Origin of the sequence: Aliamphritea spongicola, assembly GCF_017051665.1 — a bacterium.
GTDB classification, from domain to species: Bacteria; Pseudomonadota; Gammaproteobacteria; order Pseudomonadales; family Balneatricaceae; genus Amphritea; species Amphritea spongicola.
This window is the reverse complement of record NZ_JAFIDL010000003.1, coordinates 173,014-230,134: the sequence shown is the minus strand read 5'-3', so window position 1 is coordinate 230,134 and position 57,121 is coordinate 173,014. Positions and strand designations below refer to the sequence as shown.

General features: G+C 50.3%; 59 protein-coding genes, 2 tRNA genes and 1 other RNA gene (2 of these 62 running past the window's edge). 21 read left to right on the top strand and 41 right to left on the bottom strand.

Translation table 11 applies throughout. The features are described from left to right. The 3 genes from JYB63_RS11045 to JYB63_RS11035 all read right to left on the bottom strand — a co-directional run. Positions 1–1,397, bottom strand: the 5' portion of a protein-coding gene (locus tag JYB63_RS11045; RefSeq protein ID WP_205657920.1) for a DUF8689 domain-containing protein. 25 nt of this gene lie to the left of the window's left edge; the window shows 1,397 of its 1,422 coding nt (coding positions 1–1,397); it begins with the start codon at positions 1,395–1,397; its stop codon lies off the left edge, out of view. Beyond that, a complete protein-coding gene (locus tag JYB63_RS11040) occupies positions 1,394–1,975 on the bottom strand; it encodes an A24 family peptidase (protein WP_205657919.1) in 582 nt (193 codons plus the stop codon). Before JYB63_RS11040 ends, JYB63_RS11045 begins: the two co-directional genes overlap by 4 nt. 73 nt (positions 1,976–2,048) lie before the next feature. Then, the gene (locus tag JYB63_RS11035) at positions 2,049–2,258 is read right to left on the bottom strand and encodes a Flp family type IVb pilin (protein WP_243431936.1); all 210 of its coding nucleotides are present in this window, start codon (positions 2,256–2,258) and stop codon (positions 2,049–2,051) included. A gap of 345 nt (positions 2,259–2,603) precedes the next feature. Between JYB63_RS11035 and JYB63_RS11030 the strand changes: the two genes are divergently transcribed. Next, positions 2,604–3,434 carry a helix-turn-helix transcriptional regulator gene (locus JYB63_RS11030; protein WP_205657918.1) on the top strand — a complete coding sequence of 277 codons (831 nt, stop codon included), beginning with the start codon at positions 2,604–2,606 and terminating at the stop codon, positions 3,432–3,434. 121 nt (positions 3,435–3,555) lie between these two features. Here JYB63_RS11030 and JYB63_RS11025 read toward each other — a convergent pair whose 3' ends face one another. The 6 genes from JYB63_RS11025 to gstA all read right to left on the bottom strand — a co-directional run bounded on the left by JYB63_RS11025 (position 3,556) and on the right by gstA (position 6,626). Beyond that, positions 3,556–4,002: a MarR family winged helix-turn-helix transcriptional regulator gene (locus tag JYB63_RS11025; RefSeq protein WP_205657917.1), complete on the bottom strand. Its 447-nt coding sequence runs from the start codon at positions 4,000–4,002 to the stop codon at positions 3,556–3,558. Positions 4,003–4,100: 98 nt separating this feature from the next. After that, entirely contained in the window at positions 4,101–4,697 is a 597-nt protein-coding gene (locus tag JYB63_RS11020; protein ID WP_205657916.1) for a YceI family protein, read from the bottom strand. Between the two features lie 79 nt (positions 4,698–4,776). Then, positions 4,777–5,202, bottom strand: a complete 426-nt coding sequence (locus tag JYB63_RS11015) for an organic hydroperoxide resistance protein (RefSeq protein ID WP_205657915.1) — start codon at positions 5,200–5,202, stop codon at positions 4,777–4,779. A 159-nt stretch (positions 5,203–5,361) separates the two neighbouring features. Then, complete coding sequence (locus JYB63_RS11010; protein ID WP_205657914.1) at positions 5,362–5,610, bottom strand: tautomerase family protein; 249 nt, start codon at positions 5,608–5,610, stop codon at positions 5,362–5,364. 15 nt (positions 5,611–5,625) lie between these two features. Further along, complete coding sequence (locus JYB63_RS11005; RefSeq protein WP_205657913.1) at positions 5,626–6,018, bottom strand: nuclear transport factor 2 family protein; 393 nt, start codon at positions 6,016–6,018, stop codon at positions 5,626–5,628. Next, positions 6,018–6,626, bottom strand: a complete 609-nt coding sequence (gene gstA / locus JYB63_RS11000) for a glutathione transferase GstA (protein WP_205657912.1) — start codon at positions 6,624–6,626, stop codon at positions 6,018–6,020. The genes JYB63_RS11005 and gstA overlap by 1 nt, the downstream gene beginning before the upstream one ends. 116 nt (positions 6,627–6,742) lie before the next feature. Between gstA and JYB63_RS10995 the strand changes: the two genes are divergently transcribed. Then, complete coding sequence (locus JYB63_RS10995) at positions 6,743–7,630, top strand: LysR substrate-binding domain-containing protein (RefSeq protein ID WP_205657911.1); 888 nt, start codon at positions 6,743–6,745, stop codon at positions 7,628–7,630. A gap of 743 nt (positions 7,631–8,373) precedes the next feature. On the opposite strand, the gene JYB63_RS10990 is transcribed toward JYB63_RS10995, so the two are convergent. Continuing rightward, positions 8,374–8,450: transfer RNA gene (locus JYB63_RS10990), tRNA-Met, on the bottom strand. Between the two features lie 227 nt (positions 8,451–8,677). On the opposite strand from JYB63_RS10990, the gene JYB63_RS10985 reads away from it, so the two are divergent. After that, the gene (locus tag JYB63_RS10985) at positions 8,678–9,295 is read left to right on the top strand and encodes a DsbA family protein (protein ID WP_205657910.1); all 618 of its coding nucleotides are present in this window, start codon (positions 8,678–8,680) and stop codon (positions 9,293–9,295) included. Between the two features lie 61 nt (positions 9,296–9,356). Here JYB63_RS10985 and JYB63_RS23515 read toward each other — a convergent pair whose 3' ends face one another. Next, a complete protein-coding gene (locus tag JYB63_RS23515) occupies positions 9,357–9,791 on the bottom strand; it encodes a cold-shock protein (protein ID WP_205657909.1) in 435 nt (144 codons plus the stop codon). Between the two features lie 224 nt (positions 9,792–10,015). Between JYB63_RS23515 and JYB63_RS10975 the strand changes: the two genes are divergently transcribed. Continuing rightward, positions 10,016–10,225 (top strand): SlyX family protein, encoded by a 210-nt coding sequence (locus JYB63_RS10975; protein WP_205657908.1) that lies wholly within the window; start codon positions 10,016–10,018, stop codon positions 10,223–10,225. Positions 10,226–10,244: 19 nt separating this feature from the next. Here JYB63_RS10975 and JYB63_RS10970 read toward each other — a convergent pair whose 3' ends face one another. The 5 genes from JYB63_RS10970 to mpl form a co-directional block, all read right to left on the bottom strand. Then, positions 10,245–11,066 (bottom strand): class I SAM-dependent methyltransferase, encoded by an 822-nt coding sequence (locus JYB63_RS10970; RefSeq protein ID WP_243431935.1) that lies wholly within the window; start codon positions 11,064–11,066, stop codon positions 10,245–10,247. Continuing rightward, positions 11,053–11,859 carry an undecaprenyl-diphosphate phosphatase gene (locus JYB63_RS10965; protein ID WP_205657907.1) on the bottom strand — a complete coding sequence of 269 codons (807 nt, stop codon included), beginning with the start codon at positions 11,857–11,859 and terminating at the stop codon, positions 11,053–11,055. Before JYB63_RS10965 ends, JYB63_RS10970 begins: the two co-directional genes overlap by 14 nt. A gap of 25 nt (positions 11,860–11,884) precedes the next feature. Continuing rightward, positions 11,885–12,589: a tRNA (adenosine(37)-N6)-threonylcarbamoyltransferase complex dimerization subunit type 1 TsaB gene (gene tsaB / locus JYB63_RS10960; RefSeq protein ID WP_205657906.1), complete on the bottom strand. Its 705-nt coding sequence runs from the start codon at positions 12,587–12,589 to the stop codon at positions 11,885–11,887. A 103-nt stretch (positions 12,590–12,692) separates the two neighbouring features. Further along, positions 12,693–13,304 (bottom strand): flavin prenyltransferase UbiX, encoded by a 612-nt coding sequence (locus tag JYB63_RS10955; protein WP_205657905.1) that lies wholly within the window; start codon positions 13,302–13,304, stop codon positions 12,693–12,695. 44 nt (positions 13,305–13,348) lie between these two features. Continuing rightward, complete coding sequence (mpl, locus tag JYB63_RS10950) at positions 13,349–14,737, bottom strand: UDP-N-acetylmuramate:L-alanyl-gamma-D-glutamyl-meso-diaminopimelate ligase (RefSeq protein ID WP_205657904.1); 1,389 nt, start codon at positions 14,735–14,737, stop codon at positions 13,349–13,351. Between the two features lie 423 nt (positions 14,738–15,160). Between mpl and JYB63_RS10945 the strand changes: the two genes are divergently transcribed. Beyond that, the gene (locus JYB63_RS10945; RefSeq protein WP_205657903.1) at positions 15,161–16,132 is read left to right on the top strand and encodes a class 1 fructose-bisphosphatase; all 972 of its coding nucleotides are present in this window, start codon (positions 15,161–15,163) and stop codon (positions 16,130–16,132) included. A 174-nt stretch (positions 16,133–16,306) separates the two neighbouring features. After that, a complete protein-coding gene (ppa, locus tag JYB63_RS10940; RefSeq protein WP_205657902.1) occupies positions 16,307–16,840 on the top strand; it encodes an inorganic diphosphatase in 534 nt (177 codons plus the stop codon). Between the two features lie 88 nt (positions 16,841–16,928). On the opposite strand, the gene JYB63_RS10935 is transcribed toward ppa, so the two are convergent. From JYB63_RS10935 to JYB63_RS10915, 5 genes are all read right to left on the bottom strand, one after another. Further along, positions 16,929–17,096, bottom strand: coding sequence for a hypothetical protein (locus tag JYB63_RS10935; RefSeq protein ID WP_205657901.1), 168 nt, complete (start codon positions 17,094–17,096; stop codon positions 16,929–16,931). Positions 17,097–17,167: 71 nt separating this feature from the next. Continuing rightward, a complete protein-coding gene (locus JYB63_RS10930) occupies positions 17,168–18,406 on the bottom strand; it encodes a porin (protein ID WP_205657900.1) in 1,239 nt (412 codons plus the stop codon). A 323-nt stretch (positions 18,407–18,729) separates the two neighbouring features. Then, positions 18,730–20,046 carry an aspartate aminotransferase family protein gene (locus JYB63_RS10925; protein ID WP_205657899.1) on the bottom strand — a complete coding sequence of 439 codons (1,317 nt, stop codon included), beginning with the start codon at positions 20,044–20,046 and terminating at the stop codon, positions 18,730–18,732. A 50-nt stretch (positions 20,047–20,096) separates the two neighbouring features. After that, positions 20,097–20,756: a GntR family transcriptional regulator gene (locus JYB63_RS10920; protein WP_205657898.1), complete on the bottom strand. Its 660-nt coding sequence runs from the start codon at positions 20,754–20,756 to the stop codon at positions 20,097–20,099. A 275-nt stretch (positions 20,757–21,031) separates the two neighbouring features. Then, a complete protein-coding gene (locus JYB63_RS10915; protein WP_205657897.1) occupies positions 21,032–21,388 on the bottom strand; it encodes a helix-turn-helix domain-containing protein in 357 nt (118 codons plus the stop codon). A 96-nt stretch (positions 21,389–21,484) separates the two neighbouring features. Here JYB63_RS10915 and JYB63_RS10910 point away from each other — a divergent pair, with 96 nt between their 5' ends. Continuing rightward, entirely contained in the window at positions 21,485–21,655 is a 171-nt protein-coding gene (locus JYB63_RS10910) for a hypothetical protein (protein WP_205657896.1), read from the top strand. A 43-nt stretch (positions 21,656–21,698) separates the two neighbouring features. Beyond that, positions 21,699–22,202 (top strand): hypothetical protein, encoded by a 504-nt coding sequence (locus tag JYB63_RS10905; protein ID WP_205657895.1) that lies wholly within the window; start codon positions 21,699–21,701, stop codon positions 22,200–22,202. A gap of 66 nt (positions 22,203–22,268) precedes the next feature. Here the strand turns inward: JYB63_RS10905 and JYB63_RS10900 are convergent, their stop codons facing one another. Further along, complete coding sequence (locus JYB63_RS10900; RefSeq protein WP_205657894.1) at positions 22,269–24,062, bottom strand: TolC family outer membrane protein; 1,794 nt, start codon at positions 24,060–24,062, stop codon at positions 22,269–22,271. Positions 24,063–24,523: 461 nt separating this feature from the next. Between JYB63_RS10900 and JYB63_RS10895 the strand changes: the two genes are divergently transcribed. Further along, entirely contained in the window at positions 24,524–25,180 is a 657-nt protein-coding gene (locus JYB63_RS10895) for a transglutaminase-like cysteine peptidase (protein WP_205657893.1), read from the top strand. Positions 25,181–25,334: 154 nt separating this feature from the next. On the opposite strand, the gene JYB63_RS10890 is transcribed toward JYB63_RS10895, so the two are convergent. The 13 genes from JYB63_RS10890 to JYB63_RS10830 form a co-directional block, all read right to left on the bottom strand. Further along, entirely contained in the window at positions 25,335–25,667 is a 333-nt protein-coding gene (locus tag JYB63_RS10890) for a hypothetical protein (RefSeq protein ID WP_205657892.1), read from the bottom strand. Between the two features lie 17 nt (positions 25,668–25,684). After that, positions 25,685–30,217, bottom strand: coding sequence for a retention module-containing protein (locus JYB63_RS10885; protein WP_205657891.1), 4,533 nt, complete (start codon positions 30,215–30,217; stop codon positions 25,685–25,687). Between the two features lie 117 nt (positions 30,218–30,334). After that, positions 30,335–30,955 carry a response regulator transcription factor gene (locus tag JYB63_RS10880; RefSeq protein WP_205657890.1) on the bottom strand — a complete coding sequence of 207 codons (621 nt, stop codon included), beginning with the start codon at positions 30,953–30,955 and terminating at the stop codon, positions 30,335–30,337. A 3-nt stretch (positions 30,956–30,958) separates the two neighbouring features. After that, positions 30,959–32,362 carry an HlyD family type I secretion periplasmic adaptor subunit gene (locus tag JYB63_RS10875; RefSeq protein WP_205657889.1) on the bottom strand — a complete coding sequence of 468 codons (1,404 nt, stop codon included), beginning with the start codon at positions 32,360–32,362 and terminating at the stop codon, positions 30,959–30,961. Then, a complete protein-coding gene (locus JYB63_RS10870; RefSeq protein ID WP_205657888.1) occupies positions 32,359–34,488 on the bottom strand; it encodes a type I secretion system permease/ATPase in 2,130 nt (709 codons plus the stop codon). Before JYB63_RS10870 ends, JYB63_RS10875 begins: the two co-directional genes overlap by 4 nt. Positions 34,489–34,874: 386 nt before the next feature. Next, positions 34,875–35,684, bottom strand: a complete 810-nt coding sequence (locus tag JYB63_RS10865; protein ID WP_205657887.1) for a hypothetical protein — start codon at positions 35,682–35,684, stop codon at positions 34,875–34,877. Positions 35,685–36,262: 578 nt separating this feature from the next. Further along, positions 36,263–36,391, bottom strand: a non-coding RNA gene (locus JYB63_RS10860) — RtT sRNA. Between the two features lie 47 nt (positions 36,392–36,438). After that, a tRNA-Ser gene (locus JYB63_RS10855) sits at positions 36,439–36,526 on the bottom strand. Positions 36,527–36,804: 278 nt separating this feature from the next. After that, positions 36,805–38,001 carry a cell division protein FtsZ gene (ftsZ, locus tag JYB63_RS10850; protein ID WP_205657886.1) on the bottom strand — a complete coding sequence of 399 codons (1,197 nt, stop codon included), beginning with the start codon at positions 37,999–38,001 and terminating at the stop codon, positions 36,805–36,807. 155 nt (positions 38,002–38,156) lie between these two features. Then, positions 38,157–39,395 carry a cell division protein FtsA gene (ftsA, locus tag JYB63_RS10845; protein WP_205657885.1) on the bottom strand — a complete coding sequence of 413 codons (1,239 nt, stop codon included), beginning with the start codon at positions 39,393–39,395 and terminating at the stop codon, positions 38,157–38,159. A gap of 996 nt (positions 39,396–40,391) precedes the next feature. Then, complete coding sequence (locus JYB63_RS10840; protein WP_205658362.1) at positions 40,392–41,048, bottom strand: gamma-glutamylcyclotransferase; 657 nt, start codon at positions 41,046–41,048, stop codon at positions 40,392–40,394. Further along, positions 41,048–42,760, bottom strand: a complete 1,713-nt coding sequence (locus JYB63_RS10835; protein ID WP_243431934.1) for a DNA recombination protein RmuC — start codon at positions 42,758–42,760, stop codon at positions 41,048–41,050. Before JYB63_RS10835 ends, JYB63_RS10840 begins: the two co-directional genes overlap by 1 nt. A 36-nt stretch (positions 42,761–42,796) precedes the next feature. Continuing rightward, positions 42,797–43,153, bottom strand: coding sequence for a CNNM metal transporter family protein (locus JYB63_RS10830; RefSeq protein ID WP_205657884.1), 357 nt, complete (start codon positions 43,151–43,153; stop codon positions 42,797–42,799). A gap of 190 nt (positions 43,154–43,343) precedes the next feature. On the opposite strand from JYB63_RS10830, the gene JYB63_RS10825 reads away from it, so the two are divergent. The 11 genes from JYB63_RS10825 (at position 43,344) to JYB63_RS10775 (ending at position 51,782) form a co-directional block, all read left to right on the top strand. Beyond that, on the top strand, positions 43,344–43,985 hold the full coding sequence (locus JYB63_RS10825) for an O-methyltransferase (RefSeq protein WP_205657883.1): 642 nt from the start codon (positions 43,344–43,346) through the stop codon (positions 43,983–43,985). 14 nt (positions 43,986–43,999) lie between these two features. Next, entirely contained in the window at positions 44,000–44,401 is a 402-nt protein-coding gene (locus tag JYB63_RS10820) for a hypothetical protein (protein WP_205657882.1), read from the top strand. A gap of 36 nt (positions 44,402–44,437) precedes the next feature. After that, positions 44,438–46,906, top strand: coding sequence for an intermembrane phospholipid transport protein YdbH family protein (locus tag JYB63_RS10815; protein ID WP_205657881.1), 2,469 nt, complete (start codon positions 44,438–44,440; stop codon positions 46,904–46,906). 84 nt (positions 46,907–46,990) lie between these two features. After that, positions 46,991–47,185: a YnbE family lipoprotein gene (locus JYB63_RS10810; RefSeq protein ID WP_205658360.1), complete on the top strand. Its 195-nt coding sequence runs from the start codon at positions 46,991–46,993 to the stop codon at positions 47,183–47,185. A gap of 10 nt (positions 47,186–47,195) precedes the next feature. Beyond that, positions 47,196–47,543, top strand: coding sequence for a YdbL family probable chaperone protein (locus JYB63_RS10805; protein WP_243431933.1), 348 nt, complete (start codon positions 47,196–47,198; stop codon positions 47,541–47,543). Between the two features lie 96 nt (positions 47,544–47,639). Beyond that, a complete protein-coding gene (locus JYB63_RS10800; protein ID WP_205657880.1) occupies positions 47,640–48,164 on the top strand; it encodes a disulfide bond formation protein B in 525 nt (174 codons plus the stop codon). Between the two features lie 35 nt (positions 48,165–48,199). Beyond that, the gene (locus JYB63_RS10795) at positions 48,200–49,237 is read left to right on the top strand and encodes a lipid A deacylase LpxR family protein (protein ID WP_205657879.1); all 1,038 of its coding nucleotides are present in this window, start codon (positions 48,200–48,202) and stop codon (positions 49,235–49,237) included. Positions 49,238–49,319: 82 nt separating this feature from the next. Continuing rightward, a complete protein-coding gene (gene hisA / locus JYB63_RS10790) occupies positions 49,320–50,078 on the top strand; it encodes a phosphoribosylformimino-5-aminoimidazole carboxamide ribotide isomerase (RefSeq protein ID WP_205657878.1) in 759 nt (252 codons plus the stop codon). Positions 50,079–50,162: 84 nt separating this feature from the next. Continuing rightward, the gene (locus tag JYB63_RS10785) at positions 50,163–50,426 is read left to right on the top strand and encodes a hypothetical protein (protein WP_205657877.1); all 264 of its coding nucleotides are present in this window, start codon (positions 50,163–50,165) and stop codon (positions 50,424–50,426) included. A gap of 12 nt (positions 50,427–50,438) precedes the next feature. Beyond that, a complete protein-coding gene (locus JYB63_RS10780) occupies positions 50,439–51,206 on the top strand; it encodes a DUF4197 domain-containing protein (protein ID WP_205657876.1) in 768 nt (255 codons plus the stop codon). A 9-nt stretch (positions 51,207–51,215) separates the two neighbouring features. Further along, positions 51,216–51,782 (top strand): peptidylprolyl isomerase, encoded by a 567-nt coding sequence (locus tag JYB63_RS10775; RefSeq protein ID WP_205657875.1) that lies wholly within the window; start codon positions 51,216–51,218, stop codon positions 51,780–51,782. 86 nt (positions 51,783–51,868) lie between these two features. On the opposite strand, the gene JYB63_RS10770 is transcribed toward JYB63_RS10775, so the two are convergent. Genes JYB63_RS10770 through JYB63_RS10750 form a run of 5 tightly spaced genes read right to left on the bottom strand, consistent with a single transcriptional unit; the run spans position 51,869 to position 55,559 of the window. Further along, positions 51,869–52,345 carry a YiiD C-terminal domain-containing protein gene (locus JYB63_RS10770; protein ID WP_205657874.1) on the bottom strand — a complete coding sequence of 159 codons (477 nt, stop codon included), beginning with the start codon at positions 52,343–52,345 and terminating at the stop codon, positions 51,869–51,871. A gap of 10 nt (positions 52,346–52,355) precedes the next feature. After that, positions 52,356–52,913 carry a nitroreductase family protein gene (locus JYB63_RS10765; protein WP_205657873.1) on the bottom strand — a complete coding sequence of 186 codons (558 nt, stop codon included), beginning with the start codon at positions 52,911–52,913 and terminating at the stop codon, positions 52,356–52,358. Between the two features lie 54 nt (positions 52,914–52,967). Then, complete coding sequence (queF, locus tag JYB63_RS10760) at positions 52,968–53,804, bottom strand: NADPH-dependent 7-cyano-7-deazaguanine reductase QueF (protein ID WP_205657872.1); 837 nt, start codon at positions 53,802–53,804, stop codon at positions 52,968–52,970. Between the two features lie 19 nt (positions 53,805–53,823). Then, positions 53,824–54,597, bottom strand: a complete 774-nt coding sequence (locus JYB63_RS10755; RefSeq protein WP_205657871.1) for an ABC transporter permease — start codon at positions 54,595–54,597, stop codon at positions 53,824–53,826. Positions 54,598–54,638: 41 nt separating this feature from the next. Beyond that, a complete protein-coding gene (locus tag JYB63_RS10750; protein WP_205657870.1) occupies positions 54,639–55,559 on the bottom strand; it encodes an ABC transporter ATP-binding protein in 921 nt (306 codons plus the stop codon). A 199-nt stretch (positions 55,560–55,758) separates the two neighbouring features. Here JYB63_RS10750 and JYB63_RS10745 point away from each other — a divergent pair, with 199 nt between their 5' ends. Next, positions 55,759–56,076, top strand: a complete 318-nt coding sequence (locus JYB63_RS10745; RefSeq protein ID WP_205657869.1) for a PA2817 family protein — start codon at positions 55,759–55,761, stop codon at positions 56,074–56,076. 17 nt (positions 56,077–56,093) lie between these two features. On the opposite strand, the gene JYB63_RS10740 is transcribed toward JYB63_RS10745, so the two are convergent. Then, positions 56,094–57,121: the 3' portion of a bifunctional diguanylate cyclase/phosphodiesterase gene (locus JYB63_RS10740; RefSeq protein ID WP_205657868.1), read on the bottom strand. 1,831 nt of this gene lie beyond the right edge of the window; the window shows 1,028 of its 2,859 coding nt (coding positions 1,832–2,859); its start codon lies off the right edge, out of view; the stop codon is at positions 56,094–56,096.

The window sequence follows — 57,121 nt, the reverse complement described above, 5'->3', positions numbered from 1 at the left end:
TTACCCTGGCCGGCAAACTGGTCTTCTTCCTGATCAAGTTTTACGAAGTAACTTTTCCAGGCCCAGTCGATCAATTCTTCTGACAGTTTTTCAGGGGCAGCGAGATACAGCGCCTTATCCTGCGCAATACCAAGTATGTCTCGGGGGTGACATGGTAATAAAGGTCGCTGCTCTCGCTGATAATGCTCCTTAAAAATGTATGTCAGTAATGACTGATCAAACTCGATCTGCTTTTCGATACAGACGTTTTTCCAGATTTCAGTAAATGCATGCTGATCCAGAGTATCGAAATGAATCTTATGGCCGATTCGGCGCAGAAAAGCCGCATCACCTAATTCAAGCGGGTTGATATTGGTGGAGAAAATAAGAATCTCATCAAACGGCACTTCAAAACTGTTACCGTTAGCCAGACTCAGTAAATCCTTGCGTTCTTCCATGGGGTAGATCCAGCGATTGAATAAGGCCACCGGACTCACTCTCTGCCGGCCCATATCATCGATGATGTACATACCGTTATTGGCTTTCAGCTGTAGTGGCGCCCGGTAAATCTTGGTACTGGGTTCATATGTCACTTCCAGCATATCCAGTGTCAGCTCACCGCCACTGATCACCACCGGACGCTTACACAGCTTGTAGCGCGGATCATGACCTTCATTGAACAGCAGGTTAGGTTTGCCATCATGATCTTCCACCTGATCAGCCGTTTTATGCACCAGAGGGTCGTACAGCTGGATAATGCTTTCATTAACGCTGATCGCATACGGAATCAGACAGACATCGGTCAGCAACCGGGTAAGTCGCTGGGAAATATAGGTTTTACCTGTGCCCGGCGGTCCGTAAATAACAATAGAGCGGCCTGAATTCATCGCCGGCCCTAGCTGATCCAGCAAAGAGTCCTTAATAACGATATCTTCAAAAGCCAGTTGCGTTTCTTTCTGATTAATAACCACCCGGTGAACCGACTGAGCCTGAACCACTTTTTCGTATTCAGAAACAGGCACCGGGGCCGGCCCTATATAACCGTTCTTATCCATCGCTTCCTGGCCGGCAATTCGCCCAAGATCCGTCAGGCTGTAATACAGCTCTTTGCTTTGCCCTAAACGGGGCAACACTTCGAGACGGCTTTCCTGGCGCAAATAATTAAGAAGCTCTTCAATAATTGATCCGCACAGACATACACGGTGAACCAACTGTGAAATTGTCAGACCGCCGGCGTCGTACAGATGCTTACTGATTAGCTCAACCAGAAACTGTTTGTTAAGGAAGGTTTCTTCAACGCTGGTTGGCCGTGGCGCCAGCATTCTGAAAGGTAAAATGACATTTCCGGTACCGTTACCGCTCAGTCCCGCTGCGGAACTGCCATTTTCTACTGATGAATCCTGTTGGTGCTTGCTCATAGGGCACCGCCTGTGAGTAAACCACGTAAGTGATAAAACCCAAGTTGAGACTGATACGCCAGCGCCAGAACCGTGCCGGTTGTGATCGCCAGTGCATAAGGAAAACGTAACGCTGCTGCTTCACCGTCCTGTGGTTTGATATAAATAAACTGGCGGGTAAAACACAGCGTTTTAAAAATTAAGAAATAACGTTGTAGCAGTGTTAGCAGGCTGCCTTTAAAGGCAACCACTAACAGTGCCAGGAACAGACCGGCAACGAGGCTCAGCCCCGCTGCAAGGAGTGCAGACAGCGGGCCAAAAACCGTTGCAACTGCGGCCATCATTTTCACATCCCCGGCCGCCATTCCACCGGCTATATAGAAAGGAAGGAAAAACAACAACCCAACCAGAAAACCGCCCAGCGCTGTCAGTAAACCCGTCAGCCCAATCAGTTCCAGCTGGAAAACTACACCACATATCAGGATCATCAAATTCAGTGCATTCGGTATGATATGTCGCATGATATCGCTCACGGTCACCGCTACAAGCAGGAGCAGCAATACCAGCATGGTCAACTCGCTGAATAGCGTAATTTGCATAATATTGCCCTCCCGGCTTTCTGTTGAATCAGTACTTCTCTTCAATTCGATAACTGAATAAAACCCAGACCTTTTATGGTGAAGGCGTTGAAGAACTCGGCGTACCGCCAATGTTTGTGGTTAATCCGTCTATAACTGTTCTCACCTGCGAACCAAGATCTGTAAATGCCGTCACTACCGCCGCACCAACTAAACTGCCGGCAATAGCGTACTCAACGGTTGTCAGGCCTTCTTCGTCTTTAAGGAATGCTTTCACCTGAGTTGTCATTATTTGCATGTTCATAGGAAGTTTCCCCGTGTTCGTTATGGCATGCAGTGCACACCTTAAATTCATCTCACTTTTCTTTTCCCGGCTCCGTTGCAAGTGCAAGAAGTCGCTGTACTTCAAACTTAGGAAGCCACCGGAAATAGGGTTAGGACTATTTTTTAAAACACTAGGACTATCTTTGCAGTCAGGTTTTATTTCCGTTGTAAGTCTGTTGATATTGCTGAAAGTTATGTTTGGCAGGTGTTTGTTTTTTGATCTAAGGTTAAGAAACCCGTTTGAGAAACGAAGCGTAGGGAGACGCACTCAATAACGCTAATAACAACCATGGAAGCGGTAAAACAAAGGCGAAGCGAGGCCTTTATGCACATAGCCACCATGCTCTGGGTAGACCTGAGAAATCAGTCAAACCAGTCATGTTTATCAAGCAGCTTTGAAGATATTTGTCAGACTCTGACAATTAAACAATCTTCAACCGGTCCGCGTTTTCTGAATACCACTGAAGCCGACCTGATCTGCTTTGAATATGACTACCCGGATATACAGAGCCTGCATCTGCTACAGCAGACCCGGCAATCTGACCCGGATATTCCCATTCTGATGTTTACCGAGCAGCATTCTGAGGCTTTGGCAGTATGGGCCTTTCGTACCGGCGTATGGGACTACCATGTAAAACCCCTCTCTGAAGTGGACATGGCACACATTACAGAATCATTAAAAACCGCAAGTGAGTTCAGGGACGCGATAAAACTGCGTCATGTCAGTTGTGAAAGTGAGCCTCTGCCTGAGGAAGTACGTTTCCGCGCGCCAACCTCAGGTGAAACCATTCTTCAGGGGGCGATTAACTACGTTCAGAACCATTATCCTGAAAAAATACTGGAAACAGATATGGCTGAAATGTGTGGCCTGACTGTGAATAAGTTCAGCCGCTTATTCAAACAAACTTACAATCTTACTTTTCAGGAATATCTGATTGGTTACCGGCTAAACGAATCCACCCGTTTGCTGCTCAATCCGGTCGCGTCCATCTCTGATGTAGCCTTCACCGTCGGCTTTAACGACCCTTCCTACTATGCTCGCGTGTTCAAAAAATATATGGGCCTGAGCCCATCAGAATGCCGCCAGATACTGAAAGAAAAACGCGGGGTTGAGAACATAGATACCCGGATAATGGAAATGAAAATCCCGGTATAAACGCCTGCTTAAAAACAAAAAAAATACCCGGTTATACCGGGTATTTTTTTATTGAAATCGCCTCAATAAAACTGAATTTTAACGGCTTTGCTGCCTGCCAATACACAGCGTTTTTCAACCGTCAGTCATTTCCCAGGCGCAAATGCCGGTTAAGTTGCTGGAGCTGCCCTAACAGTTGCTCAAATTCTGGCTTTTTCAGGCCGGTTGAGCAGGCAACCTCTTGCTGAATAGCCGCTATTTCAGCGGTTAATTCACGGGCCTGATCAGTCAGGCTTACCATGACCTTACGCTCATCCTCCGCATCGCGGTAACGGTGAATCAGCCCCGCCTGCTGCATGCGCTTCAGTAAAGGTGAAAGTGTCCCTGAATCGAGAAACAGACGTTCCCCCAGCGCTTTAACCGTCACTTCATCTTCCGGTGTTAATGCCAGAAAGACCAGGTACTGAGGGTAGGTCATATTCAGGCGACCCAGTAAGCTTTTATACTCTCTGGTTATCGCCTGAGCGGTCGAATACAGCGCAAAACACAGGCGCTCATCGAGTAAAGAAAGGTCATCATTTGCAGTCATCTGCGGATCTATTCCAACGCTGAGGGCGGCACAAAAAGCAGGAGCAATGCCCTGCTACTTTGTTCAGGAATATACCACGAAGCAAGTGCTGCCGGTATTTATTGCTCAAGCATCAGGCTAAAACTCACCGGCACCGTATAACCGATATAATCCAGTCCCGCCAAAGATTTCAGCTTATCAATACCGGCTGTCAAACCATAGGTTTCGGCGCTCAGCACCACAGGCTGGCTGCTGCTGGCCAGTACCTGTTTACCGTCAGACAACAGGCTGACTTTTACTTTCAGTGGTTTTTCCAGACCATGGAAATTCAGTGAAGCATCTACTTCGGCATTGACAAAACCGCCATTTTTTACCGTCTGCATAACATCAGCAGGCAGCTGGCTTTGCAAGGTAGCGGTTTTAAATTTGGAGGTTTCAAATAAATGTTCCCGCATGCGTTCATTACGAATACCGATATTCGTCTCGATACTGTCCAGATCCAGCTGTACCGACAGTGCACCACTGTCGCTGAGCTGACCGGCTAAACGGGTAATATGAAAGGTTTCAGCAACATGGACTTTCTTTACCGATAAAAAATTCAGGCTGGACTGCTGATTATTCAGTTGCCAGTCTGCCTGAACCCCCATGCTGACAGCCAGTACACCGGCAGCCAGTACAGGGACAGATATCCGCCGGGTTAAGGTTTTCAGATTCATTTTTTTCTCCTTAGGTTCAAATTTCGTATCCGTGTTTAAATGCCGGCAGTGCGTGATCACGCACTGCCAGCCATTCAGATCAGACGATTTTCAGCACGACATCAACGTTATTACGGGTGGCATTGGAATACGGACAAACCTCATGGGCAGCGCTGACCAGGTTTTCCAGCTCATCCCGCGGCATCTCAGGGACGTCTATATTCAGCACCACACTGATATTGAATCCTTTACCCACAGGACCGATACCGACCTCGCCGTTAACTTTAGCTGCGGAATTGAGGATTTTCCCGTTACGCTGTGCCACGACCTTCATGGCACCAATGAAGCAAGCGGCATAACCCGCAGCGAAAAGCTGCTCCGGATTCACACCAAACTTACCTTCACCGCCCAGTGCTTTAGGGGTCGTCAGAGGCATATCAAGCGCACCGTCATCTGAACGAATGTACCCTTCACGCCCGCCGGTAGCTTCAGCTTTGGCCACATATAAAGTTTTGTCTAATTGCATGTTTTATCTCCGGGTAAGAGTGATCAACTGCAAACAAAATATTACACAATTAAATTGTGCGCAATTAATATTTTTATTTTTGCTCTGAAAACATATTTCTTGCCAACAAAAAAAGGCCGGTCAGAAGACCAGCCTTTTGTCAGCCTGATTAAGCTACATTCACTGTTTTACTGCCTCATCAGCCTGTTCTGTCAGCATTTTCCGGTAATCCATTACCGGCATACCACCGATACCCCAGTCATCCAGTGAGACTTCATCTACAACCACAAAAGTTGTGGACGGATTCTTATTCAGCACCTGAGACAACAATTCTGTCACACCTGCAATCAGTTCCGCTTTCTGTGCAGAAGTAGGACCGCTGTTATCCGGGCCACCTTCTTTTGTCACTTTAATATTTACGTAAGGCATCAATCTTTACTCCGCTCAAACTGTATCTGTCTGAGATACATAGGAAAAAACTTTACTCATAATCTGCCAGCCATGCTGGTCACGGGTGATCGTGAGAAAATCCAGATACTCCCGTCCCATCATGGTCATGGATGCTTTAACAAAGGCCATCCGCTCACCGCCAAACTCGACAGACATAATCCGTTCACAGCGGCTATCGCCCCGGCTGGCCGGTGGAATCCGCTTCTCCACCGCTGAGAAATATTCAGCCAGTGACTTATTCATATAGTCACCCTCTGTCATATTCACGTAACGGGCATCCGGATGAAACACGCCGGCCAGCACAGCGGTATCCGCCTGATAGAGCCCTTCAAAATAACGGGCCAGCAGATCACTGATATCAGCCAGGGCAACGTCTTTCGCACCCATCAGCTCAGCCCCTCAGCCTGCAGTGCAGCCTGAACAGCCGGTCGCTTTGCAATCCGTGCGGTAAACTCTGCCACCCGGGGCCAGTTCTGCAGATCAATCCCCACAAAATTCGCCCAGTTACTCACTACAAACAGATAGGCATCAGCCACGGAAAAACTCCCGCCCTGCAGATACTCCCTGCCGTCAGATAACACCTCATTCAGATAGCTGAATTTCACATCCAGGCTTTTACGGGCATTGTCCTTATCTGCCTCCGTTGCTCCCCCTGAGAAGAACGGACCAAAGGCTTTATGCAGTTCAGAACCGATATAGTTAAGAAACTCCTGCACCCTTACCCGTTCGAAGGTTCCGGGGGCGGGGATCAGTTGCCCGGGCGCAAACCGGTCAGCGATAAACTGCAACACAACAGCCCCTTCTGTCAGCACATCCCCTGAAGCAAGCTGCAATGCCGGCACATAGCCCTTGGGGTTCACCTCCCGGTAATCATGATCAGACGCGGTGCGGCCACGATCGGTATCGACCGCCTCAAGTTCAAAATCAGCACCGGCCTCACGCAAAATAATATGTGACGCCAGTGAACAGGCGCCGGGTTTATAAAACAGTTTCATGGCTTGTCCTCTTTCATTGCTTAATCAACGGAAACAAGCGTACAGCGACAGACAAACTATAAATAATATTGTTTTTTCAATATCATGATTCAAAAAACAGATCAGGCTTTATCGGTGTGACCTACGAACAACTATTGGTTTTGCATGCAATTGTCAGTGAAGGCACTTTCAGAGGCGCAGCCGAACGGCTGCATAAATCCCAGTCAGCAGTGAGCCATATGCTGAAAAAGCTGGAAGACGATATAGGCTTTCTGCTGTTATCCCGGGAGGCTTACCGCCCAAAACTGACGGCTAAAGGCGAAGTGTTTTACCGCCAGGCAACCCGGGCACTGGAACAAATGCAGCAACTGCGAACCACGGCCCGGAATCTTAACGCCAAACATGAAGCCTCGGTCTCACTGGCCGTCACTGCTACCTATCCGCTGACGCCGGTGCTGAATGTCATCAGCCAGGTTAAAAAACAATATCCGACAACAGACATCAATCTTTCCCGGGAAACCATGGCCGGCCCACTGGAGCGGTTACTGGAACAACAGGCGGATATCATCATCGCGACGATGGACGGGGTGCCGGCAGATCAGGTCGAAGCCATTCCGTTTGCCAGCATCACCATTACGCCGGTCGCGCATCCTGACCATGAAGCAGCGCAACACCCCCGGCTGAAAACCATTCAGGAAATGCAAAGTCATACCCAGATCATCGTGGCAGACAGCAGCTCCGGCAATACCAGACAAAGCAGAGACCTGCTCCCCGGCGGGCTGCGCTGGACGGTATCAGACTTCGCCGCGAAAAAAGAAATTCTGCTCGCCAATCAGGGCTGGGGCGGCATCCCTACTCATATGATTGAAGAAGAATTATCCAGCGGAAAACTTGTCCCCCTCAATGTTGAAGGCTACCCTCCTCGCCATTCGCAGCTTTTCCAGATCCGCCGGCGTGATGCAGATACAGGTATCGTCGCTCAGGCCATCTGGCAACAACTTGCAGAACTGCAAACGGAGCACTGAAAGCACCGGTATGCCAGCTTCCTAACAGATTCATAACACGATTCTTGAATACACTAACGACCTTCGCCCGGGGTTATAAAGAGCGAGCCCGACGAGCTACCAAATACGCCCCCTAAATTTTGGGCAAAAAAAAGCCAACCTTTCGGTTAGCCTTCTCTTTCGTTGAGTGGTAGCGGGGGCCAGAGTTGTACTGACGACCTTCGCCCGGGGTTATAAAGAGCGAGCCCGACGAGCTACCAACCTAGTTTGAAAATAAATCTCAAATTTCAGACATAAAAAAAGCCTATCTATAAAGATAAGCCTCTCTTTACGTTGGTAGCGGGGGCCAGAGTTGAACTGACGACCTTCGCCCGGGGTTATAAAGAGCTGAGCCCGACGAGCTACCAGCCTAGTTTGAAAATAAATCTCAAATTTCAGGCATAAAAAAAGCTTATCTTTACAGATAAGCCTCTCTTTACGTTGGTAGCGGGGCCAGAGTTGAACTGACGACCTTCGTCCGGGGTTATAAAGAGCGAGCCCGACGAGCTAGCAGGCTGCTATAACAATCACCTACCCCGAAAACGAAAAAAGCCAACCTTTCGGTTAGCCTATTCTGTTTTTTACGTTGGTAGCAGGGGCCAGAGTTGCACTGACGACCTTCGCCCGGGGTTATAAAGAGCGAGCCCGACGAGCTGTTCTTAAAAATACAGACCCCAGAAACGAAAAAAGCCAACCTTTCGGTTAGCCTATTCAATATTTTACGTTGGTAGCGGGGGCCAGATTTGAACTGACGACCTTCGGGTTATGAGCCCGACGAGCTACCAGGCTGCTCCACCCCGCATCAACGTGGGACGCATAGTAAGGAGTCGGTGGTGTAAATGCAAGAAAAACTTAATAAATTTAAAGTTACCTGATCATTTCAGCTTTTACCTCTCTGGCACACAAAAGCCCTCTTTTTTTGTACAGTGTCAGGAACAATGGCCGATACGCTATGCTGAGATTAGAAAAACTGATCAGTGCGAACCCCGGTTCGCCTTAAAAACCGTTTAAGGTTTCAGGACTTACTTTATGGCTCTTATTTACGTCATGGATCCAATGTGCAGCTGGTGCTGGGCATTTCAGCATCCTTTGCAACAACTGACCGAACGCCTCAACCCGGATATTCAGGTACTGTGTTACATGGGCGGCCTGGCCCCTGATAACGATCAACCAATGGATCCGGAACTGCGACAGGCTATTCAGTATACCTGGCAACAAATCGAAGCCCGCACGGGCACACAGTTCAATCATGATTTCTGGACACAGTGCCAGCCAAGAAGGTCAACCTACCCTGCCTGCCGGGCGGTTATCAGTGCTGAAAGTATGCAGTCGGGAGCCGGAATGAAAATGATCCGGGCGATTCAGGAAGCCTACTACCTGCAGGCAAGAAATCCCTCAGATATTGATACCCTGACTGAGCTTGCCGCTGAAACCGGTTTAGATAAGGAAACATTTGCAGCAACCCTGCAAAGCACTGAAACAGAACAGACATTACAGTCTGATCTGCGCTTCAGCCATTCCATCGGAGTGCAGGGTTTTCCTTTTCTGGCTTACCAGACTGAAGCCGGTATAGAGCCGCTGGCAGTAGGTTACTGTTCAGAAGAGCAACTGCTGACCCGGGCAGAAAAGCTGGGCATTATCAGCTAAATGCCAAATGGCAGACACAAAAAAGGGAGTGACCGGCACTCCCTTTTTTTTGGCTTAAAACTTAGCTGCGGACAATTGAAACATCCTCTGCCTGCAGTCCCTTATCACTCTCGCGCACATTAAAGCGCACATTCTGTCCCTCAGACAAAGAACGGTGGCCACGACCACGAATATTACGAAAATGTACAAACACATCATCGCCATTTTCACGGGTGATAAAACCGAAGCCTTTAGATACGTTAAACCACTTAACTGTACCCAGTTCACGATCATCATCTTCAGATGCGTAATCGTCATCAGCCATATCCGTCTGGCCAGAAGCAGGTTTGCTGAACGCACCCGCGGCAACACAACTCACTACTACAATACCGAAAATTAACACCATATCCATTACTGGCAACTCGCCTTCGCCGGATAATCCGCCTATCACAGCCAGGATTCCCACTGTTGCAAGTGCACTGACAACAACACTAACTATCAGTTGATTAACACTCATTCTGGATCTCTTATCATTATTAAAAGTTAAATTTATAAAATCTGCAGATGTAGAACTTGTAACTCTGCACAATTTATATACCTATTTTGATAAAACTATTCAACACCTTAGGTATACTTAAGCCGTAATTACTGACATCTGAGCAGGTTTGCACTCTTTTACCTGCCTGATTATGATGTCGCCGCAATTCTCTTCAGCTAACACCTATCACGGAAATATTCCTAATGTCAGAAACAGACCGCATAGCCGACCTTGAAGCCCGCCTGGCATTTCAGGAAGATGCTCTGGATAAAATGAGCGATGTTATCGCTAAACAGTCACAGGAAATCGACCGTATGAATGTACTGCTGAAACACATTCATTCACAGGTCAAACTGATTGGTCAGGACGCCATCAGCGCCCCTGATGCAGATGTACCGCCACCGCATTATTAATGCCGTGGCATAAGCAGTATCAGCCCAGTTTCTTTAACGCGTAAACGTCATACCGGCTGGACTTACCCAGCAACTGGAAACTCGGCGTAATACCTTCGAGACTGGGCCCGGAAATTTCCGGTGCCTTACGGGAACGCTTCACCACCACCCGGTACTCCGCGCAGTCCAGCGCAGCCCGCAGTAATGCCTCTGCATCCGGGTCTTCGCCTACCACATCCCGGAAAACAGCCATTTCTTTCTTAACCTGTGCGGTCTTGTCCGTATGGGGAAACATGGGATCCACATAGACAACATCCGGCCGCTGAGTATCCGCTACACGGGCCAGCCATTCGATGCTGTCGGCATGTTCCAGACGCATACGCTCAGCGATGTCTGCCGTTTCAGAATCTTCCTGTGCTATCTTCAGGCCGCTTTCCAGCAGGCAGTGAATCACTGGCGAGCGTTCCACCATCTCTACTTCACACCCTAAAGTGGCCAACACAAAACTGTCACGGCCCAGCCCTGCGGTTACGTCCGCCACCGACGGCCGGATACTGCCCTTAATGCCAACGGCCTTGGCAATCATCTGGCCTTTACCACCACCAAATTTCCGTCGGTGAGCAACGGCACCGGTGACAAAATCCGCCATCACAGGACCCGGAGCTTTTTTGCCGGTAACCTGCAGATGCACGCCTTTCGGCCCGCACAGTATCAACTGCGGATATTCACAAAACTTAAGGTTGTATTTTTTCAGGCAAGGCAGGCCCAGACGCTCAGCCAATGCTTCTGCATCCGGCTGCCAGTAAGGATCTGTTGCCGCAACCGCCAACTCCAGTTCAGCTAATCCGTCAGGCCGTAGCAAAATACACCGCCAGCAGGGTTACACCCAGCAACATCCGGTAAATAACAAACGGCCCCATACCGATCCGGTCGAGCCACTTCAGGAACAGGTGGATACAGGACAGCGCACTGATCGCCGCCAGTACAGTGCCGGCTAAAATCATTTCCCACTGATCTGCAGTCCCCGTTTCCATCAGATCCATGCCTTTAAAAACACCGGCCCCTAAGATCACCGGAATGGACAGCAGAAATGAAAAACGGGCCGCGGACTGCCGGTCGAATCCCAGCATCAGCCCGGTGGTCATGGTAATACCGGAACGGGAGGTGCCCGGAATCAGTGCCACCGCCTGAGAAAAACCGATATACAGCGCATCTTTCAGGGAAATCTCCGTCAGTTGGCGTTGCTCGGTACGGTTACGGTCCGCCCACCAGAGCAACCCGCCAAAAATCAGAGTAGTGCCGGCAATCACCAGAATGCTGCGGCCATAGGTATCCACCAGACTGCTCAGCATCAGCCCGGCAAAGACCGCAGGCAGGGTGGCCAGAATCACCAGCCAGGCCAGTTTGCCGTCAGCCCCGGCACTCTTTCCGGTGCAGGTCACCAGCCAGGCTTTGAGCATGCTCCAGATGTCTTTACGGAAGTAGAACATTACCGCCGCCAGGGAACCGATATGAACCCCTACATCAAACGCCAGCCCCTGATCTTCCCAGTTGAGTAACTGCGAAGGCAAAATAAGGTGTGCTGAGCTGGAAACCGGCAGGAATTCTGTAAGTCCCTGAATCAATGCCAGCGAAATAATTTGTAACCAATCCATGAATGTTCCTGAGTATCAGTGAGCGTTACTGCTCTGACTTTTTCTTCTGCTGATCAATCTTTTTCCAGGTGACTTCATCACGCAGATACACCGGATGTGCTTCCTCAGGGGCGATCCCCTTCCCTGCAGTAAAGTCAGCAGCAGCCAACTGAACCATGCAACCGGCCGTCGGATAAATATCCTGCAACGGGTTGTTAATTGCCTGCTGTACGTCTGCCTGCATATCCGCCAGATAACTCCAGCCCTTACCGGCGGCACACCAGTCACCACTGCCCGGCAGTGTCAGCGCCTGCGGTGGGCAGACCATTTCGTCACCCAGCCCGACCAGCACATCATTTTCCAGCTGATAGGCACGCCAGTAAATTTCGTTCATCCGTGCGTCCAGCGCCGCAATCACCTGGCTGACGCCCTGAGTCTGAGTGGTTTTAAGTGCAATTGCCGCCAGTGTGGAGACCGGCAACACCGGCAGTTCAGCCGCAAACGCCAGCCCCTGTGCTGCACCGGTGGCAATACGGATACCGGCAAATGATCCCGGCCCCCGGCCAAATGCGATTGCATCCAGCTGTGCGACACTGATACCGGCTTCTGTCAGAATCTCTTCCACCATTGGCAATAACTGTTTGGTATGTTGCCGGGGAATGATACGGAAATCTTCCAGCAACTCACCGTTATAACTCAGCGCAACCGAACAGGCGTCTGTGGAAGTATCCAGGGCTAAAATGTTGGCCATTTCTCGATCCAAAGGTGGGAAAACAAAGGCCGCTATTCTACTGTCGGGCGGAACAAAATGCACCCGGCACAGCAAGAATAACAGTCATGGAAAGCATGCTTGCTTATTCACCCCAGCGGGGCAGAAGATCCTGTTCAATGTGCAGCTGATTAAGAATCCGGGCGACCACAAAATCCACCATGTCTTCCACAGTCTGAGGCTTGTTATAAAACCCAGGGCTGGCCGGAATTACCACACAACCCATGCGGGTCAGTTTGAGCATATGCTCAAGATGAATTTCAGAATACGGCGCTTCACGGGGCACTAAGATCAGTTGTCGACGCTCTTTCAGCGCCACATCCGCTGCCCGTTCAATCAGGTTATTACTGGCGCCAGTGGCAATGGCGGATAAAGCACCGGTGCTGCAGGGGCAGACCACCATTTTTGCTGGCGCGCCGGAACCGGATGCAACTGAGGCCATCCACTGCTGCTTACCGAATACCTGTATCTGACCGACTTTTGCGTTAAAACGCTGCTGCAGATACTCCGCCTGTGCCTGAGTACCGCCTGGTAACTGTTCATCGGTTTCTGTGGCAATCACGACCTGAGCAGCCTGGGAAATCATCACCATCACCTGACAGTTCGCCTGGACCAGACACTCAAGCAGGCGCAAACCGTACTGCGCACCGGAGGCGCCGGTAATTGCCAGTGTTATAGCTTCACGATAAGCCGACATGATTCTTCCTGCTCTTCATATTAAAATCATAACCCCGGAACAACTCAGCCAGCCTGTTCCTCAAGCGTTTCCACCAGCCGGGTGTGAATGCCACCAAAGCCGCCATTACTCATAATTACAATATGGCTGCCGGGTTCTGCATTTACCAGCTGCTCGATGATGCTGTCAGTCGTGCCGGCCAGATGCGCGGTTACCGGGCTGGCCTCCACAACATCCTGCAGTGACCAGTCCAGCCCTTCCGGCTGATACCAGAATACTTCATCCGCAAGCCTGGCAGACTCTGCCAGTTTAGCTCTGTGGCTGCCTAAACGCATGGTATTTGAACGTGGCTCAATCACTGCGATTACTTTTTCATCACCGACCTGAGCCCGGATGCCCTGCAGAGTGGTTTCGATGGCCGTCGGATGGTGAGCAAAGTCGTCGTACACCCGTACACCGTTGATATCAGCCAGTAATTCCATTCGGCGTTTTACACCGGAAAAAGCACACAGTGCCTCGATACCATGCCCGGTCTGTACGCCTACGTGCCGAGCAGCTACCAGTGCCATCAAACCGTTATTCACACTGTGCTTTCCGGTCATATTCCAGCGTACGGTGCCCTGCAGCTCGCCGTTATACAGTACTTCAAAAGCTGAACCGTCCGCTTCCAGCAAGCGTGCCTGCCAGTGTTCGCCATCCTGGGTAAAGCTCACATCACTGTCGGTCACTGCAGTCTGAACCTGCTGTGTCCAGCATCCCTGTTCAATAACTTCCGCCAGGGCTGGCTGATCCGCCGGCATAATCACCTGGCCGTTTTCCGGGACTATCCTGACCACATGGTGGAATTGCCGCTGGATCGCTGCAAGATCAGGGAAAATATCCGCGTGATCAAATTCCAGGTTATTCAGCACCAGCGTCCGCGGGCGGTAATGGACAAACTTGGAGCGTTTATCAAAAAACGCCGTGTCATATTCATCGGCTTCAATGACAAAAAACGGGCTGCCGCCCAGCCGGGCCGAACAGGCAAAGTTTTGCGGAATACCACCGATCAGGAAGCCCGGCTGCATATCTGCATATTCCAGTAACCAGGCCAGCATGGTCGCTGTGGTTGTTTTGCCATGGGTGCCGGCCACCGCCAGTACCCATTTATCCTGTAATACATGTTCACATAACCATTGCGGACCGGAGGTATAGCGCATGCCTTTATTCAGCATGGCTTCCACACAGGGATTCCCACGGGTCATGGCATTGCCGACAATGATGATATCCGGCTGCGGTTCGAGCTGCGCAGGATCATAACCTTCTATCAGTTCAATCCCCTGCTCTTCCAGCTGGGTACTCATCGGCGGATAGACATTGGCATCTGAGCCAGTCACCCGGTACCCCAATTCTTTTGCCAGTACAGCCAGGCTTCCCATGAAGGTTCCGCAGATACCTAAAATATGAACGTGCACAGGGCTTTGCTCCTTGATTTGTGAACACAGTAGCGGTGACAACAACGAAAACCTGCCATTATCGACCGTCACTTCAGTAAAAACTGGCCCATCATACCAGCACAGAGAGGGAGTTTTTCAGATAATTTTATGCGGCTTATTCGTGCGGATTGATGGCCGGTATAAAGCAAACTGGAAAGATTCCCAGCCAGGTGAGGAAATTCAACATATAATTTAGCTTATTTACGTCGAATTCTGTGTAATTCCACCCGGATTAGCGTAGAATTCGCACAATTTTTTTAAACCCGAGAACGTTGCGGGACGTCATGGGGCACGGCTGAGGGACTGCCAGGTTTTAAACCGGTTAATGACCTTACCGCCTGACGCGGCTATTACACATTGTTCTCAACTCATACCAATCCAAACCCGAAGGTTTAAGCACCCATGCTACTGCTTAGTCAGTTTCTGAAACACCAAAACACACCCGATGATCTGGTTGAACTTACCGACACCCTGATGGTTGCCTGTAAGGAAATCGCAATTCAGCTGCGCGAAGGCGCACTGGCGGGTATTCTGGGTACCTCTGAAGAAGTTAACGTTCAGGGCGAAACCCAGAAAAAACTCGATATCATCTCTAACGATATCCTCAAAGCAGTGCTGCTGGATAACCCTCTGGTAGCGGGTGTTGCTTCTGAAGAAGAAGAAGAGCCGGTTGCCGGTAACCCGAACGGTAAATACCTGGTCACGTTTGATCCGCTGGATGGTTCATCCAACATTGATATCAACGTTTCCGTGGGCACTATTTTCTCCATTCTGGAATGCCCTGAAGGTATGAGTGGCGGTGATGAAGCAGCGTTTCTGCAGGCAGGCCGCAAGCAGGTTGCTTCCGGTTATGTACTGTATGGCACCTGCGCAGTACTGACCCTGACAACCGGTAACGGTGTGAACATGTTCACCCTGAGCCACACCGGTGACTTTATCCTGACCCGTGAAAACGTCCAGATTCCGGAACAGACTCAGGAATTCGCCATCAACATGTCTAACCAGCGTTTCTGGGAACCGGCTATGCAGAACTATGTTTCTGATCTGCTGCTGGGTGAAGAAGGCCCGCTGGGCAAGCGTTACAACATGCGCTGGGTTGCTTCCATGGTTGCTGAAGTTCACCGGGTACTGACCCGTGGCGGTATCTTTATGTACCCGTGGGACAAACGTGCACCGGAAAAACCGGGCAAACTGCGCCTGATGTATGAAGGCAACCCGATGAGCTGGCTGATCGAACAGGCCGGCGGTCGCAGCACAACCTGTTACAAAGATATCCTTGATGTTGAGCCGGATAAGATCCACCAGCGTGTTGCTGTGGCGCTTGGCTCCAAACAGGAAGTCACTACTATGATGGCTTACCACGGCGAAAAATAATCGCTGCTGCCCAGGCTGTTGTCTGAAACCAAGCATTTCAGCCAGCAGCCGACATTAAGTCGAATATAACTCCGAAACCGGATATGTGTATAATCCGGGCCAGACGATTTAACCCGAACACCCTGCCAGATATTTAAGCCGGCAGTGTTTTCTAAATATTAAGGAAGGCTAACAATGAGCTTTGAAAAAGTCCCTGCTGGTAACGACCTGCCAAATGACATCAACGTAATCATCGAAATTCCGGCTGAAAGCTCACCGGTTAAATACGAAATCGACAAAGATTCTGATGCGATTTTCGTTGACCGTTTCATGGCTGCTCCTATGTTCTACCCGGCTAACTACGGCTACATCAACAACACCCTGGCTGACGACGGCGATGCGCTGGACGTACTGGTTGTTACGCCGTATCCGGTAGTACCGGGTTCTGTTATCCGCTGCCGCCCTGTTGGCGTACTGAACATGACTGACGAAGCTGGCGAAGATGCTAAGCTGGTTGCAGTACCGCACGACAAGCTGAGCAAGGCTTACAAAGATGTTCAGGACATCGAAGACCTGCCACAGCTGCAACGTGACCGTATCAAGCACTTCTTCGAGAACTACAAAGGTCTGGAAGAAGGTAAGTGGGTTAAAGTTGAAGGCTGGGACAACGCTGATGCAGCGAAAGCCGCTATCATCGAAGCTCAGAAAGCTTACGAAGCAAGCAAGTAAGCATTCAGACCTACCTGTAAAAACACCCGCTTATGCGGGTGTTTTTGTATCTGCCAGTTTTACCTGCCGGCATTTCCTGCCTGCTCACTCAGGGTTCTTCTTTTTCTGCTTTACCACTGCGTAGCTCCCCGGCTTCACCGGTGAACAGCCCCGGCCCAGCCGGCGACTCGGTATTGGCATGATAGGTAAAAGGTTTCGCTGAACAGGCACTCAGCATCACGCTCAGCCCCACAATGACCATTAACCTTAACCACATAGTTTCTTCTCCGGTATACAAAGCCCGGCTGCTTAGCAGCCACAGCCAGGCTTTTGGTGCTTCGCTACAGGTTAGAACTTAACCCGGGCGCCCAGGATAATGGCATCGATATCATCGACATTGCCTGCGGCACGGTCTAACTGATAATTGCGGTATCCCAGATAGCCTTCGGTGGACCACTTATCAAAGTTCTGCACCAGCTGCAGACCATAGTTTTCACCTTCATCGCCCTGGGCAGCAAGGTCATCATTCTGACTGTAATCCACCGATACTGCGGTCATACCGTGGGAAAACAGTTGCATCTGATAACCCACTTTACCGTAGTAAAAGGCAGGCTTATCACCGCTCTTAACATCCCGTTCACCGGCTGCCAGTGTGAAGTTCAGGCCGTTATCCAGCAGCAATGACACTGAGCCGTTCACCTGACTGTCCACCGTGGTGGAATCCGGTTCAGAATAGGCAACAGCGGCCGCCAGTTTGGCCCCCTCCAGTTCGCCGGCATAGCGGACCGCGGTATCCCAGGTTTCGCCATCAATCACACTGGCGGAAACCGTAAAGTTACCGAATGTCGGCGTATCGTAACGGATCCGGTCTCCGCGGCCCTGACCATCAAAGTTGGAAAACACATTGCCCACCTCGGTGCTGCTCAGGGTACCGTCACTGTTCCGGAACAGGATCGCACCGGCAATGTCAGCGGTGCTGGAATATCCCACCAGATCCGTGCCGGAAAGGTCTACTTCAGAAGTACCGTCAGAGGCACTGGAACCCTGCCCCAGCCACAACTTACCGTAACGTTTGCTGTCAAAATACACTTCAAGCCGGCGCTGGTTAATGCCGTTACCGTTACTGATATCAGTGGTCTCATTATTCTGGTTCACGGCAAAGCTGGAGTTAGATACAAATTCCGCTTCAATGGCAGAACCCACGGTCAGATCATCCGAAACATCCGCCTCACCAATGACCCGCAGGCGGGTTGAAGATGAATCGTTATCAACGTTGTAAGTTTCACTCTCCCGGCCGTCATCGGCGTACAGCAAACCACGGTTCACATGACCGGAAACGGTCACCCGCACGTTCTCATTCCCGGACAGAATGCCCTGACCTGAGGACGCCGCCTCAGCCTTCGCTTCAGCAGCTTCAGCTTTCTGTGTCGCCACCGTTGCCTGCTGCTCTAACTGATCCAGTCGTTCGGTCAGTGCCTGAATCTGTGCCCGCAGGGCATCTGTTTCGGCACTGGCCTGTGCACCGGCACTCAACAGCGCCATACTGGCCGTCACTGCAAGCGGTAATAATTGTTTTTGTAATCCCATAGGAAAGCTCCCGTGTCTGAAGAAACACCGGCAAGTGGCAGTTCGTTCTGCTGGTTTATTCAGAGGTAACAAACCTGTCAGCACGTCCCTCCACCGCCGGCAGCGGTTAAATAACTCAAAGGGGTACTGGGTAAGTGAGCTAAAAAGCAGCGAAGTTCTTGAAAAATCGTTAATTTGGACGTAAAGACATATCAATTGGACGAACGGACAGGAAATCAGCCAATCAACAGAAAAATGGACAGTTTTCTTAACCGGAATACCGGGCATAAAAAAAGCGCATCTGAACAGACGCGCTTTACTCAATAAACAATTATCGGGATCGCTTACGCTTTAGCGGCAATCTTATCGAGACTTTCTTTCAGGGCCTGATCCAGAATTTCAATCGCCCGGTCGATCTCTGCTTCAGTCACCGTCAGGGGCGGTGCGATTCGCCATACTGAACCCCGTTCTTTTCTGCGGCGGATATTCATACTCAGCCCCAGCTCAAAACAACGCTTCGTAGTGATTTCTCCGAGCTCATGATAAGCCTCTTTGGTTTGTCGGTCTTTCACTAGCTCAACCCCCAGCAGCAGACCCAGACCACGGATATCGCCGATTTCTTCGTACTTATCCATCAGCCCCTGCAACCGGCCACGCAGGTAGTTACCCACAGTATGTGCCCGCTCCACCAGATTGTCCTCAACGATGGTGCGCAGCACTGCCAGACCGGCAGCGGCCGGCAAAGGATCAGAGACATGGCTGGTGTAATACGTAAAACCACGCTCATGAATGGTTTGCTCAATGGCCTCCGTGGTGATGGTGGCCGCAAACGGTAAACCGCCGCCCAAACTCTTCGAGACACTCATGATGTCCGGAGTAATGCCAAAATGGCTGGCACCGAATTTTTCACCGATACGGCCAAATGCGGTCTGGGCTTCATCAAAGATCAGCAACATGCCACGTTCATCAGCGGCCTTGCGCAAGCCTTCCATGTAGCACTGAGGCGGCACGATCACACCGCCGGCACTGATAATGGGCTCAACAATGATCGCCGCCGGCGCACCGGCGCTGTGCATGTCAAACATCTTAAAGCCCAGCTCCAGCGCAGCCATGGCAGATTCATCGTCCGTGGCACCGGGAATATGTGGCCGGTAACTGTAGGGTTCAGGAATGGCGAACACGCCGGGAATGGTCGGGCCGTAACCGCGCCGGTCACTGGCGTAGGAAACACTGGATGCTGCGCCGGTTACCCCGTGCCAGGAGCCACCGATGGCAACGACTTCAAACCCACCGGTATATAACTTGGCCATGCGCAATGCGGCTTCATTACTCTCGGAGCCGGTGTTAATGAACAGGGATTTCTTCAGATCACCGGGTAACCAGTCTTCAGCCAGCGTCTTACCCAGTTCAGCAACCACATCCGGGATCATCCCGCTGAACATATGGTAAGCACGTTCACCGCACTGGCGCACCGCTTCAATGATTGCCGGATGATTATGGCCAATGGTGGCGCACATTTGTCCGGAGGTGAAATCCAGAATTTCACGGCCGGAATCATCACGCACGGTACAGCCGGACGCATGGGTGAATATATTTTCGAAGCTGTCACCGCCGTAACGGACCAGGTATTCCTTGGCTGCAGCGCGCAGTTCCTGAGTCATTGCTTAATCTCCTGAAGAGTAAGGATCTGACTGCAGAAACCGTCCGACAGTCAGAAGTCTAAAATGCCATCCTCACCGATCCGGCTGAGAATAGTTTCCAGCGAGTGATCCAGGTGCTCACTGACAGTTGCCAGAAACCCTGCTTCGTCCCGCGCATATAACAGTTCAATCATTCGCCGGTGCTCTGCAACGGCTTCATCGATCCGTTCCCCGATATTCCACATGAAATAACGGGGAAAGCTGTTCCATAAATTTCGTACCGCAGCCACCAGATATTCATTGCGGCTGGCGGCAAAAATCAGCAGATGGAATTCTTCATCGACTTTCACCAGTTCTTCAAACCGCCCGGCTTTGGCATACACAGCCATACGCTCAGCCAGTAAGTGCAACTCATCCACTTCTGCTTCAGTAATATGTTCAAAGGCCAGCTTTGACGTCTGCGTTTCGATGATCTTACGGGCGGTGTAAATTTGCTTAATCCGCTCCACATCCATCGTGGCAACACGCGCGCCGCGGTGCTGCTCATAATTCACCAGTCCGGCGGCTGTCAGCTCACTGAATGCTTCCCTTACCGGCGTACTGCTCAGTCCTAAATCCGCCGCAACGTCGTTCTGTCTTAAAGCCTGCCCAGGCTCATAGCGACCGATACGTATTGCGTGCCGCAACTCTTCGGTTGCTAACTGACGCTTGGTTTGAAAGCTTACTTTCATAGTTTTATCCGGGTGATTTTATGCACTTTACATATTATATATAATATATACAAACAGATTTTACACTGCCGGTTTATCTCCTATTAAGGAAAACCGACAGCCCAGCTATTCAGCGCTATAACCGACTGAGAAGCAATGGGAAAAATCAAAAATTCAGGACAATTCACTCAACATGAATTATTTGCATCTGAATAACTGAATACAGAAATTTCAGGCGCAGACAATTCCCGGCGAATGCCCTGAAAGCATTCACCGTTCGGTAAACTGTCTTTACATCAGTCTGTATCAGAATCTGAAGAAGGCACTGCAGATGTTTCTGACATAACCGTAGTTACCCGAACAACTGCGTCTTTCTGCTGCCCGTTCAGAGTACGATATGTATCCAGAAGGAGACTCTCATCCTGGCTTAACACCTGTTCAGACACCGTGTTCATACGCTTGCCTGTGAGAATGTACTGAACGTCTGCCCCTTCAGCAGCAACCGCTGCAAGGTAGCCAGCATCCGGCAAACGGCTGCCTTTTTCGTAGTTTGACTGCGCATTTCTGGCTACACCGCCGAAGCCGGCAAACACTGCCTGGCTCATTTTAAGACGGCGTCGCTCTTCCTTAAGTCGTGCCCCGATTATATCCATATGAATGCTTTTATATTGACCAGCACTCGAATGAGTGCAATATTATACCAGTAACTAACCGTTACTCACTCTTACTTTCAGGGAGTAATTATAGCCATGGACACAGGCAAAACCACCGAAAAAAATATCCGTATTCAAACCTTACTGGCACCGTCTGTTTATCGCCGCCTGCAGCGGTTGCGTCATCGGGAAGACCGTTCAGAATCCAAGATGGCTGCAATCCTGATCGAAGAAGCGCTCAGAGCACGCCAGACAAAAACTGAGTAAACTGACATCACAGTTAATTGATTTATGCAGGCAGGGACGCCTTATGAATACCAAACTCTCCGGTTATTATCTTAACCGGCCAGACACCTATCAGGTTATCCGCGGGGATTCTGATGACTGGTGCCATCTGCACACTGACAGCGCGTATCTTGAACAGCTTTGTCAGACTTCTTTCATCACTCGCACCTACAATGCTTCACAGCCAGGTTTAGTCAGGGCACTGGAGTTACTCTTAACTAAGCTCACTGTTCTCTTGCATCACAGCCAGAGCCTGGAAGCCTATCTGCAGGGCACTCCACTGCCTTTACTCCCGGGCTCAGCAAATGAAGCAAAAATTATATTAATCAGTGACAGCTACTTTTCGAAACTGTTGGAAGCTGTAGCCTTACTGAAAAAGTTACTGCAACACATCTGTCAGTCTGACAGCCTGTTACCGTCAACAGTCAGCCAGTGTATTGCCCGCAATTACACTTCGTATATCAGACAGTGCTTAACCCCGGAGCAGGAAGATTTTCAGCAGCTTTCTGAGGTGGCGGTCATCCACTAAAAAACCCGGCCATCCGGCCGGGTTTTCAGTCAGCAGTTCAGCCACTGCAGTAGGCGTAAGCTGATCTTACAGCTGAAACTTTTCTGACTTATCAATGACCATGTCTACCCGCCGGTTCATCCGGCGCCCTTCTTCCGTTTTGTTATCGGCCATCGGTTGTGATTCACCGTAACCGATCACTTCTAACCGGGAAGGATCAATACCATGCACATTGACCAGCCGCTCATAAACAGCCCTTGCGCGTCGTTCCGAAAGGCCCTGATTATACCGTTCGGTACCTATGTAATCCGTATGACCGGCAATAATGCCGACGACTTCCGGATTATCTTTCAGGAAGCTCGCAGCATCGCTGATATCTTTATCGTAGCTGTTAACCAGTACCGCGGAATCAAAGGCGAATTTAGCATCCATCCGGAATGCCAGTTTATTGCCATCAAGTTCCCTGAAGCGACTGTCCGTCAGTAACCCGGCCATAATGGCTTCTTTATCAAAAGTGGTCTGCACCGGTAACTCGGGCGGGCAACGGCCTTCAAGGTCGTTACGGGGTTCTATGGCATCCTGAGCGGCTTTGGCACCTTCCACCCCTGCCACATCATAGGCTGCCAGCAACTGCCCCATCGACGATAATGTCCGGGCCTGAGCCAGCTTAAGATTATGCACCGTATTCACATAGGTACGGCGCACTTCGAAATACTCATTTTCAGTATCCAGCAGATCCAGCAGCGTGCGCTGCCCGATATCAAACTGCTCCCGGTAGGCTACCCGGGCATCGGCTACTGCAGCCTGGTTCCGGCCAATATACTGTTCCTGCTGACGGAGGCTGCCAATGTCATTAAAGGCAATAACGGTATCCTGACGCACATCCCTGCATGCTTTTTCGCGCAGCTGATAGGCAACATCTATCAGTTTATCAAACTGCCGCTGCCGGGCAGCGTCTGAACCGCCGTTATACAGGTTGTAACTCATCAGTAATTCTATGGCTTGTTCTTCACGACGTTCATCAACACCGTCGGTGAAGTCTTCAACTTCGCCTCTGAGGCGCAAATCCAGGCGGGGCATCATTGCCGCATCACGGGCTTTACGGGCTGCGTGGGCCGCCAGAACATTCTCAATAGCTGCATTCAGCCGCGGGCTGAGCACATAGGCTCTCTCCAGTGTATCGCCACGGGTGTTCGGGATCAGTACATCCGGCAGCTCTGGCACATCCAGCCGCTCTGCCGGTAACTCACCTACGACCCTCTGAAAACGGGCTGTAACATCATGTAGATTAGTTGCCTCAGTCAGTAAGTTAGCCTCTGCCAGTGCCAGGCGAGCGGTTGCCTGTTCCAGATCGACACGCCGGGCAATGCCCGCTTCATGACGCTCTTCAATGTCGCCAAAGATACTGCGGTGCTGGATATAGTTATCTTTCGCCAGCGCGACCAGTTGCTGATAGCGCATGGTATCAAGGTAGGCCCGCACGGTTTCCAGGGCAACGGTTTCGGAGGTATTACGGAACTCATAGAAACGGACTTTACGCAAATGATCCAGCCGGTCCACTTCGTTACGGGTCGCAAAGCCATCAAACAGCATTTGCGTTAACGTTAACCGGACATTCCAGGGCTCGTAATCAATTTCCGGCTGGTTGGAACGGTCAAGCCTTTCATGGCCAATCTGACCGGTCAGATCAACTCTGGGATAGTAACCACCTTCCCCTGCACGCTGCTCTTCTGCAGCGGCTTCAAAGGTATACCAGCTGGCAAGTACATCCGGGTTCTGCACAACAGAACGGCTTATTGCTTCATTCAGTGATTTGACTGGTTCGGCCCAGGCCGGAGATGCCACGAGCAGAACTGCAGCGAGCAAGTAGCGATACGCCATCTGCCACCTCCCTCTGTCATCAAATCAAATCCCTTTGTGTTTTGATGCACCTTAAGTTTGAGATCATTAGAGAGTTATAGAACTGAAAGAACCGCCTGTCCGGTATTTCGGACTGCTTACCAGCCAGGTTTGAGCAGTGAAACTGTATCACTATCCCACTGAGATATTCGTGATGTCAGCGCCTTCAAACCACCCCGCATGATCTGATCTGCATTCGGCTTTATCTTCGGCTCCAGTGTTAAAAATATTCACCTTTCTATAAAAATAGTCGCTAGATGCAAGTAAGTAAAAAAATATTCACGATGTTTTTTTCTCAATTATTTTTATAATCCGCCGCTAATTTATTGAGTATTTAAAGATAGCCGAGTGCTTTTGCATAAAAATTGCAGTGTTTTCATCAGCTAACGTAAACCGGCAACAAATTATATTTTCACAGGCATCCCCCAGACACCATGACTCAGATGAAACGACTGACCGAATTAATTTTTATTCTGCTAAGTATCACTGCACCCAAATATGTTTTTGCTCAGGCCAGTATTCAAAAACTGCCATCGGTTACTGAAGAACAATTCGGCAAAACCGCACTGGAAACAATCAGTAACTGGCAGGCACTGTTACGCAACAGTGCCCACCTGAGCACTGACGAAAAGCTGCAGCGGATTAACAGTTTTTTCAACCTCAGAGTCCGCTTTGAACCTGACAGCCAGACCTGGAACAAGAGTGACTACTGGGCAACCCCACTGGAAACTCTGGCAAAAGCCCGGGGAGACTGCGAAGACTTCACCATTGCTAAGTACTTCTCTTTGATTTTACTGGGGATTCCGGACGATCAGCTGCAGCTGACATACGTAAACGCCACCCGGCGCTTACCCGAAAAAACCATTAAACAAACACATATGGTGCTCACATACTTCCCTGATGATGCTGATCCGGTTGTGCTGGACAATCTGATTAACGATATACAACCGCGTTCGGAACGCACTGATTTAAAAACAATTTTCAGTTTTAATGAAGACAGTTTCTGGGTCGCCGGTGAGAGCCGCCTTAACTCTCCTCAGACCCGTATCCGCCCCTGGGGAGATGTGCGTAAACGCATGCAAACTGAGGGTTTATTATAAAAAAATATCAAGTGAATTTTTCTTGAAATAAAATTCATGCATTTTTTAAAAGTTAATTTTTCTCACCATTAATCCTGATTAGCAATCAAAAAAAATGCTATCAAAATTAATGTCTGTAACAATAAATACCGTCTATATATTCCCTCTTTCCGGCTTATAAAATTAACTGTTCACTTTCTTTCTCCGGTAATATATCAAGTTGCGGCTGTAACGATTTCCGCGCCTTCTGACGGGCTAAAATTTTATCCTGAACCGGCACCGGTAAGTCGGTGAACCTGATCTGATTCTTATCAACCAGCAACATAACCAAATCCTCGATGACCCGAATCAGTGCCTTATCCATCCTGGACAGTTCATCATCTTCAATGGCAGAAGCCAGCTCGAACACATCTTCACAATCCTGATCTTCAAGGGCACTAAAGCCTTCCAGTGGAATTTTACTCACAGCGGCAATACGTTGCCGGTTATCCCTTTTCACGTAGATCATTCCGATACCTGCAGTATTCAGTCTGTTATTAACTTACCATTATTGACCAAATCCTGAATAAGTGCCGCCTGATCTGTGCCGTTCAGGTCGGTAAAAGCGGTTACCAGATCGACGCCGGACAACTCGATGGTCTGCTCAACCGCACTGTCATCGAAGCCGGCATCAAAGCCTGCGGAAGTACTGATGTGAATAACCGTATCGCCGTCGCTGTTCAGGTCGAAGTACAGATAATCCGTCAGATCATTATTCTGTTCATCCACCAGTAAGTCACTGAGATCCAGAACATCCCCCTCATTTGCCGGCAATGCTGTGTTGAAGTCTGTGATGACATCAGCGGCCGGGTCTCCTGGTGTACCGCCATCATTCAGATTCCAGACAAAGGTATCGCTGCCCAGCCCACCGGTCAGGGTATCGTTACCGGCACCTCCGATCAGTGTATTGGCAAATTCATTGCCCCCCAGCGCATCGGTGGCTGAGGACCCCGTCAGGGTATCCATTGTGCCGCTGATATTTATATCGATGGCATCCGATGCGGCATCGGAGTCGGAATCCACAACCCGTATCGGTGCCTTCAGGCTAAAGTCCTGATCCTCGGACAGATAATCAACCGTCAGCGTATCCGGCACCAATTTATAAGCACCTATATCTGACTCAAATACGATCAGGCTAAACTCTGTCAAACCCGCGGATGAAGCTTTAATTTCCACCATCTGACCATCCGTTACCACCATGCTGCGGGTTTCTCCCGGAGGCAAATCCGCATAACTGAAGCCATCCTGACCTAACTGCGCCAACACTGCCGGCGTCACTGAATACACGGTATAACGCAGGATCGTCAGCCCACTGCCCACCACATCCACCTGTACGTTGACCCGGGTAATGTCCTGATCAAACCGCATAAACAGGTGATCTTCCCGGTTGAAATCCGCATCAATATCCTGCCCCGCACCGACCCCCATCGTATTGGCACTGGTATCAACCGTACTGCGGACATACTGATTGCCGTTAAATTCATAACCGTAGAAGGTGGTTTCAACAGGATCACTGTTTAATCCGGAAGAGGTCTGTAGCGAAGAAGCGCTGTTATTACCGCTAAGCCCCTGCCCAACCGTTGCTGATACTTCTGTTTCTATGGCCACGTATTGCTGGTAGGTATACGTGTCCATTGCATCATTGAGGGTCAGTTCGAAGACCACAGTACCGTCAGTCGTAACCCCCGTTAACGTCTGATTAGCACTGTCGTGTGTGTACCCCAGGGTCTGATTATTGGCGTAGAGCGTGGCGCTTGGTGTAAATTCGCCCCAGTTAAAGCTTTGTGGCATGTCCGCAGAAGGATCTATGCTCAGGGTACCCACGACTGAACCAACACCGTTCAGCCCCATACCGTCTGCTACGGCAATGATCTCGGGCTGGTCGTCAATCTGAATAATGACAATATGGGCTGGTGCAGACGTAATGCCGTTAATATCGGTAGCGGTCACTTCAAAGGATGCACTTGTCTGATCACTGTCCGGAGCATGGGTAATCGCTTTCACCAGGCTATAGCTATAGTTCACCGTGCCGGTGGACGGATCGTACCCGGTAATAACCATTTCTTCCTGCGCATTACTGAAAACAGTAACGGGAACCAGTTCGGTCGCGGCCAGTAAATCACTGACCAGCAACACAGTACCGGCAATTGTGACTGACGCCAGACCATCCTGGGCATTCACACGGAAGCTGCCATTGGTTGATTCACTGTCGTCAGTATCAGAAAGCAGTCCCACGTCATATACCGTACCACCCGGGCAGTCTGTTTCTACAGTGACAGGCTCTTCAACAGGGTTTACTTTCAGTGTCAGTGTTGAGTCATCGGTATCCAGGCCATCTGTCACGGTGTAGTGAATAACCGGCACCAGCCCGGTAAATCCGACGACGGGTACGAAGCTGAAATCACCGTTGCTGCTGATACTGATGGTACCCACACCGGCAATTTCCACTGGCGTACCGTCTGCTGCATAAACCGTGTTATCTCCGGTAACAGTGAAGCTGACGACACTGGCAGGATCAGGGCCATCCGGGTTAAAGGTATTCAGCAACAGGTTCCCGGTTGCCTCTGAAGGCGTACCACTACCATCTCCATGGTCGTCACACGCATCACCTTCTCCTTCTCCTTCTCCTTCTCCTTCGCCTTCTCCTTCGCCTTCTCCTTCTCCTTCGCCTTCTCCTTCGCCTTCTCCTTCTCCTTCGCCTTCTCCTTCGCCTTCTCCTTCGCCTTCTCCTTCTCCTTCGCCTTCGCCTTCGCCTTCGCCTTCTCCTTCTCCTTCGCCTTCTCCTTCGCCTTCTCCTTCGCCTTCGCCTTCGCCTTCGCCCTCGCCTTCTCCCTCGCCTTCTCCCTCGCCTTCGCCTTCGCCTTCTCCTTCGCCACCGGTATTTTCATTCAGTTCAACGTATTCATCGCCGTCTTCAAGATCGTTAATCGGGTCAATTTGCAGCGTCAGTGTAGACAGATCATTATCCTGTCCATCCGTGACGATGTAATTAATCACCGGTATTGCTCCGGTGTAATCTTCTTCCGGGGTAAAAACAAAGTCACCATTACTGCTGATATTGATGGTGCCCACATCCGGAATACTGACGTTGCTGCCATCTGCCGGATAGACCATTGCGATCCCAGTAATGGTAAAGCTCACAACACTGGCAGGATTTGGGCCGTCCGGGTTAAAGGTATTCAACAGCAGGTTGCCACTGGCCGGTGTGTCTTCGGTCACAGTCACCACTTCATCACCGTCTTCCAGATCATTTTCTGCGGTGATGTTCAGAGTCAGTGTTGAGTTGTCAGTGTCCAGACCATCCGTAACCGTATAGCTGATGACAGGTACATCACCGGTATAGTCTTCCGCCGGAGTGAAGGTAAAGTCTCCGTTACTGCTGATACTGATAGTGCCCACATCCGGGATGCTGACATTACTGCCATCCGCCGGGTAAACCGTTACATCACCGGTCACAGTAAAGCTGACCACGCTGGCAGGATCGGGCCCGTCAGGGTTATCGGTGTTCAGTAACAGGTTGCCATTTGCCGGCGTATCTTCCGTGACATTAACGACTTCATCGCCGTCTTCGAGATCATTTACAGCAGTGATGTTCAGGGTCAGCGTTGAGTTGTCAGTGTCCAGACCATCCGTAACCGTATAGCTGATGACTGGCACATCACCGGTATAGTCTTCCGCCGGGGTGAAGGTGAAGTCCCCGTTGCTGCTGATACTGATGGTACCCACACCCGGAATATCCACATTACTGCCATCCGCCGGGTAAACTGTTACATCACCGGCAATAGTAAAGCTGACAACACTGGCCGGATCCGGCCCGTCAGGATTATCTGTATTCAGTAACAGGTTGCCATTTGCCGGCGTATCTTCAGTGACATTGACGACTTCGTCATCGTCCTCAAGATCATTCACTGCATTGATGTTCAGGGTCAGCGTTGAGCCGTCGGTATCCTGGCCGTCTGTTACCGTGTAGCTGATCACCGGCACATCACCGGTATAGTCTTCCGCCGGAGTGAAGGTAAAATCCCCGTTACTGCTGATACTGATAGTACCCACTCCCGGGATGTCCACATCACTGCCATCCGCCGGGTAAACCGTTACATCACCGGCAATGGTAAAGCTGACAACACTGGCCGGATCCGGCCCGTCCGGGTTATCGGTGTTCAGCAGCAGGTTGCCACTGGCAGGCACATCTTCAGTGACTGCGATGACTTCATCGGCATCATTCAGCTCATTCTGCGGATTAACGGTAATGTCGACCGTCGCCGGTTCCGATGTATTACCGGCTTCATCAGAGACCGTATATTGAAAAGAATCCGGACCGTTATAATCAGGATCTGGCGTATAGGTTACCGCTCCGGTAACCGGATTAACGCTGACTGTACCATTGTCGGGCTGGGAGATAATTAAAACAGTGGTAGGGTCAAGGTCTCCATCCGGGTCGGAGTCGTTGCTAAGAACATCAATGATGACAGAAGAGCCTTCATCAAGACTCACTGCATCATTTACCGCAACTGGTGGTTGAGTGCCTTCTTCCTCGATTGCTAACAGGTCCGGAGAAACAAAAGGGCTGCCCGCGGCTAACTCTCTGAACCCACCGAAGGTTGAGAGTGTCGTGGTTTCGACAATACGCGTCAGCACTACAAAATCATGGCCTTCGCTGGCGCCTGGGCCAGCAGCACCGGCAGCCGGCTCAGGTAACACATCCGTTGGATCCTGGCCGGCTTCAATCGCTGCCAGTACCGCAGCAACTGATTCATCCGTGATAGCTTCTTCAGTGGCAATTGATTCATCGCCCGCAACCATATTGTTACTGATTGCTACATCAACAGGCTGATCAAAAGACATATACGTGCCGTCAGTCAGTGCCAGCTGCACGAAAGCTCCCTCTGAAGGCATAAGAACATCACCCTCAGTCAGAACGTCCCCTATCTGCAACTGACGCAATTCCCCTTCACTGTTCCGCACGAATACTTCACCAGACATCGCAGACACTGTCGCGACAGGTGTATCAGAAGCCATGGTGCTCTCCCCCTTAAACCGATTTTAAAAGTATCGATCAGTCGTTAAAGAGTAGGCATGTCCCACAGAGTTATACCTGTACCTCAGGTACAATATGAACAACTTTCATAATGGAATTTATAAGGCGAAGACTTCGTGCTCATTCAGAAGGAGCACCAGATGTACCCTGTCACGGGCACCGGATTTTGCAAACAAAGATGCCAGGTGTGCCTTAGTCGTCCGTTCGGTAATCCCCAGAGAACCGGCAATTTCTTTATTCGAAGCGCCTTTAGCAACCAGTTGAGCAACCATTTGTTCCCGTGCCGTCAGGTCGGCGTAGAAAGAGGCCCCCTCACAGCTGACGGCCTGCATATGCCGGGCACTGACTTTCAAAACCTTGCCGATGAACTCTGCCCCCACCCAGTACCCACCGTGTTCAATAACCAGGGCGATTTCCTTCAGTAATGCTGGTGCCGCCAACACATGACAGTATCCGGCAGCGCCGGCACCAAAGACCTGCATAGATTCGGCATCGTTAGGTAAATTAGATAAAACAGCCACCGGACAGGGAAACTGCGGTACATATTGCAACCACTGTGCTTTATCGCCGGCATTCAGGGCCGTGAAATCGAGCCATATCAGGCCCTCTCCCTGATGCATACGCAGCGCTTCCTGCGGTGTTCTCACCGTCAGGGCGTCGGGAAACGTTTCATGCCAGCGCACCGGCGAAAGTTTTTTCTGGCTGACGAACACATGCATCGTTCAGCGCTCCGTTAAGGCGTATTGTCTGGCTCTGAATACGGGTTTAAGCATGTAATGCAAGATGCTTTTTTTACCCGTTAATATATCCACTTCAGCCACCATTCCCGGAATAATGGGCTTTCCCTCACCCATGCTTGCTTCTAATGTTCGGACTCTGACGATATAAAACGGCGCACCGTTTTCATCCACAACAGTATCCGCACTGATATGCTCCACCGTGGCTTTTAAACCGCCATAAACAATAAAATCATAGGCGGTAAATTTAACTAACGCTTCCTGTCCCGGTCGTAAAAAGGCAATATCCCGGGGATTAATTTTTGCCTCAAGTAACAGCGCATCATCCGAAGGCACAATCTCAATGATATCCCTGCCCGGTAAAATCACCCCGCCAATAGTATTAAAAAACAACTGCTTAACGGTGCCTTTAACCGGCGACACAAGGGCAGTTTGTTCTACCCTGTCCAGCAGGCCCCGGCTGCTTTCTATCAGCGTATTAATCCGCGATGTTGTACGTGACAATTCTTCACGCACATCATTTTTAAACTCTAACGCTACCTCACTGATACGGTTTTCGGCTTCCGCAATGGTTGCCAGAATACGTTGCATTCTGGCTGATACCTGTGCCCGCTCCCCGCTTAGCCGGGACACTTCACGACGCAGACGTAATACTTCTATTTCTGACACCGCCCCCGAAGATAACAGTGGTGCGCTGACTTCCAGCTCATGGGCGGCAAAGCTGTAACTGCGGTCCAGCTGGGACTTTTCCGCACGGGCCTCTTCCAGCTCCTGGCGACGCTGATCTAACTGCTGGCGGGCAATGCTTCTGGCCGCTTCAAGCGCTTCCATACTGGAACTGAACAGCGCCATCTCCTGTTCCACCACATCGGGTACAGACTCGGCCATCTCGTTACTCGGATAAAAAGGCACTTCTTCAGCGACTGAGCGCAAACGTTCGGCTTTTACCTGCAGAGAAACAAGTTCAGCGCGGTTCTCACGAAACGAAGCAACCGAGCGGGTGGCATCCAGCTTTACCAGTAACTGACCCGGCTCCACCGCATCGCCTTCTGCGACCGCCAGCTCCGTTACCACCCCGCCGTCCTGCGACTGAATAATCTGAACCTGCCGGGAAGGAATTACCTTAGCTTCCCCCCGGGTAACCTCATCAATCTCAGCATACGCAGACCAGGCGATCAGCCCGATCACCACCAGAATAATCACATACAACAGCTGCCGGGTTTTAACCGGATCCTGCTCAAGCATTGCCCGGTCAGCATCTTCCAGCCAGTTCAGATTGTCCGGTTCATCCACCGGAATCCAGTGTTCAAAAGCCCGGTCCATAAGTCTGCGTCCCGGTGACAGGGAAGTTTCAGAATCATTCGGCGGTAAAGGTGCTGAGCCATTCATACCGCCCTCCCGATCCGGCCTTTACGCAGCGCTTCAACGACCTGATCCCGGGGGCCATCCGCAACAATTTTGCCGCTGTCGAGCACGATAATACGGTCCACCAGCTCCAGTAAGGCGGTGTGATGCGTAATCACCAGCATCGTTTTTCCCACCGCATAACGGCGCAGATTTTTCAGAATTGCAGCCTCAGAGGCGTGGTCCATTGAACCGGTCACTTCATCCAGTAGTAACAGCGGGGGCTCATGAATGATGGAGCGCGCCAGCGCAACGGCTTTACGCTGCCCGCCGGACAAAAACTCCCCCCGTTCACCGACATTCATGTCGTACCCCTGAGGATGAGCATTAACAAAGTCATATAGCTCAGCAACTCTCACCGCCCGCTCAACCGCTTCGTCACTGGCCATGGGATCAGCAAAAGTAAGATTTTCCCGTAGGGTGCCATAGAACAGCGTGGCCTCCTGAGGAACAAACCCCACCTGATGACGCAGCTCCGCCGGGTCCAGCTGGCGCACGTCAATACCGTCCACCAGAATCGCCCCTTCACTGGCCTGATACAAGCCAACTGTCAGGCGCTGTAACGTGGTTTTACCGGACCCAACCCGGCCAAGTATCGCCACATGTTCGCCGGCATTAATATGAAACGAAATACCCCGGAGCGCCTGCACTTCAGCCCCCGGATAGGTAAAACCAACCTTACGAAACTCAATCTCCCCCCGAAGATGACCACGGCTAAAGAAATTCTGATCAGCCGGACGTTCTACCGGCTGTTCCATAATGGCATTCAGTGTAGTCAGGGAAGCACGGGCATTGTGGTACTGGGTTAACAGCGCTGCTGCCTGGCCAAGCGGAGCCATCGCCCGGTTCGCCAGCATCATGGTAGCAATCAGCCCACCGAGGCTCAGCTCACCTTCTGATATCAGATAAACACCAATCACAATCACACTGACACTCACGAGCTGCTGAATCCACATGGCGAAATTCAGGTTACTGGTAGCCAGTAACCGCAGCTGCACTCCAACCCGGTCAAGATACGCAGCCGCTTTTTCCCAACGTCGCTGCATCACGCCTTCTGCAGTCAGGATTTTGAGTGTATCCAGACCTATCAGACTCTCTATCAGCACAGAGTTACGCATTGAACTGGCCTGATACATACTTTCGGTCAGGTGTTTCATCTTGCCCTTGGTGGTCATGGCATAACACAGAATCAGAAATACCCCGATCAGAGAGGGCACCATCATCAGGGGCGAGATCCATCCGAGTACCAGTATAAAAATCAGCGTAAAAGGCAGATCAATCAGTGCCGTCAGCGATGCAGACGTAATAAAGTCCCGCACCGTTTCAAAGGAGCGGAGGTTGGCAGCAAACGCACCGACAGATAATGGCCGGTACTCCATCTTCAGCCCCAGCACCTGCTGCATAATGCGAACGGACAAAAGAATATCCACTCGCTTACCCGCCAGATCCAGAAAGTACCCGCGCATAGTCCTCAGCAATAAGTCAGCGATGAGCACAATGCCGATTCCGAATGCCAGCACCCATAAGGTTTCAAAGGCATGGTTAGGCACCACCCGGTCATACACATTCATTGTGAACAGCGGTAGCGCAAGGGCGAACACATTAATAAACAACGCTGCCAGAAGTACATCCCGGTATAAGGCAAGGTTTTCTCGCATTGCCCCCCAAAACCAGTGGGAAGGTTTATGGTTGGTAACCTCCGGCGTTCTGGCATCGAACGCCAGCTTAGGACGTGCATAAATCACGGCACCGGAATAACGCTGATCGAGCTTTTCTGCCGGAACTTCCATCACACTTTCCGGAAACTCCGGATAAATAACCTGAGCAGACTGTTTATTCCGACTCCAGGACATCAGCACACAGGCTTCGTCTCCTTCCAATAATAAAACCGCGGGTAAAGCCCGGCTCTTAAGGGCTTCCAGCGGTTTCTTCAGTATTTTGCTGACAAAGCCTGCACGGGCAGCGGCACGGGCAAATAAGGAAGGGGTAAGATGTTGTTTTTCCAGAGGTAAACCAGCAACAAGGCTTTCGCGGTTCAAACTGCTCCCATGAAAGGAACTGAGCACCAAAAGGCACTCAAGCAGATGATCAATACCTGTCGCTGTGCGCATACTCCCCCCTGTTTCAAACGTCACAGAAGCGCTGATTAACGGTAAAGCCGTCTATTTAATTTAGTCGAGTCTGTTAAAACTTATAAACTTTGCAGCACATTTTTTATAACAAGTCAGATAGCGGAGAATTCAAAAGGAGGCGCTTTCAGCCAGTGTAAGCACACACTGACCTAAAGCTAACTAACAGAAAACCAGACGTTTTTAACAACGGCTCTCTACATAACAGCACCGCTATGCGGAAGTCTTGTCTATTGTAGAAACAGCCCATCAGACAGCCTGAGCACAGGATGCTTTCCGGATACAGGATTGCCAGCGAAACACCAAAATTAAACAGATCCATGAAACACTGTTTACACAACCAAATGCCCTGTCATGTAACTGAAATATTAATACTGCAGCCTGGTCAGCCCGCAGGAATATCCCAGTGCTTCATTCTTCTTGCTGGCCTCCGGATAAATATTATCCAGCAACCATTCTTTGCGCTTACAGCCATACATTGCCTGCTTGAGGCGGGAATCCATCACTGCGCATTCGGCGAGCTTATCATCCATAAATTGCTGGGTTTGCAGGAAAAAATCTGTCGACTTGAGTGGTGACATATCGGTCAGTTCATAGCCCAGTACGCCGAGCATCTGCTTATGACAAACAACATTCTTGGGACCCAGCATTGAAATATACTTTTGCACAGCCACATCAATCCCTTCGATTTTCAGTCCTTCCCTGTCGACAGAACAGGCATCCATTACCCGCCCCAGCGTATTACCGGCCCCCTTAAGGGGTAAATGTGCTTTATATGAACTGCCCCTGGCATCGGTGATTTCCACCAGTAATTCTTTGCCCTGCAGCATTTGTCTGGCCAGATGGGTTTTATCAAAGTCACTGGCAAACACTGAATCTCCCCGGGTAGACACGATCCAGTCACTTTCTACCGAATCCTGCTTATCTATCCGGTAACGCACCGGGTAACGGTTACCAATGCCAATAAACTTACCCACAGAAAAAATCAGATCGAACTCTTCTTCCTGTAAACATCTGGCAAGTGCCAGACTGCGTTCCTTCACTGAACGCACCATAGCAATATGTGTTTCCTGATCAGTAAAATCATCAACCCGCTTGGCATAAAACCAGTCTTCAGCCGCCAGTTGCGCCGGCAAACATAAACCTAATGTAATCAGTAATATACATAGTCGTTTCATGGTAATTACTCCCATTCACGATTGTGTATGCACCTGCCTGGATGTGAATGCCAATCCCTGTGGCTCATATAATTAAGCTTAGACCATAAGATTTTGCAGCTTGGTTTTTGGCGGTAAACGGAGGTTCTCTGGTTCGCTCAGAACCCCGTTAAAATCAGGCGCAGAATGCCGGAATTCCCTCTGCTAAAAGGGCTGATAGTCTTACAGCTGCTATGAAACGATTTGACTTAGAGCAACAGGAAAGGAAAGTAATGGATGTGGATAAGCTGAGGGAGGGATTACGCAGCTTCGCGGCTCACCCTCCGGGTGTTGCAAAGAGCGCAACATGCTCTCGCTTCGCTCGGGTCGAACCCACGAGATTTTATTCGCTACGCTCACCCTGCGGGCCATCGTCGCAGGCTCCGATGTGGTCTCGCTTCGCTCCGCTCGAACCCACGAGGTTTTATTCGCTACGCTCACCCTACGGGCCATCGTCGCAAGCTCCGATGTTATCTCGCTTCGCTCGGTTCACCCTCTACAAACTCTTTAGATACAAAAAAGCCCCGGTTGTAACCGAGGCTTTTTCGTTTTGAATTAGATGGCGGTGAGGGAGGGATTCATTCGCCGCTGCGCGGCTCACCCTACGGGTGTTGCAAAGAGCGCAACATGCTCTCGCTTCGCTCGGCTCGAACCCGCGAGGGATCTCACCCTCCACAAACTCTTTAGATACAAAAAAGCCCCGGTTTTAACCGAGGCTTTTTCGTTTTGAATTAGATGGCGGTGAGGGAGGGATTCGAACCCTCGATACGTTTCCGTATACACACTTTCCAGGCGTGCTCCTTCGGCCACTCGGACACCTCACCGCATTTCCTCCGTGCTCCTCAGCACTTCAGAGTGGCGCGTACTTTAATGGAATTCCGGTGCTAAATCAAACCTGTAAGACGAGTTTTTACAATTTTTTTCAATGCTGGGGAAATAAATTTACATCTGCGGTTTCTGGGCTGTATTCAACGCAGGAAAATCACCCATAAAAAAGCCCATTCAACAGAGTTGAACGGGCTTTTTTTAACGAACAGTGCTTACTCAGATCCGGTTATTCAGGGAAGGGACGTCCTCTGATAACCGACAGCTCAGCGTCTGATCAGTCGGCCTGGCGACGCAGGAATGCCGGGATATCCAGGAACTCCATATCGTCTGTACCGGTTTTCTTCGCTTCAGTTGGTTCAGCTACCGGTGCAGGGTTATCTTCCGCACGCAGTGAGTCAGATGCTTTATTACGCATCACCGTTGGCAACTCCAGCTGGCTGTAATCTGCAGCAGCGCCACCGGCAACCGCAGCACGCTTAGGTGCGCTGTTTACAACCCGGATTTCCTGCTCAACTGCAGCCCCCAGACCAGTAGCAACAACGGTTACCTTAATCTCTTCGCTCATTTCCGGATCGATTACGGTACCTACAACAACGGTAGCGTTTTCAGAAGCAAACTCTTCAACAACCTGACCGACTTCGGAGAACTCACCCAGTCCCAGATCCAGGCCAGCGGTGATGTTTACCAGAATACCACGGGCACCCTGCAGATCGATGTCTTCCAGCAGCGGACTGCGGATAGCCGCTTCAGCCGCTTCAACACCGCGATTTTCACCCCGTGCAGTACCGGTACCCATCATTGCCATGCCCATTTCAGACATAACGGTACGAACGTCGGCGAAATCCACGTTGATCATCCCCGGACGGATAATCAGGTCAGCAATGCCCTGAACCGCACCTTTCAGTACATCATTCGCCGCGTTAAACGCATTGATCAGGGAGCAGTTCTTACCCAGCACCTGCATCAGCTTTTCATTAGGAATGATGATCAGAGAGTCAACATTTTCAGACAGCTCTTTGATGCCCTGCTCGGCAATCATCACCCGCTTTTTACCTTCAAACGGGAATGGTTTAGTAACCACTGCTACCGTCAGAATACCCATTTCTTTAGCGACTTCTGCAACAATCGGCGCTGCACCGGTACCAGTACCACCGCCCATACCGGCGGTGATGAATACCATGTCTGCGCCACGGATCATTTCCGCAATGCCTTCGCGATCTTCCAGTGCAGCCTGACGGCCCACATCCGGGTTCGCACCGGCGCCCAGACCTTTGGTGATTTCACCGCCGATCTGCAGCAGGCTCTTGGCCAGCATGTTGTCCAGTGCCTGTGAGTCCGTGTTGGCGCAGATAAATTCCACACCGTCCACGTCCGTCGACACCATGTGCTGAACGGCGTTACCACCGCCGCCACCTACGCCAATCACCTTAATAACGGCGTTTTGCGGTACGCTATTAACTAATTCAAACATGTCCCTTTCCTCCAGCTTAAGCGTGCTTTTTTACGCTTAGGTCTGTCTTTCTAATTATGATTGATGCGCCGGCTCCGCCAGCGTATACAACTTGTTTTGTACTGAAGGTCTGCAAGCAGCGCGCAGACCAATCAAAATATTAGTTCCCTGCCGTTTCAGAAATTTCTCTGAAACCAGCTTTTCATCCGTTGCAGTGCCGGCGTATTCGGCACTGCAGGTATTTCTGCCGGCATTTCTTCCTGCCGGGGTACATTATCCTGTTTGGCATACTGCAACAGCCCAATGCCGGTGGCATAAATCGGGCTGGCAAGTATGTCTTCCATCCCTCTTACGCCTTTTGGCAATGCCAGACGTACCGGCATATGGAAAATCTCTTCAGCCAGTTCGACTGCACCTTCCATTTTTGCCGTACCGCCGGTGAGCACAATGCCTGCAGCAATCATGTCTTCAAAACCGCTGCGGCGGAGCTCCGCCTGTACCAGCGTAAATAACTCGTCATAGCGGGGTTCAACTACTTCCGCCAGCGCCTGACGAGACAGATCCCGTGCTGGCCGGTCACCTACACTCGGTACTTTAATGGTTTCTTCAGCCCCCGCCAGCTGAGCCAGCGCACAGGCGTACTTCTGTTTAATCTCTTCCGCATTCAGCGTCGGAGTACGTAACGCCATTGCTATGTCGTTTGTCACCTGATCACCGGCAATCGGGATAACGGCTGTATGCCGGATTGCACCGCCGGTGAAAATGGCAATATCGGTGGTACCGCCACCCATATCCACCATGCAGACACCCAGCTCTTTTTCATCATCCGTTAATACGGAGTAACTGGATGCCAGCTGTTCCAGCACGCTGTCATCGACAGCCAAACCACAGCGCTGTACACATTTCTCGATATTCTGGACCGCATTCACCGCACCGGTTACCAGATGAACCTTGGCTTCCAGGCGTACACCGGACATTCCCAGCGGCTCACGGATACCTTCCTGATTATCGATCACATACTCCTGCGGCAGAATATGCAGAATTTTCTGATCCGCCGGAATAGCCACCGCCCGGGCAGCATCGATTACCCGTTCAAGATCATGTTCCATTACTTCACGATCACGTACAGCAACAATGCCATGGGAATTCATACTGTTAATGTGACTGCCGGCAATGCCTACCGTCACTGAATGAATCTTGCACCCTGCCATCAACTCAGCTTCTTCAACGGCCCGCTGAATAGATTGCACCGTTGACTCGATATTGACCACGACACCACGTTTCAGGCCCCGGGAGGCATGCGAACCGATACCGACAATATCAATCGCACCGTCCGGGCCGACTTCCCCCACAAGACACACCACCTTTGAGGTGCCTATGTCTAACGCAACGATCATATTGCTTGCCATGGTCATATCTAAAACCGCTTTTCTTGCTCCGGCATTGCTGCGGAGAATTCAATGTTTCGAGTCTGTCTGTTATCCCTGTGGAAAACTAAATTCCGAACATTGCTTTCCGTTGCTAAGGCACTCCTGCTGAGTATCCACAACCGGCCCGGCTGACTTTCTGGAAAAACATTTATCAACAAACGTTGGCTGTTATTTAGCCATGTTGGTTCTGCTAACTGTTTTTCCACAAAATGCTGAGCATTTAACAACCAGCATAGTTCAGTTTTTAATCAATCCCAGTTCAAAACCGGCATTTTTAATAATTAATGCCAAGAATAAACCATTCGATTTATTTTTTAAGCATTTTTTTGGGATATTGAATTAATTCTTTTCCCACAGGCAAACATATGCCGCCGTGCATCTAGTTATCGGCAATAATCTGCCATCTTTAGCATAAATTTCACCGTGATAGCTCAGTTTCGGGCTATCAGGAGTTATCCAGATCTTACTGTACATTTTTAACACAATTTAATTATTTTTTGTACAAAAAATAATCAGAAATCAAAATCCTGTTTTGAATAAACAGCCAACAATCAATATTTAATTTTGATTATTTTTATAAAAATCAAAAATTAATATTGATGTTTTTTATAATTTTCAAAAATTAATATTGATGTTTTTTATAATTTTCAAAAATTAATATTGATTATTTTACAAAATTTCAATATTTAATTTTGACGATAAATATATAATTCAAGATTGATTTATGATTATTCCCGGCATCTGTTAATAACTGATAAATAACGAAACAGGCAGAAACAGCCCACAGGCTTCTGCCAACAGAAACATATCAACAGCCCTCTCCGCCATAAGAAACAGGACTGATGTGCACAGCAAGCCTCTGCAGACTGTCCACAGCTATCCTGTAATTCAGTAAGAAATATTCACAGAAAGGATTAGATAGAAAAAACTTAAGCAAGCATGGCAGGTATGTCTGCCATACAGAAACGGACTGAAACGGCGTTACTTGCCGGAAGGATAACGGTAACTGGCTGACGCTTCCTGCCACCCAACTAGCTCGGGTGTTGCAGCAATGTATGCTCTGAGCGTTGTTACACCGTCCGCAAGAAAGCTGGTATCCAGGAAATTATCAACAACCTCCTGTCCCTGAGAGGCCGCAGACTGTAAACAGAAAAACAGATAGCGAGGGAAAGGCAAAATGTCCTCCCGCCATAAAGGCCCCTGATAATACTGACCAACTCTGCGTTGATATTCACCAGGGGTAATGCATTTATTCAGCCGGTAATCAGCATCGCTGTAACCACTGCACATCCTGGCACGCTGTGGCAGCCCTGAATCGCCGGAGTCCCTGAGAAGCTGTGTCTCGACTTCGATCCAGCGAAAACGGTGCTCACGCTCATACAGCTCCAGAAAATCCGCTTCGCTACATTCGAACTGGCTGCAGATAATTGCACTGTCCGGATCCGCCTGCGTTGAGCAGGATGCAATTTGCAGGCTCTCCGGGTCCGCACCGTGCCGGCTGATAAATACGATGCCAACCTTATTAAAGATGCGCCGGTAGCCCGGCACTTTAACCAGCCGGAAGTTCTGCAAGCCCGGCACGGTTTCACGGGCCGATGCTTCCGAAAGCAGCGAGCCATACCCGGCGACTGAAATCATCACCGTTCTTCATCCCGCCGGAAAGAATCACCGGAAACTGCCTGATCAGCACTGGCACCACTATCCTGAGCTGCCGGCTCGAATGCCGCATCAACAAGACGAACTTTCGGTGGCTCTGCCGACAACTGAGCGCTTTCTTCACTGGAAGAGATACTCACTGTCTGGGCATTCTCTGCCAGAATATCTTCATCCACAGAAGCGGTTTCATCTGTGTCAGGAAGAGGCAGATTCTGCAACTCAGCTTCTGCAGCTTCATCCTGTAAACGTTTTTCCATCTGCTTCTTATTACGCACCCCCAGCTGCTGTAACGACGCAACCTGAGAGACCAGGTTGCCACGCCCGCTAACCAGCCGCTTATGGGCCGTATGATAAGCCTGAGATGAGCGCTCCAGATGCTTACCCACATCTTCCAGTGATTCAACAAAGCCCACGAACTTGTCATGCAGCTCACCGCCCCGGCGGGCAATTTCCTGCGCATTCAGGCTCTGTCTCTCATAGCGCCAGATATTATTAATGGTCCGTAACGTCACCAGCAGTGTGGCCGGGCTGACCAGAATGATGTTGCGCTCATAAGCAAAGGCAAACAGATCCGGATCTTCCTGTACCGCCAGCAGGAAAGCCCCTTCAATCGGCACAAACAGCAGCACAAAATCCAGGCTGCGAATACCTTCCAGATCCTGATAAGCCTTATCACTCAGACCACGTACGTGATTGCGGATTGATTGCAGATGATCGCGAAGATTCCGTGCCCGGACGGCTTCGTGCTCTTCAGAACAGAATGCCTCATAGGCGGTCAGGGAAACTTTGGCATCGATAATAACGTCTTTCTCATCCGGCAGACGTACTATGACATCCGGCTGCAGGCGACGGCCGCCATCACTGACGCTCACCTGTGTCTGATATTCATGCCCTTCCCGTAGTCCTGACTGTTCAAGCACCCGGGATAAAATCACTTCTCCCCAGTTGCCCTGGGTTTTCGATTCGCCCTTCAGAGCGTTGGTAAGATTCACCGCATCTGAACTCATCTGCTGGTTCAGCTGTTTAAGCTGCTGAATCTGTTCATACAATGAACGGCGATCCCGCGACTCTTTATCATAGGTATCTTCAACCCGGCGCTTGAAATCACCCAGTTGTTCTTTCAGCGGTGTCAGCAGGTTGCCAAGGGCATCACGGTTTTCATCTTTGAAGGTTTTCGACTTTTCCGAAAAAATCTTATTGGCAAGGTTTTCAAACTCACCTTTGAGCTGATCCCGGGCATCGTTCAGCAATTGGACTTTCTCATGGTGAGCGGCCCGTTCACTCTGTAACTTGGCCTGCAATTCTGCATTACGGGCCTGATGCTGATTCTGGCTGAGACGCAGCTCATTCTGCTCAGTCAGTAACTGGGCGTAATCATCTTCCAGCCGCTGTTTTTGCAGGCTGATTTGTTGTAAACGAACTTCTTCAAGCTCCAGACGCCGGATCTGCTCAGCTTTTTCGTCCAGTGACAGCTGCTGTTCAGAGACTTTTTCGTCAACCTCGGCACGGGCTTCTTTAGCCTCTTCCAGTTTATCTTCCAGCTGGCCGATTTTGACGTACTGCTGGCTCTGCATCAGCTGCGCTTTACGCTTATGTTGCTGAATGCGTAATGTCATCAGCAGCATACCAAACAGCGTACCGGCAATAGCGCCGACCGTGAGGATAACTATTGGCTGTTCAAGAAATTCATTCATGGTGCAACAACCTCCGTGTCTGGTCCGGGTGAACCGTTACCAGAAATAATATAAAAGACCAATGGCTGCTAAGTTCAGCGGCAGCATCAGGAACAGGTTCGTCAGGTCACCGAACAAACGTTGCGTGATACCGACTGATACCGCCGGAAAGCTGAGCACTAAACTGCTTGCCGGAATCCACCATTCTAACAGACGGAAACCATATGCCATTGCACCAATGAGTGTCAGAGCTGCAAGGTTACCGATCATAACAACCGTCACCTGACCATTTTTACTGTGCATAAAGGCAGGCTTATCTTCCTCTGCCAGCTTATTCAGCTGACCGGCACTGAGCGCTGCAGACATGGACACGAAGCCACTGAACAGAAAGATAAATAAAGGCTCAAATAACATACAGGTTTCCTGACAGGCGAAAATGAGCCGCTATTGTAAAAGATTTTTGCAACAGCAGCAGGCTTTTACTGAATTTCATCGCAGAAAAGCCAGTCAAAATGTTATTATGCGGCGAATTTTTAGAGCACCAAACGGCATTCCCCGCTGCCCTGACATTTACCGGCAGAACAGCCGTCCGAAGAGAGACATTATGAGCCAGTACCTGGTCAACGAAAGTATCGAAGATTACGCGTTTATTCACACCGGTGAAGAACCCCCGCTGCTGCAGGAGCTGATCGACAAAACCAATGAAAATATGGGCTGGCCACAAAAACTGTCCGGCCGCCTGGTTGGCCGCACCCTGAAAATGCTCAGTGCTATCCACCAGCCAAAGACAGCCCTTGAGATTGGTATGTTTACCGGTTATTCCGCACTATCCATCGCTGAAGGTATGCCGGATGACGGCAAACTGATTTGCTGCGAGACCAATCCGCGGGCTATTGATTTTGCGAAGACGTTTTATGAGCGCAGTGAACACGGCCACAAGATTGAAGTCATCTTTGGCAAGGCACTGGACACCATCCGTGAACTGGACCTGGAACTGGACTTCACCTTTATCGATGCCGATAAGCGCAATTACCTGAATTATTACGAAGAAGTAAAGGCAATGACCCGTGTTGGCGGCCTGATCATTCTGGATAATGTGCTCTGGTCAGGCAAAGTGGTACAGCCTGAGTCAGACATTGATGACATTCTGGTTGAAACCAACCGCCGTATCGCTCAGGACCCTGACGTTGAAAACGTCTTCCTGACCGTCCGGGATGGCCTGAACGTTGTGCGTAAAATTCGCTAATCCGGAGCATCTTAATGAAATTTATTCTGCGTCCCGGCCAGCAACCTGAATGCCTGCCGGCAGACTCTGACGTTCAGCCGGCAGCTGATGAACAATTAATCTGTTCCCCTGAACAGCTGTTAGCGGTTTACCGTGACACCGATACGGATCAGCCGCTATACAGCCAGTTGCAATATATCCGGGATCAGTATCTGGATGATCTGGATCTGGTCAGCTCCCGCAACGAAATTTACGGTCTGATTTTCTGGCTGCTATTCGATAAAAATATCAGCTATGCCGGCGAATCTCTGGAAGAAACCGCCGACCGGCTCAGTGATCTGGATATCGATTCTGACAGCGACATCTACACTGAAGTTATCTTCCATTTAAAAGACGCCGTTGACCGGCTATACGAACTGGAACTGGACGAAGACTGATTCAGTAAGCAAAACAAACAACAGGGAGGCACGGTATTGATCAGACGCACAACCCGGATTTTACTGTCAGCCCTGTTTATTGCCTTTGCATCAGCACTGATCATCACCCTGATTGCCAGTTACTTCTACTGGCAGCAACTGATTCCCTGGGCCGCTGAACGCTGGCTGCAACAGCACCAGTGGAAAATCATCGAAATACAGGGCGCCGCCCCTTCCACCACAGGCTGGCAGATAGACTCCCTGAGCCTTCAGCAAACATCACCGGCAGATGCCAATACCCGGCTGCAACTGAATGGCTTGCATCTCTTCTGGGATTTAACCCGGCTATACACAGAAGGAAAATTCGAAGGCATTGAACTGCAAAGTGCAGATATCCGCCTGCCGTCGACACAGTCAGAAGCAACAACCCCAGCATCACTGGATCTGAGACCTTGGCTGTCACCGGCGATCATCAGCCAATTACCAGCAAAAGATATCCGCCTCAGTAACCTCAACATCCACCGTGAACAGGCTGGCCTAAACAGCCATATACTGACCAGCCTGTCTCTTGTTAACGGTACACTCGACTGGCAAAGCCAGCTCATATCCTTATCAGCTTATCCTGCACTGGAAGGTATGACAGCGACCCTGAACACAAAACTTATAAAGCAAACTGATGCTGCAGAACCGGAACTGCAACTGAGCCCGTTCAGTCTGAATATCACTCATCAAAATCAGCAACTGCTGAGCAGCCAGGGTCATCTGAGCCTTGGAGAAACCATCCGTCTTGTAGCTGAACATAAAATAGAATTACAGTCTCTGGCATCTGTGCTGCAAAAAATACCGGAGACCGGCATCACCGATACTCACCTGCCCTGGGCCAGTGGCACCCTGAATATTACCGGTACTACATTATTACAACCGGACTATGACCCGACGGCGCCGTTACAAAGCCTGCAGCCTGAGAGCGAGCAAACAGTCTCACTAACAATCTCTCCGGTTGCGCTTTCTGAAACAGGCCTCGCAAATATATCCGGGAACGCGGAGTTGGAGCTTGATCTAAATATTTCGCTCACTCCACAAATTCTGAAACTTACGATAAATGACAAGAACCGACTGACGGTTACTGATTTTCAGACGCCCTCCCTGAACAGCCAGCAACTGCAAATATCACTGCAACCTGCTGCCGGTATTCATATTCCTCTATCAACACAGAATCCTGCAGAGCAATCCCTGCAGATACCGGCTGTCACTTTTACCCTGCAAAGTCAGGAGAGTACGATCATATCCGGTCAGAAGCCCTTGCCCGTCAGCCACCAGCCGATCCTGATCACGACCGGCACATTTGCTCTGTGTATTGCCAACGAATGCCCGGCAAAGCCTCTGAAAATAACCGGTACACTTACTGCTGAAAAGCTTCAGTTCAGCCATCCGGATTTCCCGTTACCCGAAGCAAACCTGAACAGTAACTGGCAACTGGAACGACAGAGCGAAACAACCGATTTTAAACAACAGTTCCGCCTGCTGCTGGCAGACTCCCTGCTCCCCGCCGGGGCACAATTAATACGCGGAAACTCCCGCACTCTAATCAGTACCGGTCAGCCGCTAACCACTGCAAACTGGCAACTTAAACTGGCATCACTGAACGGCGCAGAAAAACTGATAAAGCGCTATTACCCGGACCTTCCGGAAGAACTGGCACTGAACGGCGGCAGCCTCTCACATCAGGGGGCCTTACACCTTGAAAACAACCGGTTGGCGTTACGCTTGCGGCAACGGATAGAAAACCTCAGTGGCCAGTTTGATCAGAACTCATGGGGCGGACTGAGCTGGCATTCTGACTTTCGCCGCAGCCTCAGCGGAAGACTGCGTGATGATGGCAGCCTAAATGTCGACTATATTGCCGCCGGTATTCCCATTGAACAATTCAGCAGCAGCTACCAGCTTCGCCCGGTAAAAGGAAAACCCGGAAGCCTACAGCTGAGGTTAACCCAGCCTCAGGCACAATTATTAGGCGGTGAAGTACTGGCTGACGACTTTACCATCAGTGAATCATTCGGACTGAACACCCGCCTTACCCTGAAAGACATCCAGCTTGCCGATGTACTGGCACTGGAACAACAGGAAGGCCTCACCGGCGAAGGCACCCTGCAGGGTAGCATTCCGCTGGAAAAAACAGCGGCAGGATTTCAGGTCACTGATGGCCGGATTAATAACACCGGAGCGGGTTGGATTAAATTCCAGCCAACACCGGAATTAAGAAATGTTGCGAAAAGAACACCCGGGCTGGATACAGCTTTCAAAGCGCTGGAAAACCTGCAGTACTCACAGCTTAATATCGGGGTCGATTATCAGCCGGACGGCAGCACCCGGCTAAACACCCGCTTAAAGGGTCTGAACCCCGACTGGAATGCCGGCCAGCGAATAGAGTTCGGCATCAACATAGAAGAGAACTTATTACAGTTAATCAAGGCTTTACAGTACACGAACAAATTGACTCGCAGCCTTGAGAAGCGTTACCGTTAAGTGCTGGAACCTTCGGACAGGAACCGGATACGTCCGGAGAGGTTCTAACAGGTATTGGAGAGACCTATGTTCATAAGACTGATTATGAAATTCTGGCGAAATACCGGCGTAATGCTCGGTATTTGCATCTTATTATCTGCCTGTGCCCCAACGGTACAGGTAGCTGTTCCCAACGAACCCATCACAATCAACCTCAATGTCAAAATTGAACACGAGATTCTGGTGAAAGTTGATAAAGAAATTGACGATCTGTTCACAGAAAACAGTGACTTATTCTAGGAGCTAAATAATGATCAAATATGCATTAAAAACCGTTATGAAGCCGTTTATTCTGCTCACTTTGATGTTTAGCCTTGCCAATACCGCCTGGGCTTTAAGCCTCGATGAAGCCAAGTCCCAGGGACTGGTCGGTGAATTATCTAATGGCTATCTGGGGCTGGTCAAAAACGGCAACGCAGCTGTTAAAAACCTGGTTGATGACATTAACCGTAAACGCCGTGCTGCATACGCAGCTAAAGCAAAAAAAGCCGGTGTCGAATTAAAGATAATTGAAATTCGTATCGGTGAACGCTTGCAAGAACGCGCTAATAAAGGCGAATATGTCCAGCGCAGTAACGGTCAATGGCAACAAAAATAACAATAATCTGAAAGCTATCACGGTGAAACCAGCACAGACTGAGTGCCCAGAGAGGCGTACCGGATAAGACTTTCCTAAAAGTGAATGGGTAAAGAAGTGAGCACCTTTGGAGTAACGGGACGCCCCTCTTATCGATCGAATAACCTGCTGGGATTTGTAATATGCGCGTGCCTGCTGGCGGCGATCAATATCTACATAAGCCCGCTGATTAACCTGGCAGAATGTGCCCTGTGCACTGTCACCCGGCTGACGTTGGTCGCCATGGCAGGGCTGTTCTTTCTGGGTTTCATATTTAACAGCATGGCCTGGTTGCAACGGTTATTCTCAATTTTCAACCTGCTGCTGATAACACTCGCAGCAACCGCCAGTATCCGTAATCTGGCACAAGAATCACGTACCGCAGCTGAACAGTGCACCCAACCGGTCGTTGATGTACTGAAAATCAACAACCTGGAAGGCATTCTCGCCGCATATCAGAATGCATCTGTTTGTCAGGTACAGGAATGGCAGCTTGGCGTGTTAAGCTACGCTCATCTTTCTCTGATAGCCCTTGCAGGCCTGACAGTTGTAGTATGGAAATTAATGACAAAAAAAGCCCCGCGCGACACCTTTTTCCGCTGAGCTCAAACCTTAGTTGCCTGTTACTGTGCGCCGGAATGATCAGCGCAACAGTACAGGCAGCAGAACCAGCCCCTGATGATTCCCAGCCTCTCGCACCCGAGTGGGCAGAAGACGGCACCCTTAACCTCTACTTCGAGAATGATCTGTTTGCTGAAACCGATCAGAACTATACCAACGGGATACGGGCTTCTTACGTCACCGGCGATCTCACCAGCTTTTTGAACGATCCGGAGCTGCCAGAGTGGATCCGGAGCTATAACAACCTCATTAATCCTCTGCTTAGCTGGCACAACCCGAATATTGATCCAGAGGAAACACACCGCAATCTGGTGGTGACCTTTGGCCAACAGATATTCACGCCCAGTGATATCGACAGAACCACCGTTGACCCGGATGACCGCCCTTACGCAGGATGGCTGTATCTGGGGCTCGGTTATAACCAGAACAATGATCGCTGGATGGACTCAACCCAGCTGAATATCGGTGTTATAGGCCCGGCGGCACTGGGGCAGGAAGCGCAGGATTTTATTCACGATCTGCGCGGCTTTGAAAAATTCAAAGGCTGGGATAACCAGCTGGATAATGAACCCGGCGTTCAGTTTGTGTATGAAACCAAATACCGGCAGAACGACTACCAGGCAGTTGAAGGCCTGAATTACGACGTTATTTATCACAGCGGCTTCAGCCTCGGCAACGTGGCAACCTATCTGAATGCCGGTGCAGAACTACGCATTGGCTGGAACCTGCCAAACGACTTTGGCACATCCACCCTGCGCCCCGGCGGCGACAACAGTGCACCGGGCCGGTATAAACTGGGAACCACCACCAGCGTCCATACATTTTTCTCAGCGGATGCACGGCTGGTCGCCCGGGATATATTCCTCGACGGTAACACTTTCAGTAATAGCCACTCCGTCGACAAAGAAAATCTGGTGGGTGATCTTGCAGCCGGTGTTGCTGTGTTAAGCGGCCGCTGGAAAATAGCCTATGCACAGATTTTCCGCACCAAAGAGTTTAAAGGTCAGCCAAGCAGCCACAGTTACGGATCGTTATCCATTACATATAATTTCTGATAAGCAGCGGTACTGACACCCGTGTGATACTATGCCGCCATCTGAAGCACTCGCTTATCCAATTGATTAAATAGGTATTTTTGTGACCAAATTTCGCCCCTGTATAGACCTCCATCAGGGTCAGGTAAAACAGATTGTCGGTGGCAGCCTGAACGATCAGGGCGCTGACACAAACTTTGTCAGCCAGCATGATGCCGCTCACTACGCCAACCTGTACCGTCAGCATAACCTGACGGGAGGTCATGTCATTGCACTGGGCCCGGGCAATAAAGAACAGGCACTCAGCGCACTGTCACAATGGCCTGACGGACTGCAGTTTGGTGGTGGCGTCAATGCTGATAATGCTGCTGAATTCCTGGCAGCTGGCGCCTCCCATGTCATCGTTACCTCTTACCTGTTCGAAGACGGTCAGTTCAGCTGGCAGCGGCTGGAAAAGATCAAACAGATAACCGGCGCTGAACGGCTGATTCTTGACCTGAGCTGTCGCCGCACCGCATCAGGCTGGAATATTGCCACCGACCGCTGGCAAACTATTACAGATACGCAGGTTAACGCTGAAACACTGGCTTCCTTAAGTGAGCATTGTGCTGAATTTCTGATTCACGCAGCGGATGTTGAAGGACTACAGGGTGGCATTGACGAAGATCTGGTAACCCTGCTCGGTCAGGCCTGTACCATTCCTGTCACCTACGCAGGCGGTGCCCGCAGCCTTGAAGACCTGAAACTGGTTAACACCCTGTCTGGCGGAAAAGTTGACCTGACCATTGGCAGCGCACTGGATATTTTTGGCGGCCAGGGTGTCACACTGGAAGACTGTATAAACTGGAATAACCAACACTGATGTCGTCACCGAGCCGGGATCATAAACACCCGGTTCAGCTTGTAGAGGCGATGATAGTTAAACGCTGCAAAAAGCCGGATCCGCATGACAACACAGACATCTTCCGCCGGTACAGGAGCAGGAATCTGCAGCTGTGCAATGGCACTGGCCGGAATATTCTTCTGGGGCATTATATTTGTCCCCCTTGCTTTCCTGTTCATGCTTCCCGGCTTTTTACTGGCGATTATTAACGGCAGCCGGGCAGGCCTTGGCTATAATTTTCTGGCACTGCTGCTCACCATTGCCGCCATTGTCACCTCTCCGGTGTTGCTTGGCGTCATAGGTCTCAGCAGCCTCGCTATTCTGTAAACGGACATCACTATGAAAACTTCTAACCTGATTCTCAGTACCACGCTGGCAACATTACTCGCACTGCCGGCACATGCAGGCTTTGGCGACCTTCTCAAAGAAGTGGAAAGCGCCGGTAAAGACATTCTTAAAGAGACTACTCAATCATCAGGCTCCGGCAATAAAGCAGCAGGTCTGGACTACAACACTCTGGTTGCCGGCTTAAAAGATGCCCTGGATGTCGGCACCCGCCGGGCAGTAGAATCCCTGAGCCAGACCGACGGTTATATGTCTAACGCACTGGCCCGTATTCCGCTGCCGGAACCACTGGAAAAAGCCAGCAGCCTGATGCGCAAATTCGGTCTGGGTGATCAGGTAGATCAGTTCGAACTGAGCATGAACCGCGCAGCAGAAAAAGCAGCCCCGCAGGCCACTGAAATTATTGTGTCCACCATTAAGGACATGAGCATCGAAGATGCCGAAAAGATTCTTAACGGCCCGGACAACGCTGCGACAGAATACTTTCGCAATAAAACATCTGCCCGCCTGACCGAACTGTTTAAGCCCACCATCAAAGACTCTATGGATCAGGTAGGCGCTACCCGGTATTACAGCCAGCTAAGCCAGGAAGCTAATAAAGTCCCGTTGGTGGGGGATGTTGCCAAAGGCTACAACCTGGAAGATCACGTGACCAGCAGCGCCCTGGACGGACTGTTTAACATGCTCGCCGCCGAAGAAAAGAAGATCCGTGAGAACCCGGCTGCGCGTACCACAGAACTTTTGAAACAAGTCTTTAAATAAGGAAACCCGATGAAACACCTGATGACCCGGATCAGCGGTGTGCTGATCGCCATGATGCTTCTCTGCAGCAATGCCTTTGCAGCAGACAACCCGGTAGTTACCCTGACAACCTCCGAGGGCGTCATCAAACTGGAGCTCTTTCCGGAGAAAGCCCCACATACTGTGAAGAACTTCCTGACCTATGTTGATAACGGTTTTTATCCGGGTACGATATTTCACCGGGTCATCGGTGACTTCATGATTCAGGGTGGCGGCTTCACCAGCAAAATGACACGGAAAGAAACCCTGCCTCCGATCGTCAATGAATCAGCCAACGGCCTGATTAACAAGAAAGGCAGCATTTCGATGGCCCGCACTCAGATTGCAGACAGTGCCACCTCTCAGTTCTTCATCAACCTGAAGGACAATCACTTCCTGAACGGCACTCCGGGCAAACCTGGCTATGCTGTGTTTGGTCAGGTAATCGAAGGCATGGATGTGGTTGAGAAAATCGGTAATACACGTACCGGTAACAGCGGCCGCTACCAGAATGTACCGGTGAAGCGAATCACCATTAACAATGCGGAACGTTCATAACTGAACCGTTCGTCAGAGCATCAAAAAAGCCTGCATATATGCAGGCTTTTTTATATCTGCTGAAGTGGAACAACCTCAGCGAGGTCTTAGCGGATCCTGGCGAAATAGGTACCTGTCAGTGTTAATGCAGGGCTTTCACCCTGCTGGGTAATAACAACATTCAGAGTTACCCTGCTGCGGCCATTTTCCTGCAGATAGCTAACAAAGCCCGGCCATTCTGTTTCAGGAAACGCTGCCTGTGCAGCAAAATCACCGGTCACCGGTGCCAGATACTTCAGCTGACTGTCACGAATCATAACATCGCAATCCAGCCCTTCACGCCGTAATCCCAGCGTCACCAGCGCCCAGCCACACAGGGTTGCCAGTGTGGCCAGAGAACCACCAAAACCGGTGCCTTTATCGTTCACGTTAGGTGCCAGTTCCGCCGCCATTACCAGGGTATCATCCTTAAAATGCAGCGGCTTCATACCCATATGGTTGAGTAACGGAATCTGCGACTGCAGCCAGGGCAGAAATTTTTCCGGATCGGTCTCCAAGTGAGCTTGCTGATTATGCCCGGTCATCACTGATTACCTAAGCCGGCCAGCGGCTGACATAATCACTGCTGTCTAACAGCGGCGCTGTACGCTGCTTGCTGGGGGTCCCCATATAGACAAACCCGATGATCTCTTCATGAGCTGCCAGCCCCAGACCTTCTTTGACAACCGGATCGTACGCAACACCACCGGTACGCCACATGGCGCCTACTCCCTGCGCATTGGCTGCCAATAACATATTCTGCACAGCGCAGCCTGCCGCTATCAGCTGTTCACTAGCGGGCACTTTCGGATGCTCTGTCACCACGGCAATTGCCACAATGATCGTTGGCGCACGGAAAGTCATTTTGCGGTTACGGGTTAAAACATCCTCTGTCACATCCGGGTTAGCCTGCAGTGCAGCACGGGCATACAACTCTCCCAGTTCACCCCGGGCATCACCATCAATGACCAGAAAACGCCAAGGTCGCAATGCCGCATGATCAGGGGCACGCATGGCTGCCGCAAACATATTGTCCAGTTGTTCAGCATCTGGACCGGGTTCCTGTAGCAAAGGCTGGGAAAAACGCTGCTGCAAATTGGTTAACGCATCCATAGAGGGTCCTTAAAATATTACCGGGACAGATTACCGCCCCGGAGATAACAGTAATTACTGGCGGCTTAAACGAAGATTTTCCGGCACGACGGCCTCGCTGCTGCGATACGGATTGATATCCAGACCGCCCCGGCGCAGATACCGGGCATAAACCGTCAGCGCCTGCGGCTTACACTGCTGCCAGATATCCATAAAAATCGATTCAACACACTGTTCATGGAAATCACCATGCTCGCGGTACGATACCAGATACTTAAGTAAGCCTTCACGGTTTACAGGAGCACCACGGTATTCAATCACAATACTGGCCCAGTCTGGCTGGCCGGTTACCGGGCAGTTCGATTTCAGCAAGTGGCTATACAAACTTTCCGTCACTTCATCTGCGGCACCTTCGCGTAATCCGAGACAGTCTGCATTCGGCTCATAATCGGTAATTTCTACGTCCAGTTCATCAATGCATTCACCGCTGAACTGAGTGACCTGACCGGCACCGTCCAGCGCCAGTAAAGCCACCTGAACCTCGGCGCCTGCCGCCGCAGAAAGGTCTGCCTGCATCCGCTGCTGCACTTCTGCTTCAGTTGCAAAAGCCGTCAGGTTGAAAGAGTTCAGGTACAACTTGAAGGATTTGGATTCAATAATATGGCTGGAATCAGCAGGGATACGGAATTCAGCCAGACGGACCACCGGCTTACCTTTCAGGTTCAGCCAGGAGACTTCATAGGCATTCCAGATATCCACGCCGGTAAAAGGCAGGCTGCTTTGCTCTACGCCACGGGCCTGCCAGTTCAGGTCCCGCTGAATCGGATACAGCAGACCAGGGTCATACTGATTCACGTACTGTGTATCAGCCCCCAGCGGGGCATGATGTAAACTTTCTTCTATCTCTTTCATCTTATCTCTACCGGCCGGCTCAGTGGCGTATACCCCGCCCGGAGCTCAGCAAATGTAACGAATAGGCAAACAATACCAGAATAAAAACAATTATCATGCTGAAGGCGAAAACGATATCAATATCACTCACCCCGAGAATGCCAAATCTGAAGGTATTCACCATATACAAAATCGGGTTCAGCTGGGAAACCCCCTGCCAGAACTCTGGCAACAGGCTGATGGAATAAAACACGCCCCCCAGATACGTCAGCGGGGTCAGCACGAACGTTGGAATAATCGAGACATCATCAAAGCTGTTGGCAAACACAGCATTAATAAAGCCCCCCAGCGAAAACAGAATCGCTGTCAGTAATACAACCGTCACCATTACCCACAGGTTATGGATTTGCAGGTCGGTAAAAAACAGCGACAGACAGGTAACAATAAAGCCGACACCCAGCCCCCGCGCGGAACCTCCGACCACATAACCGCTCAGAATGACCCAGTTTGGCACCGGAGACACCAGCAGCTCTTCGATATGACGCTGGAACTTGGTGCTGTAAAACGAAGACACAACATTACTGTAAGAGTTGGTGATGACTGACATCATAATCAGCCCGGGCACGATATATTCCATGTAATCAAAGCCGCCCATTTCACCGATTCGTGAGCCAATCAGATTCCCGAAAATGATGAAATAGAGTGTCATGGTGATGGCAGGTGGCAGCAGCGTCTGTCCCCAGATTCGCGTAAAACGGCGAATCTCGCGACTGACAATGGTCATGAATGCAACCCAAAGTTCTTTATTGCTCATCTGGTTTCTCGTCGTATATTGTCCGCTGACAAAAACAGTATTTATTTAAGATTCTTATCCACTAACGAAACAAACAACTCTTCAAGACGGTTGCTCTTATTACGCATACTGGTGACTTCAATGCCCTGCTCCGCCAACTGGCTGAAGATAGGATTCATACCTTTATTCTTTTCAACTTCTACCAGCAAGCGTTGATCAGAATCCAGTGTCACTTCATAGCCATCCAGACGGGGTGCATTCTGCAAAGCAGGTGCGACATCCAGCACAAAGGATTCCGTATTCAGCTGCGCCAGTAAGGCGGGCATGGTGGTATTCTGGATAATCTCGCCATGATCAATAATGGCAATATTGCGGCACAGCTGTTCCGCTTCTTCCAGATAGTGTGTGGTAAGGATAATGCTGGTGCCTTCTGCGTTAATTTCCTCCAGAAACTCCCACATTGACCGGCGCAGCTCAATGTCTACTCCGGCCGTGGGCTCATCCAGAATCAGCAGCCGGGGTTCGTGTACCAATGCACGGGCTATCATCAGACGCCGTTTCATACCACCTGATAACATCCGGGAAATGTCGTTACGCTTTTCCCACAATCCTAGTTTTTCCAGATAATGCTCTGCCCGCTCAGACGCTTCTTTTGCAGCGATGCCATAGTACCCTGCCTGAGTGGTGACAATATCTTTCACCTTCTCAAACATATTGAAGTTAAATTCCTGCGGCACCACCCCCAGCTCACGTTTCGCAGCGGCGGCATCGGTATCCAGATCATGCCCGAATACGGATACCTGTCCCGAGGTTTTGTTTACCAGAGAAGAAACGATACCCAGAGTCGTGGACTTACCGGCACCGTTAGGCCCGAGCAATGCGAAGAAATCCCCCTGCTGGACCTCGAATGAAATCCCTTTTAAAGCTTCAAAGCCATTGCCATAAACTTTACGAAGATTCTGAATGGTTAATGCACTGGTCATGGGATTTCCTGTTAACGGTCTGAAGCGCAACGTCTGCGCAGGCAAGAACATCATTAATGGGGATACCCCCCGCTTTTTTCAAGCACTGCGCCAGCGAAGGCTATACTCTTGTTAGATCATAATGAAGCTGTTAAATTTGCCGCCACTTCTATCCGCGTCCATCCGCTGCATAACAGCACATATAAACACCGGGATTCCCATGACACCACGTGAAGAAATAGCCGAAGCATTCCGCGCCGTTCAAAACACTCTGGAGAAAGGCCTGCAGGCAACCGGCAGTGAAGATGCCATCATCGCTATGCAGCACCGTTTCGAAAATATCTATGATGCGATCGAGGCCAATGAAGATTATGTCTACCTGGCGCAGGAAACGATTGCCAACTTTTTCATCATGCATCCCAACCTGACCCACGTAATCCCCCGGGAACTTTTATGGCGGCTGGGCGGTTCGTGCCTGCATTTTCTGACCGATGACGAAATTGCTGAATTTACCCGTCAGGAAGAACAACTGCACTGATTCTGCAGCACTGCTCATCAGGTATCTGTCGGTTCAGATACCTGATTCCTTTCGCAGACAAAATCATATAATTCATCAGCAGGCAGGGGTTTGCTGTAATAATATCCCTGCACACAATAGCACCCCAGCGCCGTCATAAATTCCAGTTGTTGCGGGGTTTCCACGCCTTCAGCAATGATTCCAAGCTCCAGCGACTGACACATCGCAACGGTTGCCATGATGATTGACTCATCACTCTTATCAATGCCGATATCCTTGATGAAACTGCGATCAATTTTTAACTTTTCTACTGGCAGACGTTTCAGATAGCTCAGTGACGAATACCCGGTGCCAAAATCATCCATGGCCAGAGATATCCCCAGATCACGCAAATATGTCAGCTTGCCGATAGACACTTCTGGCTGACGGATAATAAAACTTTCGGTCACTTCCAGCGCCAGATATTCAGGATTCAGCTGCGCCTGTTTAAGTGCCGACTCAATACAGGGAATCAATTGATCATGGGCAACCTGCTGCCCCGCCAAGTTAACCGCCACACGCATATTGGGGAAGCCCTGCGCCAGCCACCGGCTCATCTGGCGGCAGGCCTCATGCAACACCCACTCACCCAATGGAATAATCAGATCAAGCTCTTCTGCCACCGGAATAAAACGGTTCGGGCCAAGCAAGCCCTCTTCCGGATGCTGCCAGCGCACCAGCGCCTCTATCCCCACCACCTGGCCAGTCCGTGAGTCAACCTGAGGCTGATAATGCAGCACTAACTGATCATTCTGGATAGCCTTACGTAAGTCAGCCCCCAGCGAAAAACGCTCAAAACGCTGATTATCTTTCTCGATGTCATAAACAAAATACCCGTTTCTGCCGGCATCCTTGGCCTGAAACATCGCAACATCCGCATGCTTAATGAGGCTTGCGCCATCATCCCCGTGATCCGGATACGCACTGATACCAATACTGGCGGTTATAACCACCTCAAACTGTTCAACCTGAAACGGTCGCTGAAAAGCCTCCAGGATTTTATCGGCAACCCGCTTCACCCCCTTCA

Bases quoted from the DNA above. Each gene is read 5' to 3' on its own strand.
- JYB63_RS11040 (WP_205657919.1), bottom strand. From the start codon at position 1,975: ATGCAAATTACGCTATTCAGCGAGTTGACCATGCTGGTATTGCTGCTC.
- JYB63_RS11035 (WP_243431936.1), bottom strand. From the start codon at position 2,258: ATGAACATGCAAATAATGACAACTCAGGTGAAAGCATTCCTTAAAGAC.
- JYB63_RS11030 (WP_205657918.1), top strand. From the start codon at position 2,604: ATGCACATAGCCACCATGCTCTGGGTAGACCTGAGAAATCAGTCAAAC.
- JYB63_RS11025 (WP_205657917.1), bottom strand. From the start codon at position 4,002: ATGACTGCAAATGATGACCTTTCTTTACTCGATGAGCGCCTGTGTTTT.
- JYB63_RS11020 (WP_205657916.1), bottom strand. From the start codon at position 4,697: ATGAATCTGAAAACCTTAACCCGGCGGATATCTGTCCCTGTACTGGCT.
- JYB63_RS11015 (WP_205657915.1), bottom strand. From the start codon at position 5,202: ATGCAATTAGACAAAACTTTATATGTGGCCAAAGCTGAAGCTACCGGC.
- JYB63_RS11010 (WP_205657914.1), bottom strand. From the start codon at position 5,610: ATGCCTTACGTAAATATTAAAGTGACAAAAGAAGGTGGCCCGGATAAC.
- JYB63_RS11005 (WP_205657913.1), bottom strand. From the start codon at position 6,018: ATGGGTGCGAAAGACGTTGCCCTGGCTGATATCAGTGATCTGCTGGCC.
- gstA (WP_205657912.1), bottom strand. From the start codon at position 6,626: ATGAAACTGTTTTATAAACCCGGCGCCTGTTCACTGGCGTCACATATT.
- JYB63_RS10985 (WP_205657910.1), top strand. From the start codon at position 8,678: ATGGCTCTTATTTACGTCATGGATCCAATGTGCAGCTGGTGCTGGGCA.
- JYB63_RS23515 (WP_205657909.1), bottom strand. From the start codon at position 9,791: ATGAGTGTTAATCAACTGATAGTTAGTGTTGTTGTCAGTGCACTTGCA.
- JYB63_RS10975 (WP_205657908.1), top strand. From the start codon at position 10,016: ATGTCAGAAACAGACCGCATAGCCGACCTTGAAGCCCGCCTGGCATTT.
- JYB63_RS10965 (WP_205657907.1), bottom strand. From the start codon at position 11,859: ATGGATTGGTTACAAATTATTTCGCTGGCATTGATTCAGGGACTTACA.
- tsaB (WP_205657906.1), bottom strand. From the start codon at position 12,589: ATGGCCAACATTTTAGCCCTGGATACTTCCACAGACGCCTGTTCGGTT.
- JYB63_RS10955 (WP_205657905.1), bottom strand. From the start codon at position 13,304: ATGTCGGCTTATCGTGAAGCTATAACACTGGCAATTACCGGCGCCTCC.
- JYB63_RS10945 (WP_205657903.1), top strand. From the start codon at position 15,161: ATGCTACTGCTTAGTCAGTTTCTGAAACACCAAAACACACCCGATGAT.
- ppa (WP_205657902.1), top strand. From the start codon at position 16,307: ATGAGCTTTGAAAAAGTCCCTGCTGGTAACGACCTGCCAAATGACATC.
- JYB63_RS10935 (WP_205657901.1), bottom strand. From the start codon at position 17,096: ATGTGGTTAAGGTTAATGGTCATTGTGGGGCTGAGCGTGATGCTGAGT.
- JYB63_RS10930 (WP_205657900.1), bottom strand. From the start codon at position 18,406: ATGGGATTACAAAAACAATTATTACCGCTTGCAGTGACGGCCAGTATG.
- JYB63_RS10925 (WP_205657899.1), bottom strand. From the start codon at position 20,046: ATGACTCAGGAACTGCGCGCTGCAGCCAAGGAATACCTGGTCCGTTAC.
- JYB63_RS10920 (WP_205657898.1), bottom strand. From the start codon at position 20,756: ATGAAAGTAAGCTTTCAAACCAAGCGTCAGTTAGCAACCGAAGAGTTG.
- JYB63_RS10915 (WP_205657897.1), bottom strand. From the start codon at position 21,388: ATGGATATAATCGGGGCACGACTTAAGGAAGAGCGACGCCGTCTTAAA.
- JYB63_RS10910 (WP_205657896.1), top strand. From the start codon at position 21,485: ATGGACACAGGCAAAACCACCGAAAAAAATATCCGTATTCAAACCTTA.
- JYB63_RS10905 (WP_205657895.1), top strand. From the start codon at position 21,699: ATGAATACCAAACTCTCCGGTTATTATCTTAACCGGCCAGACACCTAT.
- JYB63_RS10900 (WP_205657894.1), bottom strand. From the start codon at position 24,062: ATGGCGTATCGCTACTTGCTCGCTGCAGTTCTGCTCGTGGCATCTCCG.
- JYB63_RS10895 (WP_205657893.1), top strand. From the start codon at position 24,524: ATGAAACGACTGACCGAATTAATTTTTATTCTGCTAAGTATCACTGCA.
- JYB63_RS10890 (WP_205657892.1), bottom strand. From the start codon at position 25,667: ATGATCTACGTGAAAAGGGATAACCGGCAACGTATTGCCGCTGTGAGT.
- JYB63_RS10885 (WP_205657891.1), bottom strand. From the start codon at position 30,217: ATGGCTTCTGATACACCTGTCGCGACAGTGTCTGCGATGTCTGGTGAA.
- JYB63_RS10880 (WP_205657890.1), bottom strand. From the start codon at position 30,955: ATGCATGTGTTCGTCAGCCAGAAAAAACTTTCGCCGGTGCGCTGGCAT.
- JYB63_RS10875 (WP_205657889.1), bottom strand. From the start codon at position 32,362: ATGAATGGCTCAGCACCTTTACCGCCGAATGATTCTGAAACTTCCCTG.
- JYB63_RS10870 (WP_205657888.1), bottom strand. From the start codon at position 34,488: ATGCGCACAGCGACAGGTATTGATCATCTGCTTGAGTGCCTTTTGGTG.
- JYB63_RS10865 (WP_205657887.1), bottom strand. From the start codon at position 35,684: ATGAAACGACTATGTATATTACTGATTACATTAGGTTTATGTTTGCCG.
- ftsZ (WP_205657886.1), bottom strand. From the start codon at position 38,001: ATGTTTGAATTAGTTAATAGCGTACCGCAAAACGCCGTTATTAAGGTG.
- ftsA (WP_205657885.1), bottom strand. From the start codon at position 39,395: ATGACCATGGCAAGCAATATGATCGTTGCGTTAGACATAGGCACCTCA.
- JYB63_RS10840 (WP_205658362.1), bottom strand. From the start codon at position 41,048: ATGATTTCAGTCGCCGGGTATGGCTCGCTGCTTTCGGAAGCATCGGCC.
- JYB63_RS10835 (WP_243431934.1), bottom strand. From the start codon at position 42,760: ATGAATGAATTTCTTGAACAGCCAATAGTTATCCTCACGGTCGGCGCT.
- JYB63_RS10830 (WP_205657884.1), bottom strand. From the start codon at position 43,153: ATGTTATTTGAGCCTTTATTTATCTTTCTGTTCAGTGGCTTCGTGTCC.
- JYB63_RS10825 (WP_205657883.1), top strand. From the start codon at position 43,344: ATGAGCCAGTACCTGGTCAACGAAAGTATCGAAGATTACGCGTTTATT.
- JYB63_RS10820 (WP_205657882.1), top strand. From the start codon at position 44,000: ATGAAATTTATTCTGCGTCCCGGCCAGCAACCTGAATGCCTGCCGGCA.
- JYB63_RS10810 (WP_205658360.1), top strand. From the start codon at position 46,991: ATGAAATTCTGGCGAAATACCGGCGTAATGCTCGGTATTTGCATCTTA.
- JYB63_RS10805 (WP_243431933.1), top strand. From the start codon at position 47,196: ATGATCAAATATGCATTAAAAACCGTTATGAAGCCGTTTATTCTGCTC.
- JYB63_RS10795 (WP_205657879.1), top strand. From the start codon at position 48,200: ATGATCAGCGCAACAGTACAGGCAGCAGAACCAGCCCCTGATGATTCC.
- JYB63_RS10785 (WP_205657877.1), top strand. From the start codon at position 50,163: ATGACAACACAGACATCTTCCGCCGGTACAGGAGCAGGAATCTGCAGC.
- JYB63_RS10780 (WP_205657876.1), top strand. From the start codon at position 50,439: ATGAAAACTTCTAACCTGATTCTCAGTACCACGCTGGCAACATTACTC.
- JYB63_RS10775 (WP_205657875.1), top strand. From the start codon at position 51,216: ATGAAACACCTGATGACCCGGATCAGCGGTGTGCTGATCGCCATGATG.
- JYB63_RS10770 (WP_205657874.1), bottom strand. From the start codon at position 52,345: ATGACCGGGCATAATCAGCAAGCTCACTTGGAGACCGATCCGGAAAAA.
- JYB63_RS10765 (WP_205657873.1), bottom strand. From the start codon at position 52,913: ATGGATGCGTTAACCAATTTGCAGCAGCGTTTTTCCCAGCCTTTGCTA.
- queF (WP_205657872.1), bottom strand. From the start codon at position 53,804: ATGAAAGAGATAGAAGAAAGTTTACATCATGCCCCGCTGGGGGCTGAT.
- JYB63_RS10755 (WP_205657871.1), bottom strand. From the start codon at position 54,597: ATGAGCAATAAAGAACTTTGGGTTGCATTCATGACCATTGTCAGTCGC.
- JYB63_RS10750 (WP_205657870.1), bottom strand. From the start codon at position 55,559: ATGACCAGTGCATTAACCATTCAGAATCTTCGTAAAGTTTATGGCAAT.
- JYB63_RS10745 (WP_205657869.1), top strand. From the start codon at position 55,759: ATGACACCACGTGAAGAAATAGCCGAAGCATTCCGCGCCGTTCAAAAC.